This is a genomic window from Streptomyces sp. NPDC088116 (assembly GCF_044741745.1).
Taxonomy (GTDB): domain Bacteria; phylum Actinomycetota; class Actinomycetes; order Streptomycetales; family Streptomycetaceae; genus Streptomyces.
The window spans coordinates 115,344-172,165 of sequence record NZ_JBIUTF010000006.1 but is presented as its reverse complement, the minus strand read 5'-3'; the positions used below and the strand labels follow the sequence as shown (position 1 = coordinate 172,165).

Here is a 56,822-nt window from a genome sequence, read left to right as displayed (position 1 = left end):
GGAGGTTGAACTGGGCGCGCGCCGCCTGGGCGTGGTCGCCGATGCGCTCCAGGGCGCGGCTCAGCTCCCGGAGCCGGTCGGCGTCCGGGCCCGTGTCGTCCAGCATGCGGATGAGCGCGACCCGGGCGTGCTCCGGACGACCCTGCCGGTGGGCCAGTTCGATCCAGGTGAACTCGCTCTCCGCGGTCATATTCCGCCCGCGCCACTCCGCCTCCTCGGCGCGGGCCCACGCCACGGCTCCGGCGCTGTCGGTGACCCGCCCGGCAGTGGCCGACCGCAGCAGCGGAACGTCCCTGTCCTGCCCGTGCGAAGCCACCAGCGCCGCGGCCAGCCGCCGCTCCTCGTACCACTCGGTCCGCGTGGCACTCTCGTGCTCCAGCAGGAAGCGCAGCAGCGGCAGGTCGCCGTCACGGCGGTCGTACCGCGCCGCGCGCAGCACTCCCGCCCGCAGTGTCCGATCCGCGGCCGCCTCCTCCCACGCGCCGTGGTCGCCGGAGCGCATCCGTTCCAGCGCCTCCCGTCCCGGGCCGAGGACGATGTCGCGCAGGGGCGGGCGGAAGGACTCGTCCAGCCGGTACGCGCAAAGTTCGTGGGAGTTGAGCAGGACGTGGTCCGGCTCGGTGCGCCTGGCGGCCGACCGTGACATGGCGAGGAGTTCGACCAGCGGCCGGTCCGGCAGTCCCAGACCGCTGATCAACGCCGCCCGCCGCGCGTCCAGGTCGGGGACGAACTCCTCCCGCGCCTCGTCGTCCGCCGCGCGTATTTCGGCGAGCAGGCCCTCCTCGTCCAGTTCGGCGGAGATGTTCTCGCACCAGCCGGGCAGCCTGATGAGGATTTCGAGAGCCTCGCCGACACTGTCGGCGAGCAATGCCGCGTACCCCTCGGAAGACGCGTGGAGTACGGCGGTTCCCCCGCACAGGAAGTACGTACCGCCGGTGTCGTCGCCGGCGATCGGCTCCAGCGACGCGCCGGACGCCAGATGCACCTCCTCGACGTGGTGCGTACAGTCCACATCGTCGTACGTACGAGTTCCTCGTCACCCGCCTCGACCGCGGCGAGTGTCAGCTCCAGATGCTGCTCCGTGATCAGGCGGCCGAGTCCCCGGCGGTGCCACTGGGGAGCCGTTCCCTCCGGCGCGGTGCCGTCGGCGCCGACCGCCGCCCGTGCCCGCTCCAGCGCCCGCCCGGCTGCCGCGAGGTCGCCCTTGCGGCGCTCCAGGCGGGCGAGGACGTGGGCCTCCGAGGCCCTGTCCCAAGCGGTTTCCTGAAGCGAGAGGAGGTTGAACTGGGCGCGCGCCGCCTGGGCGTGGTCGCCGATGCGCTCCAGGGCGCGGCTCAGCTCCCGGAGCCGGTCGGCGTCCGGGCCCGTGTCGTCCAGCATGCGGATGAGCGCGACCCGGGCGTGCTCCGGACGACCCTGCCGGTGGGCCAGTTCGATCCAGGTGAACTCGCTCTCCGCGGTCATATTCCGCCCGCGCCACTCCGCCTCCTCGGCGCGGGCCCACGCCACGGCTCCGGCGCTGTCGGTGACCCGCCCGGCAGTGGCCGACCGCAGCAGCGGAACGTCCCTGTCCTGCCCGTGCGAAGCCACCAGCGCCGCGGCCAGCCGCCGCTCCTCGTACCACTCGGTCCGCGTGGCACTCTCGTGCTCCAGCAGGAAGCGCAGCAGCGGCAGGTCGCCGTCACGGCGGTCGTACCGCGCCGCGCGCAGCACTCCCGCCCGCAGTGTCCGATCCGCGGCCGCCTCCTCCCACGCGCCGTGGTCGCCGGAGCGCATCCGTTCCAGCGCCTCCCGTCCCGGGCCGAGGACGATGTCGCGCAGGGGCGGGCGGAAGGACTCGTCCAGCCGGTACGCGCAAAGTTCGTGGGAGTTGAGCAGGACGTGGTCCGGCTCGGTGCGCCTGGCGGCCGACCGTGACATGGCGAGGAGTTCGACCAGCGGCCGGTCCGGCAGTCCCAGACCGCTGATCAACGCCGCCCGCCGCGCGTCCAGGTCGGGGACGAACTCCTCCCGCGCCTCGTCGTCCGCCGCGCGTATTTCGGCGAGCAGGCCCTCCTCGTCCAGTTCGGCGGAGATGTTCTCGCACCAGCCGGGCAGCCTGATGAGGATTTCGAGAGCCTCGCCGACACTGTCGGCGAGCAATGCCGCGTACCCCTCGGAAGACGCGTGGAGTACGGCGGTTCCCCCGCACAGGAAGTACGTACCGCCGGTGTCGTCGCCGGCGATCGGCTCCAGCGACGCGCCGGACGCCAGATGCACCTCCTCGACGTGGTGCGTACAGTCCACATCGAACTCGAACGGAAACGCGGCCAGTTCGGCCAGATCGGGGCGGGTGCGCAGGAGTTCCAGAACACGGTCGGTCATGCGACCGAACCCTAACGAGCCTCACGGTCTTGTCCCGCCGAATCTTTGGCCGGGACGTGGGACATCGTTGGCAGGGCGTGCGCCGTGCTGCGCCACGGCCAAGGGCACGGCGACCCGCTCCGCCGGCGCCCGCCTCGGCCTCCAGGACTTCGGCACCGCCTGGCGGACTTCGGCGTCTGGACAGCCTCCTGATCCCCACGCGCCGACCGACGCGGGCACACCCGGAACCGGAGGGCGGTCGCCGAACCCGGCAGCCGCCCTCCGTCGTGGCACGTCCCGCTGGACCTCGTGCGCAGCCATCCCTTCCGCAAGGACCGCTTACAGCCGTCCCGCTTCGACGATCCGTCGCAGGAACCGCTGGGTGCGCTCCTCCCGCGGGCCGCCGAAGACCTCCTCCGGAGTGCCGCGCTCCAGCACCACTCCGGCGTCCAGAAAGCAGACCTGGTCGGCGACTTCACGCGCGAAGGCCATCTCGTGGGTGGCGATGACCATGGTCATGCCCTCGTCCTTCACCTCGCGTACGAGGCCGAGCACCTCGCCCACCAGCTCCGGGTCCAGTGCGGCCGTGATCTCGTCCAGGAGCAGCAGCCGGGGGCGTACCGCCAGCGCCCGTACGATCGCCGCCCGCTGCTGTTGTCCGCCGCTGAGCCGGTCCGGGTACTCGTCGGCCTTCGCCCCGAGCCCGAGCCGATCCAGCAGTTCGCGGGCGCGCTCGTCGGCCTGTGGCCGGGAGAGCCCGTGGACGCGCTGGGGGGCCAGCGTGATGTTCTGCAGAACGGTCAGGTGAGGGAAGAGGTTGTACGCCTGGAACACCACCCCGATCCGGCGGCGCACCGTGTCCGGGTCGGTCCGCGGATCGGTGATCTCCTCGCCCTCGAGCCAGATGGCGCCGTCGTCGATCTCCTCCAGGAGGTTGGCGCAGCGCAACAGGGTCGATTTCCCGGATCCCGATGCGCCGATCAGCGCGGTCACCGTGTGCGGGGCGACCTCCAGGTCCACGTCCCGCAGCACCAGCGAAGTGCCGAACGACTTGCGGACCGCCTCCATCCGCAGCACGGGAGCCTCCGGTGCCGCGGCCGGTGCCACGCTCATACGATTCCTCCCTGTGCCCGCCGCCGGTCCATCCGGGCCGTCACCCAGTCGGTGAGCCGGGTCATCGGGATGGTCAGCGCGACGAAGACCAGACCCGCGACGACGTACGGGGTGTAGTTGAAGTCCTTGCCGGCGATGATCTGCGCCGCGTACACGGCGTCGACGGCACCGGCGATCGACACGAGTCCGGTGTCTTTCTGGAGCGACACCAGGTCGTTGAGGAGCGGTGGCACGACACGGCGGACCGCTTGGGGCAGTACGACGAAGCGCAGTGCCTGGCCGCTGCTGAGTCCCAGGGAGCGGGCCGCCGCCCGCTGCGAGGGGTGTACGGACTCGATGCCCGCCCGGAAGACCTCGGCGACGTATGCCGAGTAGGTCAGTACGAGGGCGCTGCCGCCCAGCAGCACGGGATCGGTGGTCACCCCCTGGAGGCGCAGCGCGGGCACTCCGAACACCACCATCAACAGGCAGATGATGAGGGGGAGTCCGCGGAAGAAGTCCGTGTACGCGGTGGCCAGTGCCCGTACGGGGAAGAACACCGGCCCGCGCAGGGTGCGCGCCACCGCCAGCAGCAGGCCGAGCACCAGCACGGCGGCGCCGCACACCGCCAGCAGCCGCAGATTGAGCCACAGGCCCTCCAGGACCTGCGGGAGCGCCACGCGCGCGTAGTGGGCGCTGAAGAACGTCTCCTTGGTGCGGGCCCAGCCGGGGGAGTTGGTGATCAGGAGGAACAGCACCGCGCCCGTCACGAGGGTACTGGTCGCGGCGATCGCCGTGGCGCGCCGGGTACGGGCACGCCGGTGGCGTTCGCGGGCGATGCGGCGTTCCGAGGGGACGTAGACGTCCTCACCGTCGAGTGTCTTGTGCGGTGTCATTTGAGCACCGGTGCGTCGACGGCCTCGGAGAGCCACTTCTTTTCCAGGGCGGCGAGGGTGCCGTCCTTCCGGAGAGCGTCCACGGCGCCGCTCACACAGGAGGTGAGCTTGCTCTCCCGGTCGAGGACGAGACCGAACTGCTCCGATTTTTCGGATGAGTTCGGGAACTGGCCGACCACCTTCGCCTCGGGCACCTCGGCCCCGGTGATGTAGAAGGCGGTGGGCAGGTCCACGACGATGGCGTCCACCTGACCGCTCTTCAGGGCCAGTTTGGCGAAGTCGTTCTTCTGATAGACGGCGGTCCGCTGTGTGGGCCTGACCAGATCATTGATGAAGTCGAGGCTGGTGGTGCCCACTTGGGCGCCCAGCTTCACGTCCTTGAGGTCGGCCGCGCTCTTCGCCTTCGCGGCCTTCGACGACTTCAGAGCGACGACGGCCTGGCGTACCTCGTAGTAGCCGGAGGAGAAGGCGACGGCCCTTTTGCGCGTCTCACTGATGGAGACCTGGTTGATGTCGAAGTCGAACTTCTTGGCTCCGGGCGCGAACGAGCTGTTGAACGGCACGTTCTGCCAGACCACCGCATCGCGGCCGTAGCCGAGCCGATCTGCCACGGCGTACGCCACCGCCGACTCGAACCCCTTGCCGTTGGACGGCTTGTCGTCGGTGAACCAGGGGGCGTAGGCGGGCTTGTCGGTGCCTACGGTCATCTTCCCCGGTACCTCGGTGGCGAGCCTGCCGGGCGCGCAGGACGCCGTCGCGCCCTTCTCGCCCGGCGCCTTCCCCTCCGGTTGCGGGGAACAGCCCACGAGGGCGGCGCAGAGGGCTACGACGGAGCAAAGAGCGGTGACCAGGGAGCGGTTGACGAGATGCATAGCGGGAGACTTGCAGTGGCCGGGCCCGTCTGTCGAGACGACGTGGCCGTAGTCCGTATGGTGGGAAGGGGTGTTGAGGTGTCCCCTCCGCGTCGTCTCCCTCCTCCGCCCTGCGATCCACGGCACCGGACCCCGCTCCCTGATCCGGCCCGATCCAAACGGAAGACCCGGTCCTAGCGTGTCGGGACGGCGTCGAGCGCGGCGAGCGTCGCGTCGTCGAGCACGATCGTGGCCGCGGCGACGTTCGCTTCGAGGTGCTCCGGGTTCGCGGTGCCGGGGATGAGGAGTACGTTCGGGGCGTGCCGAAGCAGCCAGGCGAGGCCGACCTGTGACGGAGTGCTGCCGAGGGACCGCGCCGCGGATCGGACCGCCGGCTCGTCGGCCACCTGCGGGATGCCGGGGAACGCACCGCCGAGGGGGAAGTACGGGACCCAGCCGATCCCTTCGGCGACGCAGGCCCTGACCATGTCCTCGTCGTCGCGCGTGACGAGACTGTAGGCATTCTGCACACAGACGATGCCCGCCGGGATCGCCCGGCGCAGTCCCTCGAGGGTCACGCTGCTCAGACCGATCGCGCCGATCTTTCCCTCGTCGCGCATCGCGGTCATCACCGCGAGCTGGTCATCGAGGTCGACCACCTGGTCACCCTCGGCCTGGAGACCGGGTCCGGCGTCCATGCGGCGCAGGTTCACGACCGGGACCTGGCCGACACCGAGGCTCCGGAGGTTGTCCTCGACGCTTGCCCGGAGTTCCTCGGGCCGCTGCGCGGGACGAAGCGGGACGGGACCGCCGGGGGCGGGGTCGGCGCCGACTTTGGTGACGACGAGGACGCCGTCCTCGGGGCGCAGCGCCTCGCGGATGAGTCCGTTGGCGAGACCGTCGCCGTAGAACTGGGCGGTGTCGATGTGGTCGATGCCGAGCTCGACCGCGCGGCGCAGCAGCGCGATGGCCGCGCCCCGGTCGCCACGCAGGCGTTCGAGCTGCATCGCCCCGTATCCGATACGGGAAACGGTCCGGCCGGCGAGCACGCCGGAGCCTCCCGGACGCGCTACGCCGGTGGCCGTGACCTCGGGGGAGGGAGTGCTGTCGGGTGCCATGCGAGCCCCGTCCTCGTGCGATGATGAGGGAAACGGAGGTTCCTCCGTTAATTGGACTGTAGCACTACCGGAGGTGCCTCCGTTTTGAGTCCGTCCGAACCGATACCCACCGGTGCTCCAGCCGGTCCGTCCGCCGCCGGCCGTCCGGTGCGCGCCGACGCGCGGCGTAACCGCGACAGGCTCGTCGCTGTCGCCCGAGCCGCTTTCGCGGCTGCCGACGGCACCGTCGCGCTGGAGAGCATCGCCCGCGACGCAGGAGTCGGGATCGGTACGCTCTACCGCCACTTCCCCACCCGCGAGGCACTCGTCGAGGCTGTCTACGCCGCCGAACTCGACGATGTCGCCACGAGTGCCCCCACCCTGCTCGACGAGTTGCCGCCCGAGGCCGCGCTCCGTGCGTGGATGGACCGCTACGCGGCGTTCGTCGCGACGAAGCGCGGAATGATCGACACGCTCCGCACCGGCTGGGCCTCGGGACGCATCGCGACCCCGGCCACGCGGGAGCGCCTCACCGCCGCGATCGGAATGATCCTCGCGCAGGGAGCGCGAACGGGTTCACTCCGTGAGGATGCCGACCCCGAGGACGTCACCACCATGCTCCTCGGAGTGTTCCTCTCCACGGCGGCCGTCGGTACCCCGGAGCGGACCGGCCGACTGCTCGACCTCCTTGTCGACGCGCTGCGTCCGAGGGGCGAAGCGGTGAACCTCCCCGAGACGAAGGGGTGAACCCGCGCGGCCGAAAGGGCTGTTGAGGCCGGTCCGCGCCCAGACTGAGGTGGCCGCCGGCCAAGGGCGGAGGCGGGTTTCGAGGGCCTCCGGCTCAGCCGCCCGTGTGGAAGCCGCCGGTGTGAAGCGGTCGGTGTCCCGATCATCGCGGACGGCGTCGCGACAGTTGCCTCGGCGCTGTCGGGCGTGTCGGGAGAGGGCCGAACCGCGAACGTGCGTGTCAGACGTCTTCGGGCGACTCGGGGCGCAGCAGCGGATGCACGACGCCGGGGAACACCCGGACCCGGATGACCGGCTCCGCCGCCCCGCCCTGGATCACGGTCTCGGCGACGCCCCACGGGCGGCCGGTCAGCTGGACGGTCAGGGTGTACGAGGACGAGCACCCGGTGCATTCGTACCGGTCCGCCCACGTCTCCACGTCCGTGACGCTGCCGGGGTACCGCTTCACATGCCGGTGCCGCGCGTGGCAGTGATCGCACTTCTCGCCGGGTTCGCAGGTCCCGCCGCACGGACAGGGCACGTCGAAGGAGTCCGCCGGGCGCCAGCGCTGGACGAGTACGGCCTCCCGGGTGGCGCCCATGTCCTTCATCGCCTTGAGGTTGCGGGCCGCGACGTTGTACGACTCACCGGTCGCGGCCATCCGGTCCCGGATGACGTCCTTGCGTCCGCGGTTCGTCGTCATGCTGCTCCTCCTGGGGTCACGCAGCCCACCAGGAGGCCCACGGGAATCGGTACACCTTTACGGTACCCGTAGCGGCGGCCCCCTCCTGCCGGAGCGATCGGCCGCGGGGCCGGGAGCTGTGGCCGTACGCTCGGGACGGCCGGAGTCCCCATCCCACCTTTGAGGCCCGGTGGCGCGGTCCTTCCCCGCCGGGCCTCGCCCTCTTGTTCTCTCTTCCTCTACCAGCGCGGGATGGTGGCCCGGTAGGTCGGGTGGATGGTGCGCATGTAGCCGGTGTCGTCCCTGTTGCGCAGACCGCTGGTCAGGTATTGCTCGTGCAGGACCCCCAGCGCGTCGCGGTCGAGCGTGACGCCGAGGCCGGGGCTGGTGGGCACCGCCACCGAGCCGTCCTTGAACGCCAGTACACCGGGCTCGATGATGTCCTCGGTCTTCCACGGCCAGTGGGTGTCACAGGCGTACGTGAGGTTGGGCGTGGCCGCCGCGAGATGGGTCATCGCCGCGAGGCTGATGCCCAGATGCGAGTTCGAGTGCATGGACAGGCCCATGCCGAACGTGTCGCAGATCCCGGACAGGAGTTTGGAGCGACGCAGCCCGCCCCAGTAGTGGTGGTCGGAGAGGATGACCTGCACGGCGTCCACCGCCACCGAGGGATGGAGCTCGTCGAAGGCCACGACGCACATGTTGGTCGCCAGCGGCATCGACACCTCGCGGGCGACGGCGGCCATGCCCTCGATGCCCGGTGTCGGGTCCTCCAGGTACTCCAGCACACCGTCGAGTGCCCGGCCGACCTCGATGGAAGTGGGCACCGTCCAGGCGGCGTTCGGGTCGAGCCGCAGCGGGTGGTCCGGGAACTCGGCGCGCAGCGCCCGTACCGCCTCGACCTCCTCCTCGGGCGGCAGGACCCCGCCCTTGAGCTTGATCGCGGTGAATCCGTACGCGTCGACCATGCGCCGGGCCTGGGCCACCACGCCGTCGGGGTCCAGCGCCGCGCCCCACTCGTCCGGGTCGGAACCGGGGTGGCTCGCCCACTTGTAGAACAGGTAGGCGCTGAAGGGCACCGACGCGCGCACCGCGCCGCCGAGGAGATCGGAGACGGGCCGGCCGCACGCCTGTCCCTGGATGTCGAGCAGCGCGACCTCGAACGGGGAGTGCACCCGGTCGACGGTGCTGCTGGTGGTGACCATCCCGGTCAGACCGGAGCCACCGACGCCGCCGACACGGGCGATGACCTCGCCGACGCGCCGGTGGAGTTCCTCGGTGGCGTAGACGTCGAGTCCGACGATCCGTTCCGCCACGGCCCGGAGCCGTTCCAGATGCCTGGCGTCGGCGTAGGTCTCGCCGAGTCCGGTGAGCCCGCCGTCCGTGCGCACTTCGACGATCGCGCGCAGGGCGTACGGTTCGTGGACGCCGACCGAGTTGAGGAGCGGCGGGTCGCGGAAGGCGACGGGCGTGATGGTGACGGCGGAGATCCGCAGCTGTTCGGCGCTCATGGTCACGCGTTCCTTACGAGTTCGAGTCCTCGCTCCAGGAGCGCGGAGAGTTCGTCGAGGTCTTCCCGCGTGGGGTCGCTCAGCGGTGCGCGGACCGGTCCGACGTCCAGGCCGCGCAGCCGTACACCGGCCTTGACCAGGGAGACCGCGTATCCGGGAACCTTGTCGCGCAGCGCGACCAGCGGATGGAAGAAACCGGCCAGGAGGGCGTCGACGCGCTTCTCGTCGCCCGTGGTCACCGCGCGGTGGAAGGCCAGGGAGATCTCGGGGGCGAAGCAGAAGACGGCGGACGAGTACAGCGGGACACCAATGGCCCGGTAGGCGGGGACGGTCGCCTCCGCGGTGGGGAGTCCGTTGAAGAACTGGAAGGGTTTGGCGCGCTCACGCAGCGATTCGCGGATGGCGACGACGGTGCGCGCCAGGGTTTCGATGTCGCCCACACCGTCCTTGAAGCCGACGACCCGGTCGATCGCGGCGACTTCCACGGCGGCGCGGGGGCTGAACCGGGCATTGGCCCGGTTGTAGACGATGAGGGGCAGCCCGGCGGCCTGAGCGACCTCCCGTACGTACCGCACCAGTCCGTCCTGATCCGCGTTGACCAGGTACGGCGGCAGCAGGAGCAGCCCGTCCGCGCCGTTCTCGCGTGCCGCTCCGGCGAGTTCGATCGCCGTCGGGAGCGGGCCGCCGACGCCCGCGAAGACGGGGACCGCCCCGTCCACCGACTCGACCGCGGTGCGTACGACGTCGGTGTGCTCCCGTGGCGACAGGGCGTGGAACTCTCCGGTACCGCAGGCGGGGAAGACCGCGCCCGCACCGGCGTCCACCCCCGCCCGTACATGCGTGCCGAGGGTTCGCGGATCGAGGGTGCCGTCGGGTGCGAACGGCGTGACCGGAAAGAACAGCACTCCGTCAAGCATAAGACTCCGTTCACGTATGTAACCGTGATCCATGATGATGTAAGCGTCAGTAAATTTAGGACGCACCGCCGGAACCGTCAAGCAATCGGGCCGTCACGTACTGCTCCTGACGTGGCCGATCCCCTCAGTTGGGCGCTCGACGCGGTCCTGGGGGATTCCGCGGGGAAGTCATTGACCCGGTGGACACGCGACCGTAACGTGTCCACACGTGTAACGCCCGTTCACATACATATACATCACTATGCGCCACCCCGATCGGGGTGCGGTGCGATCCCTCGCCCTCGCGAGCGGAGTTCGGCCCGCGCGGTCAACGGTGTGGGCCCCAGGCACATCTGTCATGCCGTCACGGCAATTGAAGTGGGAGACAATGATGGTCCCGCAGCCTTTTGCGAAGAGTCCCGAGAGCGAGCCCGACGCCGAAAGTCGCGCGGTCGGCAAATTCCTGCGCCGCATGCTGCCCATTCTGGTCCTGATGCTCCTGGTCAACCAGATGGACCGCACGAACGTCGGCTTCGTCCAGGACGAGTTGCGGGCCGACGTGGGGGTGAGCGCCACCGCCTACGGCCTCGGCGCCGGCCTGTTCTTCATCGGGTACGCCCTCTTCGAGGTGCCGAGCAACATGCTGATGGAGCGCTTCGGGGCCCGGGTCTGGCTGACCCGCATCATGATCACCTGGGGCCTGGTGATCCTGGCGATGTGCTTCATCCAGAACGTGACGATGTTCTACGTGCTGCGGTTCGTCCTCGGTATCGCGGAGGCGGGCTTCTTCCCCGGCGTGCTCCTGTACTTCACCCAGTGGCTGCCGGACTCCAGCCGCGGCCGGGCCAGCGCGATCTTCCTGGGCGGTTCCGCCACGGCCTACATCGTGACCGGCCCGATCACCGGCGCGCTGCTGGAACTGCACGGTGTGGGCGGATTCGCCGGCTGGCGCTGGATGTTCGCGCTCGAAGGGGCCTTCTCCATCCTGGTCGGGTTCGTCGCCGGATTCTTCCTCGTCTCCCGTATCGGTGACGCCCGCTGGCTCACTCAGGAGGAGAAGGACGCGCTGGGATCCGCGGTCGCGCGCGACCAGGAGTCCCGCAGCCGGGCCCCCAAGGTGTCGCGGTTCCGCCTGCTGCTCCACCCCCAGGTCGCCCTGCTGACCGGGGTCTTCTTCGCCATGGCCCTCACCGGCTACGCGATCACCTTCTGGCTGCCGAGCCTGGTGGCGGAGATCGGCGGGCTCTCGCCCTTCCAGATCGGGCTGCTGTCCGCCATCCCGTGGATCTGCGCGGTGATCGCGATGTACACGATGAGCCACTTCACGGACCGCGCCCCGGACCGCAGGCCGTATCTCGCGGTCTGTCTGATCCTGTCGGCGTCGGGCGCCTTCCTCGCCACCCTGGGCTCCCCCTGGTTCGGTCTGCTCGCCCTCACCCTGGCCGCGATCGGAGGGAAGTGCGCCGCCACCCTGTTCTGGCCGATGGCGCAGGCCGGGCTCGACCTGAAGATCGCCGCGGCCGGGCTGGCGGTGGTCAACTCGCTCGGCAACCTCGGTGGATTCGTCTCTCCCACGCTCTTCGGCTATCTCAAGGACACCACCGGCAGCACCAACGGAGGTCTGTACGCTCTCGCGGCCGCGTCCGTGCTGGCGGTCCTCGGCGTCGCCTTCATCAACCGGCCGGGCAGCCCGGCGGTCCGTACCGGACAACCGGCGGTTCACGGGCCGTTGGCGGCCGACGAGGCGCGGTGAGCGCGCGACGCGGGGGAGCGCCGCACCGGTCCGTGCCCGCCCACGCGTCCGTGCCCGGCCGCTGATCCGCGCCCGTCCTCCGCTCCAGGTGGCGGAAGGCACGGCCCGCAGAGGATCAGGCCCGGTCCCGCCGAGGATCCGCCGGGACCGGGCCTGCCGGGTACCGCCGCCGGTCGGCCGGCGGGGAGTTGTCGTTGGTGGACGCCTCCCTGCGGTCGCGCGACAGTCACGCCCGCCCTCAGCGCGGTGCCTGGAGCAGTGTGGCCAGCAGCCGCCCGAACAATTCGGGTGAGGCGCTCTCCGGGTCGACCAGGTACTCCAGGCCGAATCCGTTGAACAACGCGATGATTCCGGTGGCCAGTTGACCGGCCGGCATCGGCAGCTCGGCCTTCCCGGACTCCTGGTGCTCCTCCAGGAGTCCGACCACCGCGGACCGGATTTCCTGACGGTGCGTCATGAAGTGTTCGCGTACAGCCGGATCGCGAGCGGCGCGCAGCCAGAACTCCATCATCAGCAGATGGAGGTCCGGGCGCTGCCGCAGCGCTTCGGTCATCGACCTGCCGGCCCCCATCGCCCGCTCGCCCTCGCTCGGCGCGGGACGTACCGCATCGCGCAGCTGCCGCAGACGTTCGTCCACCGTCTCCCGGAGCAGAGCCAGGAACAGGTCGTCCTTCCCGGTGAAATTGGAGTAGATCGCACCGCGCGACAAGCCGGCCGCCGCCGCGACCTGTTCGAGGGAACTCTGGGCGAAGCCGTGCCGGCCGAAGGTGTGGACAGCGGCGGTCAGCAGGGCTGCGCGGGTGTCGGCGCGGGGTGCTCGGCGGACTCTGGCGGGTGCCGGCTCGGGCGTTGACATGCGACCTCCTCCAACTGGATACTCAAGTGTATTCAGTACCCAGATGTATCGAGTTTAAGGCTGCATGCGCAGCTGTCCAGGTCACAGAGCCTGTGAACGCTCTCGACCGCTGGTGCCTCGATCGGGGCGGCGCGGGCGGTGTGCTCACCCGAGACAGCGGTCCGCGCCGGATCGAGCGTCGGTGGTCGGCGGCGCGGCCGCAGCTCTCCAGGATGGAGTCCCGCACATATGACGACCCCGCAGACCGCTCTCCGAGAGGCACGAGAAGCCCTGGTGCGCGAGCACTTCGAGTCCGAGAGCACGCAGGAATTCGATGTCACCCTCGCCACCTTCGACCACCCCCGCTACGAGATAATGACCACCGGTCAGGTCTTCGACGGTCCGGCCGAGGTGATGAGTTACTACAACCTGACGCGTGCGGCCTTTCCCGACCAGCGGCACGAAAACGTCCGGTTGCACCACACCGACGACGCCGTCGTCGCCGAGTTCGACCTTCTTGGCACCCACCTCGGTGAGCTCTACGGCAACCCGCCCACCGGGCGCGCTTTCCGCTGCCCTGTCGTCGCGTTCTTCTTCTTCGACGGGGTGGAAGGGCAGCGCATCGTCTGCGAGCGCGTCTACTTCGACAGCGGCACCATCGCCACCCAACTCGGCATCGTCCCCACACTGCCGGCCGCGAAGGCCGACGCCTCCTGACCGCTCAGGCATGGTCGACCGGTGTGCCGCGGGCGCTCATCGAGCCCGCGGCACGCGGAGCGGGACGCTGCGCGTAGCGTGGTGAGGTGTGGCGTCCGCGCGACACGGGCCCGCCCGCACCGGCTCCCGTAGCCATCCCCCCACAACGCCCCTACGCAGCCTCACACGGAGCGGCATGACGATCCATCACCTCGACTGCGCCGGCATGTGCCCGGCCGGCGGCCGCCTGTTGCTCGGCAGCGGGCGGCTGTTCACCGGCCGCTTCGTGAGCCACTGCCTGCTCATCGAGTCGGACGACGGTCTGGTTCTCGTCGACACGGGACTGGGAACGGCCGACGTCGCCGACCCTCGACGGCTGGGCCTCGCCTTCCGCGCCGCCATGCGACCCGAACTCGCCCCGGACCGGACCGCCTTGACGCAGATCCGCGCCCTGGGCCTCGATCCCCGCGATGTGCGTGACATCGTCCTCACCCACCTCGATCTCGACCACGCCGGAGGGCTGGCCGACTTCCCGCACGCACGGGTCCATGTCCTGGCCGACGAACTGCGTGCGGCCGAGGCCCCTCCGACCAGGGGCGAGCGGGTGCGTTACCGACCCGTCCAATGGGCCCACCATCCCCACTGGGTCGAGTACGAGCGCCCCCAGGAGGAGTGGTTCGGCTTTCAAGCCGTCCGGCTCACGATGCCCGCGGCCACCCCCGAGATCCTGCTGCTCCCCATGCCGGGACACACGCGCGGCCACTGCGCGGTGGCTGTGCGGAGCGGCGAAGGCTGGCTCCTGCACTGCGGCGACGCCTTCTTCTCCCCCGCGGACATCCACCCCGGCAGGCCGCCCCGCCCGCCCGCGCTCTCCGTGGTCCAACGCCTGCTCGCCACCGACAACTCCGCACGACGGCACAACAGGCTGCGCCTGCGGGAACTGAACCGCGCCCAACCGGACCTGATCAGGCTTTTCTGTGCCCACGACCCGCACGAGTTTCACCGGCTGGCGCGGACCGGCTAGGTCCTGTCCGGTCGGTCTTGTCGGGTCGGTCCGCGGTGTCAGGCGTTCCGGGCCCGGCGAAGATCGGCCGGACAGGGCCCAAGGGGTCCTTGTGGAATGGGCGGCCGGCTCGCGACGCCTGGCACAAGTCCGGCCAGATCCGCCAGCCGCCGGTAGGAGTCCAGCTGCGCGTCGCGGTCGTACGTACTCGTCGTGACCAGGTACTCGTCGGCCGCGCTGCGTGCGAGCAGTCTCTCCAGTCCGGCCGCCACCTCGTCCTCCGTGCCGTACAGCTGGCCGCGCAGCGCGTCCTCGAACAGTGAGCGCTCCCGGTCGGTCATGCCGGTCGCGAGGACGGTGTCGACGGACGGGAGTGCCGGGAATTCCCCGTGCGTACGGGAGTAGGCCGTGGACCAGGCCTCCGGGAGCAGCAGTCTGTGCGCTTCCGCGGTGGTTCGGGCCACCGCGACCGTACCGGAAAGCACCACATACGGGCGCTCGCCCCAGGCGGACGGCCGGAAGTCCCGCCGGTACTCCTCGATGGCCCGCAGCATGGCGTCCTCGCCCCGTACGGCCGCGATGACCAGCGGCAGCCCGGCCTCGGCGGCGGTCCGCACGCCCTTCCCGGTGGCCAGGACGAACGCGGGCACGCGCAGCCCCTCGGCCGGGCGGGCGTGGACCTGGGGGTGCGCCGTCCGGGGGCCCTGGAAGTAACCGAGCAATTCCGCGAGCCCGCGGGGGAAGTCCTCGGCATCCCGCTTGTCCCGGCCCAGTGCCCGTCGTACGCCGTCGGTGAATCCCACGGAGCGGCCCAGCCCCATGTCGATACGCCCGGGGAAGAGGGACTCCAGTACCCCGAACTGCTCGGCGACGACCAGTGGTTGGTGGTTGGGCAGCATGACACCGCCGGTGCCGACGCGGATCGTGGAGGTCGCGGCGGCGACCGCCGCCGCGAGCACGGTGGGCGCGGAGCCCGCCACCCCCGGCACACCGTGATGCTCGGAGACCCAGAAGCGGTGGTAGCCGAGCTCTTCGATCCGCCGGGCGAAGCCGACGGTGTCACGCAGCGCCTGCGGGCCCGCCTGCCCCTCCCGGATACGGGAGCGGTCCAGTACGGAGAATCTGGTCGTCGTCACGGTACTCACACCTACCGCAACACTCCGGCCGCGCCAGGATTCCCGAACCTCGTGATCACCCTGCGGTGCCCGGGGCAGCGCGCGCCGCGAGACGTGTCAGTGCTTCGCGGCGCGCGCCGATCGGCCTCAGGGGAAGGACACCACCGTGGACGGCACGGTCGTCGTCCCCGACGTCGGCGAGCCGATCGCGTTGATGACGTGGTCGTACTGCCCGTTCCCGCTGAGCGACACCACGAGCAGGCCGTGGAACTTCACACCCGCGACAGCGGGTGCCGCGAAACCGTGTGCCTGCCGGATCGACGGGTCGACGTTGTAGTAGCAGTAGCTGCCCAGACCCCAGCCCTCGTGTGTGCTCACGTGGTCGGCGACCTTGTAGGCGGCGTAGCCCCGGGTACCGCCGTTCTGGATCGCGGCCTGGTTGGGGGCGTCGTACGCCTTCTCGTTCTGGAAGAAGATGGTGCGGCCTCGCTGGCCGTTCCACTGGACGTCGTACTTGTTGAAGTGCTCGACGAACAGACCGGTCGCCAGCACGTCGTCGCCGTTCACGACGATGCCGTAGTCCGCGCGGTTGGTCTCCCAGCCCACGCCTTGTCCATGGTCCGCACGCCAGACCCAGGTGTGGTCGATGATCGTGTGACGGCTGTTGACGACCATGCTGGTGGTGGCCTTGCCGGGGCCCGCGCCGCCGATCCGGATGAAGACGTCCTGGACGGTGGTCGGGTTGGCGGAGTGGTCGGTGGACGTGCCCTGCGGCCCGATCTCCAGCAGGGTGGTGGAGTTGACGGTTCCCGCGTCGATCAGGAAGCCGGCGAGCCGCACCCCGTCGACATCGGCCACCTTCATCGCCGTCGCTCCGTTGTCCGGTACGAGAGTGGCGTAGCCGAGGCCCAGGACCACCGTGTTCGCGCGCTCGACCCGCACGGGCCGGTCGACATGGTAAATGCCGGGCGTGAAGAGCAGGTTGAGGCCCTGGGCGAGGGCCTCGTTGAGGGTGGCCGCGCTCACTCCGGGCTTGGCGACGTAGAACTGGGTGAGCGGGAGTGAGGTCCCCCTCGGCGTGCCGTTTCCCCATGTCGTGCCGCGCGCGTTGGTGCGCAGCTCCGGAAGGAAGACTCTGAAGTTGGCGCCGTCCAGGTAGAGGAACGGCTTCTCGCGCGAGATGGGGGTGTTGTTCAGTGTGGTGTAGGGAGGGTTGGGGAAGCCCTGTCCCGGGGCGCCCTCGACGCCGGAGAAGGTCATGTTCCAGACGGCATTGGTCCAGCCGCCCACGGAGCTGTCGCGGGTGTACCACTGCTGCTGGGAGTACGGTCCGACAGTGCCGTCGATCCTGCTGTCGGCGATGTAGCCGCCGCTGGCCCAGCCGTAACCGGCGGGGGCGAGGTTGAGTCCGCCCTTGATGTGCATGCGACGGAAGGGAGCGGCCTGGGCGACGGCCCACCGGTTGGTGCCGTTGACGGGGCTGAGCGCCAAATTCTCGGCCGAGCGCCAGAAGTTCTGGGTGGCGTTGCCGTTGAACCAGCCGGCGTCCACGGTCACATCACCGTTGAAGGTGGTGTCGTCGGGAGAGAGCCCGAGACCCGAGATCGAGGTGTAGAACCCGATCTGCGCGTTGATGTTGTTGTAGGTGCCGGGCTTGAACAGCAGTTGGTAGCGGCCGTTGCCGAACTGCGCCGACTCCTGTTGCCGGAATATCTGGTCGAGCGTGCCCTGGATATTGGGAGTCGACGGATCGAAGATCAATACGTTCGGGCCGAGATCACCACCGCCGGGCAGAGCGGCGGCGCCGGTCCGCGCGGCTGCGGGCGACGACGCGGAAGCGGGCGAGGACAGGGCGAGCGTGCTCGGCGCGGCGGCTGCCGCTGCCATCACGCCGAGAACCGTACGACGCGTGGGGGGTGTGGGCATGGCGGCTCTCCTTGTTCAGGAAATGAACGATGCGAGTGTGGGGGAGCGCTCTCTCACTCAGGCATGTTCATGGCATGTGAACACCTCGTCAAGAGAAACGACCGGGAGTCAAGGTGAGCGCATCCCCAACTAGCCCTTTTACAAGCTCCTATGGAAATGTTTCGAGCTCGGTGACCGCGCTGTCCGGCACCTTGCTTCGTCTTCACAAAGTGTCGAATTCCCCGAGTGGCCATCGCGCGGCGCGGCCCGATTCCCACGGGCGGGCCCACTTGTGCGACGCTCGTGCCCGCGAGCCTGTCGCTGATCGAAGGACACATGAGAACCGTGAGCAAGGATCTGGACGTCCCCCGGTACCACGACGCCTCCGGAGCCGCCCGTATCGCCGGAAGCCCCTACGGCGCGCCCCTCGTGGAGCGTCTCGCCGAGGCGGTCACCGCGCACCACCCGGAGTACCGGTACGCGACGAACCTGGTCAGCACCGAGGCCGCCGTACCGCTGCTCTGCTTCGGCGGGGCCCTGCTCTCCGTACTGACCAGGCCGTACAACCGCGACGAGCAGGTGCCCTTCAAGAAGATCGTCGGGGTCCCGCCCGCCACGGTCCGGATCGCCCGGATCACTCCTCTCGACATCTACGTCCACGAGAGCAACGACCTGGCCGCCTTGGAGCGGTCCGACACACCGCGCGTGTTCCTCTCCGGCGATCCGGCCGGCGATCTGGACCTCTGGTCCCAGCTGGGAGTCCAGGGCGCCCTCGCGGCTCAGCGCATCGACACCATCGCGTCGGCCGAGCACCGCCACTTCCTGAGCGGTGGTGTCAAGGCACTCGGCTCGGTCGAACAGGTCGTACGGCTGACGACCACCACCGCGACCGACCGGCAGACGCTCGACGCGCTGGCGGCGAACCCGGCCGGTATCGCCGTGGCCCCCGCCGGTCTCGAACGGGAGGGCGTACGCCCCGTGGGCCTCGCGGCGGCCTTCCCACGCCGGCTGCTGCTCGTCCTGCGCCGCCGCCGCGACGGCTTCGTCGAACCGGCCGCCGCGGAGCTGGCCCGTCACGCACTCTCCGAGGCGGGCCAGGCCGTCGCCGACGAACTGGCCCCGCGATTCGCCCGCCTCACCGACGACGACCTCGGCACTGCACGAGCCGAACTGGAAGGGAGGGAGGTCCGATGACGTCCCGGAAACCGCCCGTGTACCAACCCCGTCCGGTCCCGGTGCCGAAGGACCGGCCCTATCTGCTGCCCGACGGTGATGTGCTCTTCGTCGGCAACGACGGAATGGCGGCCCTGCTGGACGAGTTGAACGGTGTGTTCACCAAGGCCCACCCGGACATCCGTTTCCACGGGGTCTTCGAGGGCTCCTCGACCGGATTCCCCGCCCTGATCAGCGGAGCCACTCCGCTGACCGCCCTCTCGCGCGAGGTGTGGCCGGAGGATCTCGCCGCCTTCCGCGCCACCCACGGCTACGAGCCGCGCTCCATCACCTTCGGCTACTCGGGCCACGGCCCCCGGGACAACGGCCGCACCCCTCCGTCGATCTACACGCACAAGGACAATCCGCTGCCCGGCCTCACCCTGGAACAGGCCGTACGGCTCTTCTCCGACGGCCATACTGAGGGATCCCTCGTACGGTGGAGCCAGCTCGGTCTCGAAGGACGCTGGGCGGGGCGCCGAATCCACGCCTACCTTCCGGACGACGGCCTGGGCTTCGTCGGCGGTTTCCAGGCCCGCTTCTTCGACGGCCTGCCGGTCGCCACGCGAGCCGAGAACGTGGGCAGCAGGGAGAACGCGGTACTCGCCGTGGCCGACGACCCGTTCGGGATCTGCGTCGTCGGATGGTGCGCCGCCCGGGAGCTGACGGACCAGGTGCGCGAACTCCCGCTGGCCGCGGCGGACGGGGAGCCGTACCGCACGGCGTCGAAGGAGGACGTGGCCGCCGGGGCCTATCCGCTGTCGTACCCCCTCAATCTCTATCTGTGGGAGGACCCGGACGGCATCGATCCCCTCGCCTACGAGTACTGCCGCCTCGCCCTCTCCCGGCAGGGCCAGGAGGCCGTCGCGCGTCAGACGCCCACGGAGGAAGGGTATGTTCCGCTCTCGGCCGCCGACTTGGCTGTCCAGCGGGCGAAGCTGGAGAGCTGGGCCGGCGAAGTCGCGTGAGATCGGGGCCTGGGCGCCGTAACTCTCCAGAGGTCTGTCCCGATGGCTGAAACGCTCCTGTACGGCCCCGCTGTCCCCCCGGACCATCAGGGGATGGCATGCGAGGCCGGGCAGGGCCGGTGCCGCCGTGAGATCCCCGAGGCATCGGCCCACTGGAGGGCGGACATGGCCACTTCCCGTACGAGCGTGCTTTTACCCACTCCCGCCGCGCGCGGCGACCTGCACATGCCGACCGGTCGGACGCTCATGATCCACCCGCCCTACGTCCACGACAACTACCTCGCCCGGGACGCCCCCTTCGCCCCCGACCGGCTGCCCTTCCTGCCCGTCGCGCCGCTGTACGCCGCCGAGTTGCTGGAACGGCGCGGGATCGCCGACCCCAGCCTGTTCGACTGCCAGCTCGACGACCTGCGTGAGGCACCCGACCTGGAGGAGTACGACTCCTTCGGCATCGCGGTCATGGGCGCCCAGAACATCGCCCCGGCCGCCCACGTCTTTCAGTACCTCACCGCCGACCGCGGGCTTCCGCCCGGCCGCGTGCATATAGGCGGGCAGGGCATAGAACGGCTCTCCCGAGAAGAGTTCGAACGGATCTTTCCCGGCGCGCACAAGAGCGACCGGAACTCACTGGCCGCGTTTCCCGGGGCGATGGACATCGACCTGCGGAGCCAACTGGACAAGATCGGCGAGTCCGCCCTGCGCACCTACCTCGCGCACGAGATGACCCTGCCGTTCAGCCAGGGCTGCATCTTCGGGTGCAGCTTCTGCGGGGCACAGACACGGGCGCGTGAGACGTTCTTCAACGTCCGGGCCCACCTCGACGCCGCCTGCCGCCTCGCGGAACGCTTCGAGGTCCCCTCGCTCAACCTCTACTGCACCTCGCTGGACTTCTTCCAGCAGGCACTGCCGGGCGGCGACCTGGAACTGCTCACCAGACAACTCGAATCCGTCATCGAGACGAAGGAGCAGCATCCGGGCCTGAGCATCGGACTGCACGCCCTCACCCGCGCCGACTCCTACAACGCCGCGATGCGCTCGGACCATGTACGCGACCTGGTACTGCGGGCCGGCTTCAACCGCTTCGGCTTCGGCGCCGACGGCGCTGCCTCCGTGGAGGTGCTGCGCGCGATGCGCAAGCACGCCGACACCCTGCGCTCCGACTTGATCACAGCGTTTCAGCACATGGAGGAGAACGGTCTGGTTCCGGAGATCCTCTATGTGTTCGGCGTCCCCGAGGACACCGCGGAGACACTCGCCGAGACGCGCGCCCTGTGCGGCCTGCTCCTGGAGACGTTCCCGTCCTCGGAATACCGCGGCTTCCCCGCGAAGAACGAGATCCCCGGCAATGCCAACTGGAACCGCGCGGGCTGGAAGGGCTCACCGGCTCACAACCGCCTGCTCGATGAGCCCGACCAGTTCCTCAACCTCGGCTTCGAGACGCTCGCCAACGAAATCTCGCACGAGGACCCGGAGACGCGGCTCCTGGTGAACCACTACGCCGTCGACATGAGCCGGCACGCACACGAACTGGGCCGCGTCCGCAGCTACCTGACGCTCCCCGTCGCCACACCCGGCGCCCGGATCATGGACGAGGCCACGCTGGACGGTTTCCGCGAGATCGCCGCCCACTACGCGCCGGACGTGGCGGAGGGCCTGAACGCCGACAACCTCGCGGAGCGGCGCGCCGCCCTGAACTCGGCGATCCCGAAGGACTACTGAGGGCGGGCGGTGTCACGTCCGTCCCGGACAGGACCTACTTGTTGACCCTGACGACGACGGTGCTGCACACCTTGTCGGCGAAGGTCTGGTTCTTGTCGTCCCACAGCGGCCACAGCCAGCCGAGGTAGCAGGCGAAGCTGTCGAGCATATGGGCGAGCTTGCGGACGAAGGCCATGCCGAAGCCGAGCGTGCGACCGTCCGACTCCCGGTGGAGGCTGATCCCGACGACCTTCTTGCCGATCGTCTGGCCCGTGCTGCCTTCCTTGTAGAGCTGGAAGATGCCCATACCGAAGGCGTACAGCATGCCTACGACGCCGAGAACCCCCGGAGTGGACGGATCGGAACTGGTCGCGAGGTCGACGAAACCCACCGCGTACATGGGACCGGCGATGATCAGCGCGTCGAGGAGGGAAGCGCCCACACGCTGGCCCCAGTGGGCCAGCGGCGGCAGACCGCCACCCGGCATGCCCGGCGGCGGGTACGGGCTGTACGGCTGGGGTTGCTGCGGATAACCGGCCTGCTGCGGGTAACCGGGCTGCTGCGGATAGCCGTACTGCGGAGGCACGCCGGCAGGCGGCTGTTGCGGGTATCCATAACCGGGCTGGTTCTGCGGGGGCCGGCTGTACGGGTTGTTCGGGTCGCCAAAGCTCACGGCGAGTCCCTCCGGTTAATCGTGGTGAGGCGGTCCGAGCGGGGGAGATTCTCCATCTGCCCCGGCGCTACCGCGTTGTGCGAGACACATCGTGGTCGGGGAATCGAATTCTTGTCCAGTCGGTCTCAAAAGGAGTCGGGTGCGGGGACGCGCCGGGGCGCGAGGCCGTCGCCGGGCGCGTGGACGCGCATGCTCAACGCGCTCTCGCGAGTAGGCTGTTCGCCCGCCCGCTCGCCATACGTCAACGGGCGCCTCATCGTTGCTGGTTCATCGTCGCGACCGCCCACACAGGAGCGCCCCATGACCGCGGGTACATCGAAGCCGAAACCTCAGCTGGACACCAGCAAGCCGCATCCGGCACGGGTGTACGACTGGCTCTTGGGCGGCAAGGACAACTACGCGGTCGACCAGGCCGTCGGGCAGGCGATCCCGCCGGAGGCCAAGGGAAACGCCCGGCGGAACCGGGCGTTCATGCGGCGCGCCTCGGCCTGGGTGGCCCGGCAGGGCATCGATCAGTACCTTGACATCGGTACGGGAATCCCGACCGAGCCGAATCTGCATCAGATCGTCCAGGAGATCCTCCCGGAGTCGCGGATCGTCTACACGGACAACGATCCCATCGTCCTGCGCCACGCCGAGGCCCTGCTCATCAGCGCGCCGGAAGGCAGGACCGACTATGTCCAGGCGGATGTCCGCCGGCCACAGGAGATCCTCGACCACGCCCGCGGTTTACTGGACTTCAGCCGTCCCGTCGCGCTGTCCCTCATCGCGTTGATGCACTTCATACCCGACGAGGACGATCCGTACGGCATCACCCGCACACTGGTGGACGCGCTGCCCTCGGGCAGCTATCTGCTCCTCTCGCACACCACCTTCGACGAACACCCGCAGTACGAGGAAAAGGTCATGAAGGCGTACAGGGAGGGCGAGATCCCGCTGCGTATGCGCGACCATGCCGAGGTCGGGCGATTCTTCGACGGCCTCGAACTCACGCCTCCCGGGCTGGTGACGGCCACCCACTGGTACAAGGACGAGCCGGCGCCCGCGGACGAACTGAGCGGCTTCTACGCGGGTGTTGCCCGTATTCCCTAGCCAGGTCCAGGAGCCCGCTGTGGCGCCGCCATGTCACCTACGGGATCATGGGGCGTGTGCGGGACCCCCGGCGAACTCGGTGAGTTCGCTCCTGCCGCGTGCACCGCGGGAGTCGCGGGCGTCGCCGAGGTCACTGGTCCGGGAATTCACGAGCGGTACGGCGGAAAGCGGGAAACACAACAATGAAGGTGATCCTCTTCGGCGCGACCGGGATGGTCGGGCAGGGCGTCCTGCGCGAGTGTCTGCGCGACGGCGCGGTCGAGAGCGTCCTGGTGGTCGGCCGCACCACGGTCGGCGTCGAGCATCCGAAACTGCGCGAGATCCTCCACGCCGATCTGGCGGGCGTGATGGACCGGCCCGGGGCCGAAGCCGAGTTCTCCGGATACGACGCCTGCTTCTTCTGCCTCGGTGTCTCGTCGGCCGGCATGGCAGAAGAGGCGTACCGCCGGGTCACCTACGACCTCACCCTCACCGTGGCCCGTGCCCTGTCCTCCTGGAATAGGGGGCTCACCTTCGTCTACGTGTCCGGGCAGGGGACGGACACGTCCGAGCGGGGGCGGGTGGCCTGGGCCCGGATCAAGGGGAAGACCGAGAACGACCTGCTGGCGCTGGAGATGGACGCGTACATGTTCCGGCCGGGCTTTATCCAGCCGCTGCACGGGATCACGTCGAGGACGAGGCTGTACCGGGTTCTGTACGTGGTGGGCGCGCCGCTCTTCCCCGTACTGAGAAGGCTCGTTCCGGACCAGGTCACCACGACCGAGCGGCTGGGGCGGGCGATGATCGCGGTAGCCGGGGCCCCGGCCGGAGGCGGAGCCGGTGCCGCCTCCCGGGTGCTGGGCACGAAGGAGATCAACAGGGCCGCGGATTAGGGCCTGTCCGGTGGATCTTCGCGGGCCTTGACAGCGTCCTGCCATCAGGACGGTGTCAAGGCCCGCGGCGCCGGCGGAAGAGCCGCGTCAAGGTCTCCGCCCCCGCCGGTCCGGGCGGGGCCCCGGGTACACGATGGTGTCGTGGCCCCACGAAGGGGCCTGCCACCGGGACCGGCCGCCGAGGGCCCGACCGGCGGCCGGCGTACGAGCCGCTGCGAGGTGGACCCATGGGATACCCGCTCCGTGACCGCGTTGCCCTGGGTGCCGCGCTGGCGGCGCCTCTCGTGGTCGCTCTGCTGCTGGTGCCCTTCCGCGCGGGCCTGGCGAGCACGAATCTCGCGCTGATCCTGGTGGTGGTCGTGGTGGCCGTCGCCGCCATCGGGAACCGCGTCGCGGGCGCGCTCGCCGCGCTGTCGTCGGCCGTGTGGTTCGACTTCTTCCTCGCGCGGCCCTTCGAACGGTTCGCCATCACCGACCCGAACGACATCGCGACGGCCGTCCTGCTGCTGGCCGTGGGGCTCGCCGTATCGCAACTGGCCGCCCGTGCAAGGCGGTTGCATGTCGTCACCATGCTCGACGCCGGACTCCTCGCCCGGATCCACGACACGGCCGCACTCGCCCAGTCCGCCGGCTCTCCCGATGCCGTGGTCGACCAGGTCAGCCGTCATCTGGTCGAGATCCTGTGGCTGCGCGGGTGCCGTTTCGAGTACGGGAGTCTGCTCGGGCACCCCGCTCGGCTGGAGCAGGACGGCAGCGTCGTCCTCGACCGGAAGCCCTGGGACCTGGAGGAACTCGGCTGGCCCCACGGCGAGATCGAGCTGCGTGCCGCGCACAACGGCCGTTATGTGGGGCGGTTCATGCTCCGGCCCACTCCTGGGCTCGTTCCGTCCCGGCAGGTGCGGATGGTCGCGGTGACGCTCGCCGACGACGCGGGCGCGGCGCTCGACACCGCTGGACCGGTCCTGGACGGGTGACGGCTCGGCGGGCAGACACCGGGGGGTGCCGGCACCGTTCGACTCCGGCCTTTTCGGGCCGGTTCCCTTCGGAATCCGGAGCCGGGGTGGCCAAGGGGACGGCACTGCTTGGCTCGTACAGGTTCGTCGTCCATACTGCCGGACGTGGAGCAGCGCATAGATCCAAAAATCTGGCCCGAGTACGCCGTGGGGAAAGACCCGGCGTACGTCCCAGGCCTTGTGCCCCCCGTAGGGACAGAGAAGGACGATGTCCCTGAGGAGGCCGAGGACCGTACTGGCGACGCCGTCCCTCAGGATGTTCTCGCGGAGGACGCCCCGGAGGATGAGCCCGCCCCCGAGGAGGAAGGTGCTCTCGGCGCGGAGAAAGTGGAAGCGGCAGAGGTGCCGGAGGAGGGTGGCTCCGTCTTCGAGGCGGCCGACCGCCGCGGCTCGATCAGGGCGGACAGGAAGGGCATCCGATTCCGGCTGGACGACCAGGAGGCCGATTTCTGGTGGGACGAGATCGGTGCGGTCGAGGTGAAGCCCGCGCGATTCGGGCGCCGGCTCACGGTCACGGTGCATGTCTCGACCCGCCGGTGGTTCGACGCTGAGGTCGAGGCGGAGAGCAGGGCGCGTCTGAAGGAATGGACGTCGGAACTCGACGCAGTCCTGGACGTCTATTTCGAGGACGCCTGACCGGTTGTCCGACGGAACGGGGTCTGTCCGTACCGCGTTCGGCCGGTCGCGAGCACAGGGTGGCGCGACCGGCCGAACGTGTAGCACCAGGGCCTGTCGTGTGGATCTTGCCGGAGCCTCGGCCGCCGACGGCGTATCTCAGTCCTCGCCCGCGCTCGCCTCGAGCATCGCCTCACGGGCGACGATCTTCACGCGTTCGCGTTCCTGCGCGGCGCCGAGTGCCTTCTCGGCGGCGTCCAGACGCTGCCAGCCGTTCCACGTCGTGTATGCCACGCCCTTGTCCCGCAGGAACGTGGGTACCGCCTCTTCGCCGGGGACGGTGGGTTCGTGCAGCCGGCCGTTGCTGTGGTCGTCGAGCAGTTTGGCGACCGTCTCGTTGGCGTCGCCCTTGGTGTGCCCGATGAGCCCGACGGGACCCCGCTTGATCCACCCGGTCACATACGTCGACCGGAGGTGTTCGCCACCCTCGATGACCCGGCCGCCGTCGTTCGGCACGGTGCCGGACAGGAAGTCGAAGGGGAGCTTGGGGAGTTCGTCGGACAGGTAGCCGACCGCCCGGTAGACCGACTGGACGTCCCAGACACGGCTCTCGCCCGTACCGACGACGTTGCCCGTGCCGTCCAGCCGCGTCCGTTCGGTGCGCAGCCCCACGACCGCACCGTCCTCGCCGACGATTTCGGTGGGGGACTCGAAGAAGTGCAGGAACAGCTTGTGGGGCCGCTCGCCGACATCGCGGATCGCCCAGTTCTCCAGGGTGGAGGCGACCATGTTGACCTGCTTGTCGGCCCGGCGGGCGGCGATGCTGCCCTCGTCGTAGTCGATGTCCTCGGGGGCGACGACGACCTCGATGGTGGGGGAGTGGTCGAGTTCCCGCAGCTCCATCGGGGTGAACTTGGCCTGCGCGGGTCCGCGCCGCCCGAACACATGGACCTCGAGAGCCTTGTTGGCGGCCAGTCCCTCGTACACGTTCGCCGGGATTTCCGTGGGCAGCAGTTCGTCCGCGGTCTTCGCCAGGATGCGGGCCACGTCCAGGGCCACGTTGCCGACGCCGAGGACGGCCACCTTCTCCGCCTCGAGCGGCCAGGTGCGCGGCACGTCCGGGTGGCCGTCGTACCAGGAGACGAAGTCGGCCGCACCGTAGGACCCGTCGAGGTCCACGCCGGGTATGTCGAGCATCCGGTCGGCGCTCGCGCCGGTGGAGAAGATGACGGCGTCGTAGAACGCGCGCAGGTCGTCGAGGCTGATGTCCGACGGGTAGTCGACATTGCCGAAGAGCCGGATCTGAGGCTTGTCGAGTACCCGGTGGAGGGCGGTGACGATGCCCTTGATGCGGGGATGGTCGGGGGCGACGCCGTAGCGGATCAGCCCGAACGGCGCCGGTGCCCGCTCGAAGAGGTCGATGGAGACGCCGGGCTCGGCGGCTGCCTCGGACTTCAGCAGTGCGTCAGCGGCGTAGATCCCGGCGGGGCCGGCACCGACGATCGCGACCCGCAGGGGGCGAGGCATGACAAGTTCCCTTCGAGCGAGGTTCACCGGCAACCACACCGGTGAGAGCAACGGAAAGCGGCGACGCGCCGTAGTGACGCGTGCTGCGACAGCGTCTCATCCGTCAGCCTGGCAACAACAATCCGGTCCTGGTACCTGCCCTGGATCTATGACCTCATAAGCGCGGCTTATGAGGTGAGGCAGGATCGGCGCCGACGTGGGAGCGGACGCACGGTCGGACGTTCATGGCGTGCTTCGTGGTTGACGTGGACCGAGCGGCGGGTGAGTCGGCGAGTGAGGCCGGCATCGGGCGTCGACCTGGGGTTTCGAGTCCTCCGGCGGGGTGCGGCGGTGGTCGCGCCGGAGCGGGCCCGACGCCCCTCGGGTCGGACGGCGGCAGCCCCTTCATTCGTAAGCATGAAAATTCCGCCGACACGGCATAATTGCCTCTTCTTGACCTGAGAGACTGACCCGGTGCTGATCCGATACCTTCTCTCGCACGCGCTGTCCCTGTTCGGGAACACCGTCGCGGCGATCGCCCTGCCCTGGCTGGTGCTCGTACGCACCGGTGACGCCGCGGCGGCCGGCCTGATCGCGGCTGTGAGCGCGCTCCCCATGCTGGTGGCCGCCGTGGCCGGCGGAATCCTCATCGACCGGGTGGGCCGGCGTCGGCTGTCGGTGGGCGCCGACCTCGCCTCCGCCGCGTCCGTCGCCGCACTGCCGATCGTCGACCGGGCCACCGGGCTCACGATCGCATGGTTCATCGTCCTCGGTGTCGCCGGAGCGCTCTTCGACGTGCCGGGCATGACCGCGAGGGAGGCGCTGGCACCCGACGTCGCGGCCGCTGCCGGGGTCGGAATGGAACGGCTGGCCGGGCTGCGGGAGGGTATCGGCGGCGTAGTGGTGATCGTCGGTCCCGCCGTCGCCGGTGGGCTCCTCGCGGTCATCGACCCCACGACGGTGCTGTGGCTCACGGCAGGGTGCTCGGCCGCCGCCGCGCTCGTCACGGTGACGCTCCCCAAGGGCGTCGGCGGCCAGTCCGCGAGCCCGTCCGAGAAAAGTGGTGTCCGGGGCGATCTCGTACGAGGCCTCGGTGTGCTCCGCGGCGACCGTGTGCTCGGCACGATCACGCTGGTCTCGGCGGGAAGCGTGGCCGTCCTCGCGCCGCTGCAGAATCTTGTCCTGCCGGTCCACCTGGTGGCCAGGAACTCGCCCGGAGGCTTCGGCCTGGTTGTGTCCTTCCTGGCCGTGGGCGGGATCGCGGGGGCCAGTCTGTACGCGGCGGTAGGTGCCCGCTGGTCACGGCGTTCCGTCTTCGTGGCGGCACAGATCACGACCACCCTCGGCATCGTGGGGCTGGCCGTCCTCCCGCCGACCCCGCTGATGCTGGCGGCGGCGGCGCTCGCCGGGTTCGGATCCGGGCCCTTGCCCGCGCTGCTCCTCGTCCTGGTCACGGAACGCATCCCGGACGAGGTCCGGGGCCGGGTGCTGGGGCTCCAGAACGCCGCGACGATGACGGCGATTCCACTGGGGACACTGGGGGCCGGGCTGCTCGTCGAGTCGATCGGGCTCCGGCAGACGGGCATGCTCCTGGCGGTCGTCTGGGGAGTGATGGCGTCGGTGACGCTGCTCCTCCCGGCACTGCGACGGCTCGACAGCGCTCAGAAGGCCGAGACGGCCGACGCCGGTGAGGCCGGTCCCTCGGGGGCCGCGGTGGCCGGAAGGTGACATCGGGCTCTGGTCCCGGCCCGCCGGGACCGGAGCGTCTGGGGGAGAGTCCCGCCCGGCCCGCGACGCCTGCGGTGTGTTCCTACGAGCCGAAGGCGTACCGGGAGATGTGCCCGATCCGGCGCAGCACCGGGAGTCGCGAAAGGAACTCGACCTCGAACCGGAGCCGGAATCGGATGGCGCGCGGCAGGCGTTCCACATCGGCCCGATCGGCCGTGTCGAATGCCCTGGCCGCCTCGATCAGCCGCAGCCCCGGCACGGCACGCTCCAACTCGCGGGGATCGTCGATGCCCCAGTTGAGCCGGGCCCCGGTCTGCCGGAACACCGGCAGAGGCCGTGTCATCCGTACGGCGAACCGTGAGTACGAGTCGAAGACCATCTCGCCCTGCGGGAAGTATCCGACGAGATTCCGCAGCATGCGGGGTCCCTCGTCGGCGGGCAGATACATCGTGAGCCCTTCGGCCACCACCAGGACCGGGAGATCCCGGGGCACTTGGGTCAGCCAGTCGGCGTCGGTGACCGACGCGGCGATCGTACGGTGGCCCGGTCGCGGCGCGTAGAGCCGCGCACGCAGATCGATCACCTCCGGCTGGTCCACGTCGAACCAGTTCACCCCCGGACCGGGGGCGACCCGCTCCACCCGGCTGTCCAGGCCGCACCCCAGGTGCAGCACGGTGGCGTCCGGGTGGGCGGCGAGGAACTCCTGTGTACGGCGGTCGAGGAACCGGGCGCGCAGCGCGACGCCGATCGCGGTGGCCGACCGGATTCCCAGGCGGCTGAAGTCGTAGTCGAGACTGTCCAGCAGCTTGGCCGCGGTCGGATCGGCGAGCAGCGGGTGGGCGGACCGGGCGTCCACGGCGCGCGCGTAGAGAGGCGCGAGCAGCGTCTCCGCCGCTCCTGTCAGTGTGACCTTCATGGCACGTCCCCTCGACTCGAATCCGCGGGTTCGTCGGCGGTGTGTCCCGCGATTATCGCCAGGTAGAGTCGGCCCGCGCTATCGAACGGCGGCGCACATTATCTATTGCGTCAGCACCGGCCGATATTTATCAATTTCCGCCTGCTCGCGGTCGTTGTTTGGCAGGTCGGCGCCTCTTTAAATCATCCGGATAATATGAATATCAACTTTAAATCAACTTTGCGCCACTGTTCCATAAGCTTTACGCCAAGTTGAATGCGGTCTTGACGGCAATGCCGGGTCCGCCTCAGCATGGAGAAGTCCTTGCACTACGTCTCCGGGGGAGATGGTTCCGTGCTCAAGGTTCGAAACGTCTCTCTCGTGTCGATGCCGTGGAACAGTGTAATGCGGCCCTCTATTCAGGTGGGGACTCTGCGTTCTGTCGCCGAGGCCGAAGGCTGGCAGGTCGAATCGCACTACGCCTACCTCGATTTCTACGCCCTTGGGCAACAGATGCTCGGATTCGACCACGCGGACTGGGCGGATGCCTATGAACTGGTTTCCGAGAAGCTGTATCACCTGTCGGTAGGGGATTGGATCTACTCACTCCGGCATGGCGAATCCGGAGAACGCAAGGACTATTTCGATCTGTTGCGTTCCAAGCGTGTGGACGAGGCGACGATTTCGCTGATCGACGCGTTGCGTGAGGTCGCCGACCGGCATGTGGAGGAGACAACGGCGTCCCTGCTCGAAGCCGCGCCGGATGTCGTCGGGTTCACCACGATGTTCAGCCAGAACGGCGCGACGCTCGCGGTGGCCGACCGGCTGCGTGCCGGGGGGTTCAAGGGGGCGATCGTGCTCGGCGGCAGCAACTGCGAAGGGCCGATGGGGCGGGCGCTGTTGGCCAACTTTCCCGCGGTGGACGCCATCGTGGACGGACCGGGGGAGGAGGCGTTCGTCGCGCTGCTGAGGCAGGTGGCCGGGGAGGGGCCGCTGGGATCGGCGGGCCGGCTGATCACGAGGCGGGACAGTGCCCCCGCCCAGCAGGGCGACGGGCTCTCCGCGGATCTGCTGAGTGTTCCGATGCCGAATTACGACGGATTCTTCGAGCAGTTGCGGGCGGCCGGACTACAGAGGCTGGAAGCGGACATCAGCCTGCCGGTCGAGTTCTCCCGAGGCTGCTGGTGGGGCGCGAAGACCCATTGCACCTTCTGTGGTCTGAACGGGGCGACGCTGGGCTACCGCAGCAAGCATCCGGATTCGGTGGCCGGTGAACTCAGCCACCTCATGGACCGTTACGGTGTCCTCGATTTCTTCGCCGTCGACAATATCCTCGACCTCAAGTACCTGGAAACCGCGCTGCCCCAGGTCGAGGAGTTGCGTACGGATCATTCCCTGTTCTTCGAGGTGAAGGCGAACATGGAATGGGCCGACATCAGAGGAATGCGCCGGGCCGGCGTCCGCTCCGTACAGCCGGGCATCGAAAGCCTGAGCACCGAAGGACTGCGCGTACTGAAGAAAGGCGCCACCGCCTACCAGAACGTACGATTCCTGCTCGGCTGCGCCGAGTACGGGGTCCGGGCGGACTGGAACATCCTCACCGGCTATCCGAAGGAGACACCGGAGTCGATTCTCGCGCAGCTCGACCTCGTCGCGTCACTCTCGCACCTCACGCCACCGCACATCACGCTGATCCGGTTCGACCGGTTCAGCCCGTATGTGGAATCACCGGAGTCGTTCGGGCTCGAATTGTCGAGTCCCTTCCCCGGTTACCGGTACGCGTATCCCGATATGCCGGCGGAGGACCTCTGGAACATCGCCTACCATTTCGAGGGCGATTTCACCGATGACAGCCGTAATGCCGAGGTCAGACGGCGTTTGGCGGCCCGGGTGAGGCTATGGCGGACCCACCATGAGGCGGCCGGTTTCACCTATCGGCTGGGTTTCGCCTCTGTGGTCCTCAGCGACCGGCGCCCCGGACTTCCCCGCCAGGAGACCACTTTGCGCGGCGACGAGGCACAGCTGTTCCGGGCGGTCATCGGCGGCACCAGATTCCGCGACCTTCAAGCCCGGGGATGGGACGGGCCGCGATGGGAATCCGCGCTCGGCACCCTGCGGAGCTGGCAGCGCCGCCGATGGGTGTACGTCGAGGGGACGAAAGTCATCGCGCTCGCGGTCCGTCACCAGCCGTCCGCCTACCGTTCCCCGCCCGCCAAGGGCACCCCCAGACGTGCCCGCACCCCCGTGCCACTCACCCTCACCAGCCGCGACTGAAGGAGGTTGCCCGATTCCCGACGAACGCACCACGGCACGACGTTGAAGCACCGCCAACCAGCGAAAGGAAGATCACGATGGGCCCCGTAGTCGTATTCGACTGCATGACAGCGGATTTCCTCAACGACGACCCCAACAACGCCGAGCTGAGCGCACTCGAGTTGACCGAACTCGAGTCGTGGGGCACCTGGTCCGAGGACTCGGACCCGAGCGCCTGACGCCCCACCGCGCGTAGACGCCTGGAGAAGCAGGCGAAGCAGGAGAAGAGAGTCGGCGAGGCGGGCGTACCAGGAAGAAGGGACCATGACCGAGGCATCGGTGGCCAGTTGCGTGCTCCGGGACATCGCCTACCGTTCGTATCCGTCGGATCGAACGGTGACGGTCCGGTGCACGGTGGTGCCCGAATCGGGCACCGCGCCGGCCGATGGTTACGGGACCGCGAGGGCCGAGGCCGTCGCACGGAAGAAGGCGCTGTCCGAGGCCGTCGAACGGCTCGTGGCGTGCACGCCCTTCGCCCTGGTCGCCCGCCCGCCGACGGCACGAACCGGCCGGGGCACGACACCCCATCCGCTGTCGGACGGGGTGCGTACGGTGCCCGACGGCTGCCTCGTGCGCCGTTACCGCTCGCTCGGCGGAGGCTCCCCGGAGCAGGTGCCGATGTTCTGGTCGTCACCCTGGGTGGCCGGCCGGGAGCTGCGGTCGGCGCATCTCTCGGCGCAGGAGGCGCGCCTGTCCAGCACGATCGGGTGGGCCGTCGCGCCGTCTCCCGCCGAGGCCCTGCGCGGAGCCCTCTTCGAGCTGACCGAGCTGCTGAACTACGGCGCCTTTCTCTACCGGTGCCTGACCGGACCCCCGGGGCGCCCGTCCGACGACCGGTCCGGGCGCGGTTCCCGAGACCACGACGACACCGTCGTCCAGACCGTTCCCATCGATTTCGCCGCCCGGACGCCGACCGTCCTCGCCCTGTCGAGACGCGGTGGACGGCTGATGCCCGCCACCGGCGTCGGCTGCGCCTCCACCACGGCCGAGGCGACCGCCCGCGCCATGCTCGAACTCGCCCAGGCCGAAACGCTCTGGCGGTCCAACACGACCGCCGAGACGGCCGAGCGCTTCTTCGTACGCCGCTTCGACCGGTGGCCGTTGCTGCGGCGTTGCGTCACCCTCGACTTCGACCCGATACCCCATGCCGAGCCGCCCGGTGCCATGCCAGGTCCCTCCCCTCTGGAGGAGCTGGCGGCCAGATCCATCGCGACATGGGCCGACGCCGGTGCGATCGACATATCGGGTCCCGGCACCGAAGACACCCGCCTCTATTTCGCCCATGTGGTGTCACATCCGCAGCCGCTCCTGGGCCTTGTCCGCGCAGGCATTCCCGTCTTCGACACGGGGGAAGTGAGGAAGATCCTTGACCGATCACGTCGATCACGACCTTCTGACCGCAGCCCTTCTGAGCGGATCTCTCAAGGAGGACGTCCCGCCGGAACGTGAAACACCCATCGGGACGGCGCTCGCCGCCGTCGGCGACTGGCTGACCGCCGAGCGGCTGACACCCGACATCTGGAAATACGGCCTCGACAACGCGCCGACGTACGAGGTCCAACTGAAGGACGCCGACGGCAACTTGTGCTCGCGCAGCTCCGGCAAGGGCCTGGGGCACCGGAGCATGGCGAGCGCGCTCTTCGAGAGCGCCGAGCACTACCACCTCGACTGGCGCCGCGACCCCGGGGCCGGCGACGCCGTGTTCCTCCCCGGTCGTGAGATCGCCGGCCAGCCGACGGCGCGGCGGTCGGCGCTGTTGCAGCGGCTCGGCGACATCGCCCCGGACGCGCCGATCCTCGCCCGCGCCTACCGTCCCCTCGCCGCGGCCTTCGGCGAGCCCGTGGACGAGGCGGCCTCCCACCACCAGCCCGTCTTCCTCCGCGACGGCGGCTACCGCAACTGGCCGCATCCGGCCGACGACGGATCGTTCAAGACGCTCTGGCACTACACGTCCAGCGCCGGGTACGCGGCGGGGGCCACGCTCTTCGAGGCGCTCGTCCACGCGGTCAACGAGCTGATCGAGCGCGACGCATGGTCGTACCAGCTCGCTCGGTCGTACTTCGGTATGACCGGCGGCGACACCGGCCTGCGCGTCATCGACCAGGACAGTCTCCCCGCCGACCTGAAGGAGCTGGCCGACTGCGTGGAGACGGCGCGCGGAGCGCCGGTCCTCATCGTCTCGATCACCTGTGACACGGGTGTGCCCGCCTACGTGGTGTGCGACGCCGCGAGCCACGAGGACGTCCGGCTGATCGGCAGCGGAGCGTCGCCCGTACAGACCTACGCCCTGCAACGGGCGCTGCTCGAATACCTCCAGGTGCGCACCATGTTCGAGCACGGCCCCGTCGACCAGGACCGGGAGGCCAACCAGATCGTCACGGCGCTCAGCCGCTATCCCCGCCACCTCGCAGCGGCGCGCTTCGATGTCCACCGGCTCTCCCACGAGCGACACCCGTTCCGCGCCGACGAGGGACTACCGGTCACCGCGACGCCCGAGCAGCTCCTGCGACACCTCGTCGAGCAGCTGCGTGGTGTGGGCGTCGACGTCCACTACCGCGTCCTGACCAGGCCGGGCGCCATCACGGTCGTGGACGTGGTCGCCCCCGGGCTGGAGATGCTCGACAAGGCGCGCGCGGGCTACCCGGTGCTGCCCACCGGACGGCTCGGCGCGGTCCTGCGCCGGCAGAGGAGCGGGCAGCCATGAAGCTCGTCCTCGTAGCACCGCCGTGGAACAGCCTGTACCGCCCGTCGATCCAGATCGCCGCACTGGTGGCGTTGGGCACGGAGGAAAGCGGAGACCCGATCACGTCCGAATACGTCTACCTGGACTGGTTCGAGTTCGCCATCGAGTCGTTGGGTTGTGACCCGGCGCAGTTCGTCACCGTGTACGACACCATCGGCGAGGAGCTGTACGGTCTCGGCGTCGGCGACTGGATCTTCGGCGGTGCGCTTCCTCCCGTCGGCGACAGGGACGAGACGTCCACGCGTGACCGGTACGCGGCGTTCCTCCATGAGCGCGGTGTCTCCGCCGACCTGGTGACCTGCGTGCTTTCGCTGCGCGAGGCCGCTCCGCGCTTCACCGCGGCGCTCGCCGACCGTCTCGTCGAGACCGACGCCGACTGCTTCGGGTTCACCACATCGTTCAGCCAGCTGGTGCCAGCTCTGGCCATCGCCCACGCCATCAAGGAGCGGGCACCCGACCGGCTCGTCTTCCTCGGCGGCGCGAATTGCGACCGCCCGATGGGCGAGGCCGTGATGCGCGCCTATCCCTTCGTCGACGGAGTCGTGCAGGGCGAGGGAGAGGGGGCGGTGACCGCGATCAGTGCCGCCAGGAGCGCGGACGAGTTGGTGTCCGCCCCCGGGATCGTCCTGCGGGAACAGGGGACCCTGCGCGTCTCGCTGCCCGTGGTCCAGTCGGTCGAGGCCACACCCGTGCCCCGGTACGACGAGTACTTCCGCCGCCTGCGCCGGCTCCCCTGGAGCGACCTGATCACGCCCCATGTGGCGCTGCCCTTCCAGATGTCCCGGGGATGCTGGTGGGGCGAGAAAATGCAGTGCACCTTCTGCGGTGAGAACGGCAGCGGTATGCCCTACCGGAGCAAGCCGGGACGACAACTCGTACACATGATCAGAGAATTGACGGAAAGTCAGGGAATTCTCGACACCTACGCCGTCGACACGATCCTGGCCAGGAGCGACAACGGCCTGTCCGCGCTGGCCGATGCGGAGGTCGACATCACCACCTTCTTCGAAGTGAAGGCCAACCTGGGACCCAGAGAGCTGGGGGAACTGCGCGCGGCGGGCGTCACCATGGTGCAGCCCGGCATCGAAAGCCTCAGCACCGGCTCGCTGAAGCTGCTGCGCAAAGGCGCGACGGGCTTTCACAATCTGCGCTTCCTCGTCCTCTGCAAGGAGTTGGGCATCGACGCCCAGTGGAATCTGCTGTCCGCGATGCCGGGCGAGTCTCCCGGCATGTTGGAGGAGCAGCTCCGGCTGATCCCCTTCATCTCGCACCTGGCGCCACCGTCGACGGTGAGCAAGGTACGCGTCGACCGTTACAGCCCGTACTTCGAACAGCCCGCTGAATTCGGCATCGAGCTGCGCGGCCCCGAGAAGAAGTACGAGTTCATCCACCCCGGCAGGGACGAGGAGCGGACGGCGCTCGCCTACTCGTTCGAGCACGAGCAGACCGTCCAACAGGCCGACCACGAGACGATGCTGACCCTGCGCCGCCGCCTGGGCGCGCGGGTGGGGCTCTGGAAGAAGCTCCATGAACAGTCCCGATTCTCCTACCGGTTCGGGCCGGGCATCACCGTCGTCCACGACCACCGGCCCCATGTGGGCAGGGGCCGGCATGTATTGCGGGGGTGGGCCGACGAGCTGTTCCGCTCGCTCGTCCACGGCGGACGCGTGGGCCGGGCCATCGGCGTCGTCAGCGAGAAGACCGGCACGCCGGAGGCGGATGTGCGGAGCGGGTTGCGTGAGTGGACGGAGTGCGGCTGGGTCCACGTCGAGGGCATGCGCGCTCTGGTGCTCGCCGTACACGACAGCAGGCGCGACGAGTTGGGCCGCGCGGCCGAGCTGGGAGGCCGCAGTGCGCAGCGGTGACGGCGTCGGCGAACCGGAGCGCTTCGAGGCCGTGTCGAGCGACGGCACGCGTGTCCGCGGTGTCCGCAGACCCGGACCGGGCGAGACTCTCGTCCTCGTGCACGGCGTCGCGATGGACACGCGTATCTGGAGAGAATCGGGGTTCCTCGACGCCCTGCCGGACGTCGATGTCGTCGCACTCGACCTGCGGGGCCGTGGCGAGAGCGAGCACGTCGGCAGCGCCGCACGACACGCGGTGGACCGCTATGTCGAGGACGTCCAGGCGGTCCTCGACCTGTTCCCCCGGCAGCGGTACGGCGTGTTCGGCACCTACTTCGGCGGGCGCGTCGCCCTCCGGGCCGCCGCGGCGGACGCCCGGGTGACCCGGGCGTTCTCGTTCTGCGCGCACGGCGAGGCGGTCGACATCCCGGCCGGGGCCGTCGAGGAAGAGGCCTCGGCCATCGAGGGCCCGGACGGTCACGCCTACCTGCGTGACCACTTCACCGAGGTGGGCGCCCCGCCCTGGATGGTCGAGGCCTGCGACCGGGTCGATCAGGGCGAGCTGGCGGCGGCGACCCGTGGACTGCTGTACGGATCGGGCCGTGGTGTCGAGCGCCGCCACCACGCCCAGGATCTCGTGCTGGTCACCGCGGACGGTGACCCCGGCCTGGCCACGTTCCGTGCCAGCGAGAAGCGGCTCGGCGCACGGCTGTGGCTTGTCGACAGCCGGTCGAGGGTGCGGGCCGCCGCCCGGCTCGCGGAGGTCGGCCGCCGGGTGGCCGACACACTCGACACACCGTTCGACACCTCGCCCGACACGGCCCGCGAGGCCGGAACGGAGGCCGGATGACATCGGCCGAGGACGCCCTCTGGCAGCACCGGACGGGGTTGCTGCCCGCCGGTGTCCCGCTCGTCTCCGCCCTGGAGGAGATGGCGGGGCGCAGCCGTAGCCATGTCTTCCGCGCCATCGGACTGATCGATGTGACGACCGGGGACGTCTCGCCACCGCGCGACCTGGAGGTGGTCGACGGGACGGTCGTCGGCTGGAGCCCGACGCGGCCCGTCGACGGGCGGGCCACGCCGTACGCGTGGTTCGCTGCGCCGGGATTCGTCGACGCCCACGCCCATGTGTCGTCGGTCTCCGACCTGGTCGGCCTCCTCGTGTACGGAGTGACCGCGTACCGCCAGATGTGGGGGGAGCCCGCACACCGTTACACGGCGGGTGTGTACCGGGCCCGGCATGCCGTCGTACCACGGCCGTGGGTCGCGACCGGGGTGGTCGACGGCCCACGCTCCCGGGTGCCGCACGCGGCCACGATCGTGGACGGCACCCGGGCGGTACGGCAGGTGATCGACGAGGCGATCGCGTTCGGGTTCGACGGGATCAAGGTCTATGACGATCTCGAGGAGCCGGTGTTCGCGAACCTGGCCGGTGAGGCGGAACGCGCGGGTCTCCCCGTCGTCGGGCATGTACCGGAGCGGGTTCCGCTCGATCTGGCGCGCCACGGCATGAGGTCGACCGAGCACCTCTACGGCATCGTGCCGAACGTGTTCCGGCTGCCCCCGGCCGAGCGCTGGCGCGCCCTGGCCCGGGAGCTGGGCCGCAACGAAGGCGAGACGTACGCCGTCGCGGCTGACTTCGCCGGTCATTTCGTGTGCCCGACGCTCACCGCCTGGCGGGCACGGACCGGGGAACGCCGCTTCACCAGGCCGTCGGGAGTGACCATCCAGGCGGCGACCCCCAGCCGGCGCGGGGCATGGACCAGCGCCGCTCGGGACGCCCTCAGGACCGACCGCCCCGAGGCGAGGGAGCGCAGCGCACTGGTGGACCGGCTCGGACGTATCGCCCGCGTGCTCGCCGACGAGGGCGCACGGCTGCTCGTCGGCACCGACTGCGGGAACCCGTTCGTCGTGGCCGGGCCCTCGTACCACAAGGAGTTGGCCGAGCTCTCCCGGGCGGGGCTCGGCCTCGGCGCGATCCTGCGGGCGGCCACCGTCGACGCCCACGAGGCCATGGGGTGGGGCGACCCGCCCGGCGACGCGTCCGCCGTGGGCCGGGCGAACCTGGTCTTCTACCGTCGGCCTCCCGTCGAGGGCGTCGGCGCCCTCGCCCGGCCCGACGGCGTGATGGCCGACGGCGTCTTCCTCGACGGGGACGACCTCGACCACCTCTGGGGCCTGCGGCTCGCTGCGGCGGGACTCGACGCCCGCGCATGGCCCCGGGGCGAACTTGATCCGCCGGTCACCGGCGCTCAACGCGAGAAGGAGACTGCTGGTGCAGGCTGACAACTGTCCCGAGGCGACGCGGACGACAGGCGTGACGGGGACGCCCCTGGCACCGGGGCGCGCCGAGGCGGAGGCCGTCGACTTCGAGTTCTTCAACGCGCCCGCGGAGTACCGCCGGGTGGCGGCCGAGCACGCCCGCGACGGCGCGTTCTACAGCGGTCAGGGCGCCGGGTTCTGGGTGCTCACCACCTACGACGCCATCTGCGAGGCTTTCAAGGACGAGGACCAGTTCACCGTCGGGCGTGTCAGCGCCGCCGAGGGCGCCGAGGAGGAGCGCTGGATCCCGCTGACCGTCGAAGGCGGCCCGCACGCGGAGTGGCGCAGGAAGCTGGCCGCGTGGTTCACGCCCGGCCGGGTGCGCGAACTGGAGCCGTTGATCCGCCGGAACGCCCGGAAGCGCATCGAGGGGTTCGTCGAGCGCGGCGAGGTGTCGTTCAACGAGGACTTCGCCCGGCCCTATGTGCTGGAGAACCTGATGACGGCCGTCGGCTGGCCCGTCGAGGACCTCGACCACCTCCTCCGGATCAACCGCGCGATGATCGCGGCACGGTCCGCCCCCGACCCGCGAGAGGCCTCCTACTCCGACCTGGGCCTCCCGGCGCTCGAAAAGTACGTCCGTGAACACGTCGGGCGTCGGCATGCCGAGCCCGCCGACGACCTCACCACCGCGACGTTCACCTGGGAGGTCGATGGCGCCCCCGTCACCGACGAGGACCGGGTCTCGCTGCTGTCCGTGCTCTTCCTCGCCGGGGTCGACTCCACCGTCAACCACATGGCCAACGCCGTACAGCACCTCGCGTGCCACGACGAGGACCGGCAGCGGTACCTCGCCGAGCGGGACGTCCGGCCGGCGGCGGTGGAGGAGTTCCTCCGGGCGTTCTCCTGCATGTACCCCGGGCGGATGGCCGCGCGTGACGGGGCGGGCAGCGTCGCCGACCGGGGGCAGACGGTGCTTCTGCCGCTCGCCCTCGCCAATCACGATCCCGACGTCTTCCCCGAGCCGGGGCGGATCGACTTCGACCGGGAGCGGAACCCGCACATCGCGTTCGGCACCGGACACCACCAGTGCCTGGGCGCCGCCTTCGCGCGGACCCAGATCCTCACGGCCATGGACGAGTGGCACGCGCGCATCCCCCGGTACGGGCTGCCGGAGGCGTCCGAGCGGTCGGCGGCCCGAACCGGAGGGGCCGACCCGTCGGAGCCGCCGTTCCTGCGCAACGCCTACGACCTGAGGCTCGTCTGGTGAGCGCGCCATGAGTGGAGCCGGGCGCATGAGTGGAGCCGGGGGAGTGGGGCAAGCCGGGCGAGTGACGCTCGTGTCCATGCCGTGGAACAACGTGGCACGGCCCTCGATCCAGGTGGGAACCTTGCGTTCCGTCGCCGAGGCCGAGGGCTGGCAGGTCGTCTCGGACTATGCCTACCTCGACTTCTACGCCCTCGCTCAGCGGATGCTCGGCTTCAACCAGGCGGATTGGGCGGACGCCTACGAACTCGTTTCCGAAAAGCTCTATCACCTGTCGGTCGGGGACTGGATCTACTCGCTCCGCCGGGGCGATGTCACGGAACGCGGCGCGTATTTCGATCTGTTGCGCTCCAAGGGCGTGGCCGAGGCGACGATCTCGCTGATCGACGCATTGCGTGAGGTCGCCGACCGGCATGTGGAGGAGACGACGGCGTCCCTGCTCGAAGCCGCGCCGGATGTCATCGGGTTCACCACGACATTCAGCCAGAACGGCCCGACCCTCGCGGTGGCCGACCGGCTGCGCGCGGGGGGGTTCGCGGGGACGGTCGTGCTCGGCGGCAGCAACTGCGAAGGCCCGATGGGACGGGCGCTGTTGGCCAACTTCTCCGCGGTGGACGCCATCGTGGACGGACCGGGGGAGGAGGCGTTCGTCGCGCTGCTGAGGCAGGTGGCCGCGGGCGCGCCCGTCGCATCGGTGGGCCGGCTGATCGCGAGGCGGCACCAAGGCTCCGTACAGCAGGTCGAGGCCCCTGCCGAGGATCTCCTGAGTGTGCCGATGCCCAATTACGACGGATTCTTCGAGCAGTTGCGGGCGGCCGGACTGCACAAGCTGGAAGGGGACATCACGCTGCCGGTCGAGTTCTCCCGAGGCTGCTGGTGGGGTGAGAAAGCCCATTGCACCTTCTGTGGTCTGAACGGGGCGACGCTGGGCTACCGCAGCAAGCATCCGGATTCGGTGGCCGGTGAACTCAGCCACCTCATGGACCGTTACGGTGTCCTCGATTTCTTCGCCGTCGACAATATCCTCGACCTCAAGTACCTGGAAACCGCGCTGCCCCAGGTCGAGGAGTTGCGTACGGATCATTCCCTGTTCTTCGAGGTGAAGGCGAACATGGAATGGGCCGACATCAGAGGAATGCGCCGGGCCGGCGTCCGCTCCGTACAGCCGGGCATCGAAAGCCTGAGCACCGAAGGACTGCGCGTACTGAAGAAAGGCGCCACCGCCTACCAGAACGTACGATTCCTGCTCGGCTGCGCCGAGTTCGGGGTCCGGCCGGTCTGGAACATCCTCACCGGATTCCCGCAGGAGACGCCGGAGTCGATCCTCACGCAAATCGACACCGTCCCCTCCCTCGGTCATCTCGAACCGCCGGACACCGACATCCTGGCCGTACACTTCGACCGGTTCAGTCCCTATGTGGAATCACCCGGGACCTACGGTCTCGAATTGACGCGCCCCTTCCCCGGCTACCGGTTCGTCTACCCCGGCGTATCGGCCGAGGATCTCTGGGACATCGCCTACCACTTCGAGGGTGATTTCACCGAAGACAGCCGCAACGCAGGGCTCAGACGCCGTCTGGCGGCCCAGGTGCGGATCTGGCGGACCCGCCACGCTTCGGCCGCCTTCACCTATCGGCTGGGTTTCGCCTGTGTGGTCCTCAGCGACCGGCGCCCCGGACTTCCGCACCAGGAGACCACTTTGCGCGGCGACGAGGCACAGCTGTTCCGGGCGGTCATCGGCGGCACCAGATTCCGCGACCTTCAAGCCCGGGGATGGGACGGGCCGCGATGGGAATCCGCATGCGAAACCCTGCGGAACTGGCAGCTGCGTCGGTGGGTATTCATCGAGGGAACGAAAGTCATCGCACTCGCGGTCCGTCACCAGCCGTCCGCCTACCGTTCCCCGCCCGCGAAGGGCACCCCGAAACGTGCTCGGACTTCCGTACCCCTCACCCTCGGTGCGCCACCGCTGTCCCGGCGGCGTGGCTGAAAATTGGCCGCTCACCGCGGCGTTCGGTCCGATTCTTCCCGATACCCTACGGGCGACCTGATGACCCCCATGACAATCCCGAAGGTGGACCACGTGGACACGACCAATACCGAGGAGCGTCCGCCCTCCTGTGGCGACCTGGTCGGCACCCTCGCTCAACCGGACCGGCGCTCCGCCTACGCGGCTCTCGTGCTCGGCGCGACTTCTCTGGCGGAGGTCGCCGAACTCGCGAAGCTCCGTCCCCCGGCGGCGGCCGCCGCATTGCAGAAGCTGGTGGACGGCCGAATCGCCGTTCTCGACCGCGCATCGAATACCTATCGGCTGGTGGAGGACGCATTCCAGAAGGCCATCCAGGCGGAAGTGCGGGTGACCGGCCGAAGTGGCGGTGACGGGGCGGGCGCCTACTTCCGCCGTGGCCGGCTGAAGGCCATTCCGGGGGACTCGGCGGTGCGCGCCCGTGTACTGCTCGTCGTGGCGGACTCGTTCCAGCCCGGCGAGGTCTATTCCGAGGCCAAGGTCAACGCGTTGTGCGGCGAGTGGTTCGACGACTGGGTGAGCCTGCGCCGGGCCCTGGTGGATGAGGGGCTGCTCCGCAGGGACCAGACGTGCACGACCTACGAGCGCGTCTGACGGGTGGTCCGCGTCTCGGCCGATGACGTCCGCCGGCCGGCGGACGTCATCGCGCGACCCTGGCACTCCGGCATGCCGACGAGCGCCTTCAGCCGTCGGCGCGGCTTTGTGGCCCGACCCGGCCAGGTCGTCGCCGAGCCCTCTCCCGACGGACACGCGGTCCTGCTCAACGTCGGTCTGGGACAGGCCCGTTCGGCCACGACGGCCACATTCCGCAGGGCAGCGGCCGCCGCCGTCCGCGCGGCGGGCCCCGCGCGTACGCTGCGCCTCGACCTCGCCCTGCTCGACGACAGCGCTGTTCCGGCGGCCGACCGTGCCCGTGCGGTGGCGGAGGGCGCCGCCCTCGCCTCGTACCGCTACGACGCGTACAGGTCGAGCCGGCCCGCCGGGACGCCGACCGAGATCATCGTGGTCACCGCCGAACACGAGGCCGTCGCGGAGGCGTTGGCCGCCTGCGAGGGGACGTGCCTGGCCCGCGATCTCGTCAACTGTCCCGGTGGTGAACTGACACCGCCGGAATTCGCCGACCGTGTGCGGCGCCTTGCCGAACAGCACGGGCTCGACTGCGTGGTCCACGAGGGTTCGCGCCTCGATCGACTGGGCCTCGCCGGGCTCGCCGCCGTGAGCCGGGGATCCCGGCAGCCTGCACGGTTCGTGGAGGTGGAGTATGTGCCTCCGGCCGCGCCGTCGGCCGCGTCCCCGGCCCTCACCGTCGCTCTCGTCGGGAAGGGCATCACGTTCGACTCCGGCGGGCTGTCCCTCAAGCCGTCCGTGGAGATGCGGTCGATGAAGTCCGACATGGGCGGCGCCGCCGCGGTCGTCGGGGCGCTCGTCGCCCTGCCCCGGCTGGGCCTGCCGGTACGCGTCCGTGCCTTTCTGCCGCTGGCCGAGAACATGCCGGACGGCGACGCCCTGCGTATCGGTGATGTCGTACGGCACGTCGACGGTACGACCACCGAGATCGTCAACACCGACAACGAGGGGCGCGTGGTCCTGGCGGACGTCCTCGCCCACGCCTCGCGCCCCGGGCCGCGCGGGGCCGACATCGTGGTCGACGTGGCCACCCTCACCTCGGCCGCCGCCCACGCGCTCGGCACACGGACGGGGGCACTGTTCTCCACCGACGACCGGCTCGCCGACGCGGTGCTGGAGGGCGCGGCCCTGGCGGGCGAGTCGCTCTGCCGCCTGCCCCTGCTCAACGAGGAGCGCAGGCACCTCCGCTCGGCCGTCGCCGACCGCGTGAACTGCTCCAACCGCTACGGCGACACCGTCCAAGCAGCCCTGTTCCTCAGGGACTTCGTCGCAGCGGGGACACCCTGGGCGCACCTGGACATCGCGGCGGCCGCCTTCAACGACGACGGCCCCTACGACGAGGTTCCGCACGGGGGGACGGGATTCGGTGTGCGTACGCTGATCGGGGCGCTGAGGATCCTGTCGGCGGGCGGCACCCTCGCACGGTGACCACCGCTGACCCGACCGGAGGACAGTAAGGCGCGGGCGCGACCCGGAGCGGCCCCGGGGGACCGCCGTACGGTCCAACACGACGCGCGGCCGCCCCGGGGCAGGGCTGCAATGGACGGGTGACCGCGCCTCCGGACGACTGCCTCGCGCGCAATGAGTGGATCTGCGGCGCCTACCTCTCCAGCCGCCGCGCGATCCTCATGGACGCGGTGCTCCAGCACCTCCAGCTGACCTTCGCCGCCGTGCTGCTCGGCCTGGTGATCGCCGTTCCCCTCGCGCTGGCGGCCCGCCACTGGAACTGGGCGTCGGGGCCGGTGCTCGGGTTCACGACCGTCCTCTACACCGTCCCGTCGCTCGCGATGTTCTCCCTTCTGCTGCCGGTGTACGGACTCTCCGCCGGGCTCGTCGTCGCCGGCCTCGTCCTGTACTCGCTGACCCTGCTCGTACGGAACATCCTGGCCGGACTGCGGGCGGTGCCCGAGGAGACCCGGCAGGCCGCACGCGGTATGGGATACGGGCCGGTCCGGCTGCTGCTCGCCGTCGAGATGCCGCTCGCCCTGCCCGCCGCCATGGCGGGCCTGCGCATCGCGACCGTCTCCGCCGTCTCCCTCGTCACCATCGGGGCGATCGTCGGCTACGGCGGCCTCGGCAATCTCATCTACGCCGGGATGAACACCTTCTTCAAGGCGCAGGTGTTCACCGCCTCCGTCCTCTGTGTCCTCATCGCGGTCATCGCCGATCTGCTGCTGCTCGGACTCCAGCGGCTGCTCACACCCTGGACGAGGGAGCGCGGGAAGGGCCGGACGAGGAGCGACACGAGAGACCGGACGCGTGAGGGCGCGAGAGACCGGACGGGCGAGGACGCGAGAGAGAGCACGGGAGAGGACCGCACCGAGGAGCGAGCCGGTGGGCTGACGAGGGAGGCACACGGATGAACACACTCTCCGCCGCCTGGTCCTGGCTCACCGATGCCTCCCACTGGCCGGGGCCCGACGGGATCGGGAACCGGCTCGGACAGCATCTCTTCCTCACCGTCGTGTGCCTCGTCATCAGCTGCGCGATCGCACTGCCCATGGCCCTGGTCCTCGGCCACCTGGGCAAGGGCGGCGCCCTGGCCGTCAATATCTCCAACGTCGGCCGGGCCGTTCCCACCTTCGCCGTCCTCGTCCTGCTGCTCCTCACCCCGCTCGGCTCGTACGGGCAGTGGCCGACGATCGTCGCGCTCGTCCTGTTCGCGATCCCGCCGCTGCTCACCAACGCCTATGTCGGTATGCGGGGCGTGGACAGCGATGTCGTACAGGCCGCCCGGGGAATGGGGATGACGGGCAGTCAGTTGTTGCGGCGGATCGAAGTGCCGCTCGCCCTGCCGCTGATCCTCACCGGCGTACGCATCGCGGCTGTCCAACTCGTCGCGACCGCGACGATCGCCGCGCTGGTCGGCGGAGGCGGCCTCGGCCGGATCATCACCGCCGGATTCAATCTCGCCGACACCGCGCAGGTGGTCGCGGGGGCGGTGCTGGTCGCCGTGTTCGCGCTGCTGGTGGAGGGCGTGTTCGAGGTGGTGCGACGGCTGGCCCCGCGGCGAGGGAGGGGCGGCGCCGGATGAGACGGCTCCCCATCGGCCGCGCCGCCCGTGCGGCCGGGCCTTCCCGTTCCGTCCGCCGTGCCGTGGCTGTCGCCACGAGCATCGCCCTGCTCCTCGTGGCCACCGCCTGTAGCAGCGGGCCGTCCCTGGAGAACCGGGGCGAGGTCACCGCGACACCGGGCGACAGCAGGCATCTGACCATCGGCTCCGCCGGCTTCACCGAGAGCGACCTGCTCGCCCAGATGTACGCCCTCCTGCTGAGCCGGGCCGGGTATCACACCAGGATCCTCGCCGTCACCAACCGGGAGATCTACGAACCGGCCCTGGAGAGCGGTCAGATCGATGTCGTACCCGAATACGCGGCGACCTTCGCGGACTGGCTGAACGCCAAGACCAACGGAGCCGGCGCCAAGCCCGTCGGCTCACCGGATCTGGCCACCACCATGAAGTCGCTGCGCTCCTTGGCGACGGCGCGAGGTCTCACCGTCCTCGATCCGGGCCGGGCGGTCGACCAGAACGCCTTCGCCGTCGCCGCCGGATACGCCCGGAAGCACCACCTCAGAACGCTGAGCGACCTCGGCGGATCCGGGCTGCCGGTGAGGCTCGCGGCGGGCGACGAATGTGTACGGCGCCCCTACTGCGCGCCCGGGTTGAAGAAGACGTACGGCATCGACATCACCGGCGTCGACCCCAAGGGCGTCGGCACCACCCCGGCCAAACAGGCCGTACGGAGAGGACTGGACCAGATGGTGCTGACCACGACGACCGACGCGACACTCGGCCGGTTCGGTCTGGTGCCGCTCGCGGACGACAGACACCTCCAGAACGCGGACTACCTCGTTCCCGTCGTCAACCGCGCACGCGCCGGGAGCAGGGGAGTCACCCGGGCGCTGGACAGACTGAACACCGTGCTGACGACCGAGGACCTGGCCCTGATGAACCAGCGGGTGGACAGCTGGCGCCGACTGCCGGAGGACGTCTCGCGGAGCTACCTGGAGTCGAAGGGGCTGATCCCGTCGTCGGGCTGAGACGCGGGGCTCGGTGTGCCGGACCACGCGGCTACGCGTCCCCCCGCGCCCACGGGTTCCCCGCGCTCACACGTCCGACACCGAGTCGAAGTCGACCTCGTCCCGCCCGATGCCCTGGGCGTCCGCGTCGACCGAGCGGCGCAGCGCCTCGTGGAGTTTCGCCGGGGTCAGGACCCCCAGGAAGCGCGCCCCGTCGAGCACCGCCACCCATCCCGCGTCCTGCTGGAGCATCTCGCTGAACGCCTGCTTCAGCGGTGAGCCGAGCGGTACCCAGGCCTCCATCCGCCGCGCCAGATCGCCCACCGCGTTCCACTCCCCGACGCCCGTCAGCGCGTCGGCGGAGACCCAGCCGTGCAGTTCGCCGTCGCTGTTCAGCACCACGGCCCAGCGGGCTCCCTCGGCGCGCATCCGCGCCGCCGCGTCCCGCGCGGGCTCGTGCGTCCTGGCGACCGGCGGCTCGTCCAGGTCGGCCGGTTCGACGGCGGTGACCGACAGCCGCTTCAACCCCCGGTCCGCACCGACGAATTGGGCCACGTAGTCGGTGGCCGGAGCGCCGAGGACGGCGGCCGGGCTGTCGTACTGCTCGATGCGGCCCTCCCCGTACACCGCGATACGGTCGCCCATCCGTACCGCCTCCTCGATGTCGTGAGTCACCAGCAGCACCGTTTTGCGCACCGTCGCCTGGAGTTCGAGGAACTCGTTCTGCAACCGCTCGCGCACCACCGGGTCCACCGCGCCGAAGGGCTCGTCCATCAGCAGCACCGGCGGATCGGCGGCCAGTGCGCGCGCCACTCCCACCCGCTGCCGCTGCCCGCCCGACAGCTGCGCCGGATAGCGCGGACCGTATGTCGCGGGGTCGAGCCCCACCAGCTCCAGCAGTTCGGCGGCCCGCGCGCGGGCCTTCGCCCGCTTCCAGCCGACCAGCGCGGGCACGGTCGCGGTGTTGTCGAGGACCGTGCGGTGCGGGAAGAGCCCCACCTGCTGGATGACGTAGCCGATACGGCGGCGCAGCGCGACCGGGTCCACGCCGGAGATGTCCCGGCCCTCGACGAAGATACGGCCCGACGTGGGCTCGATCAGCCGGTTCACCATCATCATGGTGGTCGTCTTGCCACAGCCGGAGGGCCCCACGAGCGTCACCAGTTCGCCTTCACCCACCTCGAAGGACAGGTCGTCCACGGCGACCGTACCGTCCGGGTAGACCTTGCTGACCTGCTCGAACCGGATCATGGCCTCACGCTAGGAGGGTGCCGCTCCCGGCGCACACGGGCCGGGACCGTCCGAGTCGTGTACGCGTCGAACGAGCCCGGCGCCTCCGGGACCGCGCCACTCCCCGCTCCGGGCGGTCGGGAGCGGTACGGGCTGAACGCGCCCTGTGCCCGATCCGTATCCCTTCGTGCCGAGCGGGTGGGTTCCGCCGGTCGCGGGCCCGTGTGCTGAACTGTCCCCGCGTCACCGCCCCGAAGGGCACGAAGGAGAACAGGAGCACCCTTGACCAGCTATCGCCAGCCCGGCGTCGTCCTCACCGATCACCGCTTCGAGGTCCCGCTGGACCACGGCGATCCGTCGGGGGAGCGGATCGAGCTGTACGCACGCGAGGCCGTCGCCAGTGGCAAGGCGGACGCGGACCTGCCGTGGCTGGTGTATCTGGAGGGCGGTCCCGGCTTCGGCGCGCGCCGGTTCACCGGCCGGCAGGCCTGGCTGGGCCGGGCGCTCCAGGAATTCCGGGTGCTCTTCCTCGACCAGCGCGGCACCGGACTCTCCACCCCGGCCAACCGGCAGACCCTGCCGCTGCGCGGCGGACCGCGCCAACAGGCCGACTATCTGGCGCACTTCCGCGCCGATTCGATCGTGCGCGACTGCGAGAGCATCCGGCCGCGACTGACCGGCGGCGCCCCCTGGACCGTACTCGGCCAGAGCTTCGGCGGGTTCTGCGCCACCCACTATCTCGCCGCCGCGCCCGAGGGGCTTCAGACCGTACTGATCACCGGCGGTCTGCCCTCCCTGGACGCCACGGCGGACGAGGTCTACCGCGCCGCGTATCCGCGCATCGCACGCAAGGTCGAGGCCCACTACCACCGTTATCCGCAGGACATCGGCCGGGCCCGCCGGATCGCCGGGCATCTGGCCGAGCACCGGCCCGTCCTCCCCTCCGGACACGTCCTCACGCCCGAGGCCTTCCAGTCCCTCGGCATCCTGCTCGGCGGCGGCGACGGCAGCCATCAGCTCCACTACCTGCTGGAGAACGCCTTCGTGTCCACGCCGGACGGACCGACGCTCTCCGACGCGTTCCAGGAGAACGTGGCATCGTCCCTCTCGTACGCCGGGCATCCGTTGTACGCCGTGCTTCACGAGGCGATCTACGCACAGGGCGAGCGCCCCACCGCCTGGGCCGCCGAGCGGGTACGCGGCGAGTTCGCGCGGTTCGACGCGGCCACGACCCTTGCCGGGGAAGGGCCGTTGTACTTCACCGGCGAGAGCATCCACCCCTGGCACTTCGACACCGACCCGGCGCTGCGCCCGCTGCGCGAGACCGCCGAACTGCTCGCCGGCCGCACCGACTGGCCCCCGCTGTACGACACCGCCCGGCTCGCCGCCAACGAGGTGCCGGTCGCCGCCGCCGTGTACCACGACGACATGTATGTCGACACGGAACACTCGCTGCGCACCGCGCGCGCGATCCGCGGGCTGCGCACCTGGGTGACGGACGAGTTCGAGCACGACGGGGTACGGGCGGGCGGGCCGCGCGTCCTGGACCGGCTGCTCGCGCTCGCGCGGGACGAGGACTGACGAGCGTACGGCGGACGAGGACTGACGACCGTACGGCAACCGTCGCGCCGTCCCGCCGCCCCGTCGTAGGCTGCGGACATGACCGAGCAGCTGGAACCGATGCCGTCCGACTGGCAGCGCGCCCTGGCCGTTGTCGCGCATCCCGACGACCTGGAGTACGGCTGCGCCGCCGCCGTCGCGGCCTGGACCGACGAGGGCCGCGAGGTCGGCTATCTCATCGCCACCCGGGGGGAGGCCGGCATCGACACCATCGCCCCGGCCGACTGCGGTCCGGTGCGTGAGCGTGAACAGCGGGCGAGCGCCGCGGTGGTCGGCGTCAGCACGGTCGAGTTCCTCGGTCACCGGGACGGCACGATCGAGTACGGGACCGGGCTGCGCCGGGACATCGCGGCGGCGATCCGCCGCCACCGGCCCGAACTGGTCATCACGCTCAACCACCGTGACACCTGGGGCGGCGTCGCCTGGAACACCCCCGATCACCGGGCCGTGGGGCGGGCCACGCTGGACGCGGCCGGTGACGCGGGAAACCGGTGGATCTTCCCCGAGCTGACCGAGCAGGGCTTCGAACCCTGGGACGACGTCCGCTGGGTGGCCGTCGCGGGATCCGCGCACGCCACGCACGCCGTCGACGCGACGGCCGGCCTGGAGCGCTCCGTACGCTCACTCCTGAAGCACCGCAGCTATATCGAGGCACTGACGGACGAGGATCCGGAGACCTACTGCCGAACGTTCCTCACCGGCACCGCGCAGGCCGAGGCGGAGCGGTTCGGCGGCAGGCCCGCCGTGACCTTCGAACTCTTCGCCCGCTGAACGGTCCCCGCGCGCCGGGCCCCCTCGGCCACCGTGCCTCGCCGAGCGGATGCGGGAGCGCCGGGGGACAATGGACGCCGGGGACCGGTTCCGTGCTGCGCGGGGTGCCGGGGCGCGCCCCGGCACCGACCTCGCGATCCAGGCGTACGGACCCCTGGGTGAGCCGGCGGGACTCCGACGCGGGAGGTGGTGCACATGCTGCTGCCGGACAGACATCTGGTCGCCGACCTGCTCGGCCGCTACCGCGCCTGGGAGCGGCTGGTGCTCGCCGATCCCCTCGACGAGACCACACGCGGACGGTTCGAGGACGTGGCGTACACCCTCTGCGTGCTGATGGGGCGGCGCACCGCGCGTGAGGCGATCTGGCAGGCGGAGGCGTATCTGCGCCGGATCAGGCCCGTTCCGGTCTTCCCGGACGGAGAGAACGCGGTCGGGCCGTCGGACGCGAACACGTCGATCGGGCGGGGAGCCCGCCGGAACTGATCCGTCGGAAGCGACCGGAAGCTATCTGCCGGACCGAGGGCCGTCGGTCCGGCTCTGCCCCCGGGCCGATGCCGTGTCAATCCATCAAGACCGCGTGAGTGGGCTGTTCCCACCCGGGCAAGCGACCGCTTAGTATCCGACGAGCGGTACTGCCCATCGTGTGTGGAGGCCCCGAAATGCAGGCATGGCGAGTGCACCGGAACGGCGAACCGGGCGAGGTGATGCGGCTCGAAGAAGTGGAGCGCCCCGTGCCCGGCGAGGGACAGGTCTCACTCCTGGTCCGCGCCGCGAACATCAACTTCCCGGACGCCCTGCTCTGCCGGGGCCAGTACCAGGTGCGCCCGCCGCTGCCCTTCACCCCGGGCGTGGAGATCTGCGGGGAGACGGCGGACGGGCGCCGGGTCATCGCCACCCCCGCGCTGCCGTACGGCGGCCTCTCCCAGTACGCCGTCGCCGACGAGGCGGCGCTCCTGCCCGCGCCCGAGGCGCTGGACGACGCCGAGGCGGCCGCCCTCCACATCGGGTACCAGACAGGCTGGTTCGGCCTGCACCGGCGGGCGCGCCTGAAGCCGGGAGAGACCCTGTTGGTCCACGCGGCGGCGGGTGGTGTCGGCAGCGCCGCCGTACAGCTCGGCAAGGCGACCGGGGCCACCGTCATCGGTGTCGTCGGAGGTCAGAACAAGGCTCGCGTCGCCCGGGAACTGGGCTGTGACATCGTGATCGACCGGCGTACGGACGACATCGTCGCCGCGGTGAAGGAAGCCACCGGCGGCCGGGGCACGGATGTCGTGTACGACCCGGTGGGCGGCGACGCCTACACGAAGTCGGCGAAGTGCGTGGCCTTCGAGGGCCGCATCGTGATCGTGGGTTTCGCGAGCGGCACGATCCCCAGCCCGGCCCTCAACCACGCGCTGGTGAAGAACTACACGATCATGGGCCTGCACTGGGGTCTCTACAACACCAAGGACCCGGCGGCGGTGCTGCGTTGCCACGAGGAGCTGACCGAACTCGCGGCCCGGGGCGCCGTCAAGCCGCTCATCAGCGAGCGGGTGCCGATGAAGGGCGCCGCGGACGCCGTCCAGCGGGTCGCCGACGGCACCACCACCGGACGGGTCGTCGTCCTCCCGCAGGGGGACGCCGGATGACCGACGCCGCCGAACTCCGCTCGCTGACCAGGAAGTTGCTGGCCGGCCACCCGCCGGCCGAGACCGACCGCACCGCATTCCTCCAGGCCCGCTTCGACGCCGGACTCGCCTGGGTGCACTACCCGTCGGGGCTCGGCGGACTCGACGCGCCGCGCTCGCTCCAGGCCGTCGTGGACGCCGAACTGTCCGCAGCGGGCGCGCCCGACAACGACCCCCGCCGGATCGGCATCGGCCTCGGCATGGCCGCGCCGACCATCCTGCGCTACGGAACCCAGGAACAGAAAGAGCGCTTCCTGCGCCCCCTGTGGGTCGGCGAGGAGGTGTGGTGCCAGCTGTTCAGCGAGCCCGGCGCGGGCTCGGACCTCGCCGCGCTCGCCACCCGCGCGGTGCGCGAGGACGGTTCCGGCGACTGGATCGTCAACGGGCAGAAGGTGTGGACATCCAGCGCCCACCTCGCGCGCTGGGCCATCCTCATCGCCCGCACCGACCCGGACCTGCCCAAACACGAGGGCATCAGCTACTTCCTGTGCGATATGACCGCTCCGGGTGTCGAGGTACGGCCGCTGCGCCAGATCACCGGTGAGGCCGAGTTCAACGAGGTCTTCCTCACGGACGTACGCATCCCCGACGCGCACCGCCTCGGCGAGGTCGGCGAGGGCTGGAAGGTCGCCCGGACCACCCTGATGAACGAGCGGGTGTCCATCGGCGGCGCCCGGATCCCGCGCGAAGGCGGCATGATCGGCCCGATCGCCCGCACCTGGCGTGAACGGCCCGAGCTGCGCACCCACGATCTGCACCAACGGCTCGTCACGCTCTGGGTGGAGGCCGAGGTCGCCCGGCTGACCGGGGAGCGGCTGCGCCAGCAGCTCGTCGCCGGACAGCCGGGCCCGGAGGGCAGCGGGATGAAGCTCGCCTTCGCCCGCCTCAACCAGGAGATCAGCGGCCTGGAGGTCGAACTCCTCGGTGAGGAAGGCCTGTTGTACTCCGACTGGACCATGCGCCGGCCCGAGCTGGTCGACTTCACCGGGCGGGACGCCGGTTACCGCTATCTGCGGTCGAAGGGCAACTCCATCGAGGGCGGTACGAGCGAGGTACTGCTGAACATCGTCGCCGAACGCGTCCTCGGTCTGCCGTCCGAGCCGCGCAACGACAAGGACGTCGCCTGGAAGGACCTGTCCCGATGACCACGCAGCCCGACGCCTCACCCGATCTGCTCTATTCGGAGGCGGAGACCGAACTGTGGGCAGCCGTACGGTCGTTGCTCACCGACCGGAGTGATGTGCCGGCGGCGCTCCGGCGCGCCGAGTCCGGCGATCCGTACGACCCCGGACTGTGGACCTCGCTCGCCGCCGGGATCGGCGCGGCGGGGCTGCTCGTCCCGGAGAAGCTCGGCGGCCAGGGCGCGGGCCCGCGCGAGGCCGCTGTCGTACTGGAGGAACTGGGCCGCGGCGTCACCGCGGCCCCCTACCTCACCAGTTCCGTGACGGCCACCGCGACGCTCCTCGCCTGCGACGGCGAGAGCACGGAGAACACGGATGTCGCGGGGCTGCTGACCGCGCTGGCAGGCGGCCACCGGGTCGCGGTGCTCGCGCTGCCGTTCTCCACCGCCCCGGACGCGCCGCTGCCCACCGGGCCGGGCGACGGCGGTGCGGTCACGATCACCGGCGTCGCCGACGCCGTACGCGCCGATGTCCTGCTCGTCCTGAAGGAGGACGGGCTGTACGCGGTCGAGACGGCGTCGCCCGGCGTCACCGTCGAACCGCTGACCCCGCTCGACCTGACCCGCCCCCTCGCCACGGTCACCGTCGACGACGAGGCCGGGCTCCGGATCGCCGGGGCGCCCGCGGCGGAGGCGGCCGTACGCCGGGGGCTGCTGACCGGGGCCGGACTGCTCGCCTCCGAACAGCTCGGCATCGCCGAGTGGTGCCTGGAGGAGACCGTCCGGCACATCCGCGACCGGCATCAGTTCAACCGGCCCATCGGTTCGTTTCAGGCGCTCAAACACCGGATGGCGCAGCTGTGGCTGGAGGTTGTCTCGGCCCGCGCCGCCGCCCGCAACGCGGCCGACGCGCTGGCCGGCGGCAGCCCCGACGCCCCGCTCGCGGTGGCCCTCGCCCAGGCCTTCTGCGGGCGGGTCGCCGTCCACGCGGCCGAGGAGTGCGTCCAGCTGCACGGCGGGATCGGGATGACCTGGGAGCACCCCGCGCATCTCTACCTCAAGCGAGCCAAGTCCGATGAGATCGCGCTGGGTTCGACGGGCCGGCACAAGGAGGCGGTGGCGGCGCTGGCCGGTCTGCCGGGACCCCGGTAACGGGCCCGACGGTCACGCGGCGGGCGGGCCGGTCGTCACGGGCGGCCGGGGCTCCCGTGAACACGGCTTGAGTGCCGGTGCCGGGACTGTCTGAATCGCGGATGGCGCGTCGGCGAACTCTGTGCGGGACAGTCCCGGTTGTACCGGTACACGGCGGATACTCACGTGGACCGCGCCCCACCGCGCCCCACTCTGTCCCCCGGAGGCATCATGGCCCTCACCACCCGCCGCCGAGCCGTCAGCACACTCGCCGCCGCGCTCGCCGGAGCCGTCGCGGCGCCCGCGTACGCCCAGGCCGTGTCGCGGACGCCGCACAGCCGCGGCGCCCGCCCGCTGCGCCAGGCCCACGCCCACAACGACTACCTGCACCCCCGCCCCCTCCTCGACGCCCTGTCCCACGGATTCACCAGCGTGGAGGCCGATGTCTTCCTGGTGGACGGCGACTTGCTGGTCGCGCACGAGGCCGCCGACCTCGACCCGGCCCGCACGCTCCGCGGCCTCTACCTCGACCCGCTGCGCTCCCTCGTACGGGCCAACCACGGCTTCGTACACCCCGGTTACCGCCGGCCCGTACAGCTGCTCATCGACATCAAGACGGACGGCGCCGCCGCCTACGCCGAACTCCACCGCCAACTGGCCGTCCACCGCTCGATGCTGAGCAGCTGCGTGGACGGCTCCGTACGTCTCGGCGCCGTCACCCCTGTCATCTCCGGAGACCGCGCGGCCCGGGTCCCGATGGAGGCGCAGCGGCTGCGGTACGCCTTCTACGACGGGCGGCTCGACGACCTGGGGACCACGGCCCCGGCGTCCTTCGTCCCGCTCATCAGCGCCAACTGGACGGAGGCCTTCGGCTGGCTGGGCGTGGGCGAGTTCCCGGCCGACGAACGTGCCGAGTTGCGCCGCATCACCGACACCGCGCACGGACGCGGGCAGCGCGTGCGTTTCTGGGGAACCCCCGATCTGGCGGGCCCCGCGCGGGAGGCGGTCTGGGCAGAACTGCTCGACGCCGGTGTCGACCACGTCAACACGGACGACCTCGCGGGCCTCGAACAGTTCCTGCGCGAGCGGCACGCCTGAAGCGTCGTCCGACGACAACCACCCGTACGGCGGACGTGCCAGTCAGCCGTACGGGCCTCCTCCTCCGCCACACTGGCGGCCGAATGCCGCGATTCCGGTGCGGCGGCGGAGGAGGTTGGCCATGGCCATTTCGATCTCAGTGGTGCTGCTTCTCGTGGTCCTCGCAGTGATCTTTCTGCGCACGGGCGGACTGAAGTTCTCGCACGCGGCGGTCTGCGTACTGCTCGGCTTCCTTCTCGCGAGCACGAGCATGGCCCCGACCATCGCGAACGGCATCTCCACCACGGCCGGGGTGGTCAGCAGCCTGAACCCATGAGCCGGGTCGGTGCCCTGCCACGCTACGTCCCGACCAGCCGTGAACGGATCAGGAAGCGCACCCCTTCGGGGGCCTCCAGCGAGAAGCCGCTGCCGCGCCCCGCCACCACATCGACGATGAGCCGGGTGTGGCTCCACACCTCGTACTGGCTCACCGACATCCAGAACGGCACCGCCTCGGCGACCCCCTCGACCCCCAGGGACTCCAGCAGCACGTCGGAGTCGCCCGTACGGAACTCGCCGTGCGGATAACACATGGGAGCGCTGCCGTCGCAGCATCCGCCCGACTGGTGGAACATCAACGGCCCGTGGTCCGCCCGCAGCCGCCGGATCAGATCGGCGGCCGCGGGGGTCAACTCCACACGTGGGGCCTGCTCGTTCATGGTCTGTCCGCCGTCCTCGGTCTGGAAGAAGCCGGGATTCTCGGGCGAGTGGCCGACCCAGGTGGCCAACAGGCCCTCGTCGCACGTCGGTACACCTGCTACCCCTCCCTTCGCCGGCCGAAACGGCCGGACCGACCCGGGCGATTGACGGGGACATGCCGCATACCTACGGTGTGCTCGAAGTGACGAACCATGGCCGGGATTTCGAACGGGAGTTGTCGGTGACGGGACGCGCCGACGCACCGGTGCGCGTCACGGCCATGCGAGCCGAGAGGACATCCCCATGTCGCATCCCCGCCGCAGACAGATCCTCACCGCAGCCGGTGGCGCCGTGCTCGGCGCCGCCCTGCCCTCCGCCTCCGGCGCCGCCGCGGCCGCGTCGTCCAGGGCCGCCGCCGCGTATGGCGGATACGCCATGGCGTACTTCGCCGAGTCCCCTCAGGGCCTGGGCAACAGCTACGCCCTGCATCTGGCCGTGAGCACGGACGGCCTCCAGTGGAGCGCGCTGAACCAGAACGCTCCCGTCGCCACACCCACCGCCGGCACCAAGGGCCTTCGCGACCCGTTCATCCAGCGCAAGCAGGACGGGACCTTCGTCATCCTCGCCACCGACCTCAACGGCCAGAACTGGGGCGAGACCAACCAGTACATCCACCTGTGGAACTCCACCGACCTGCGATCCTTCACCAACTACCGGCGGATCAAGCTGCAC

At 70.1% G+C, this 56,822-nt stretch carries 50 protein-coding genes and 1 pseudogene (1 of these 51 only partly in view); 35 read left to right on the top strand and 16 right to left on the bottom strand.

Translation table 11 applies throughout. The features are described 5' to 3' along the window. Nucleotides 1–693: 693 nt before the first annotated feature. From ACIOJD_RS24320 to ACIOJD_RS24300, 5 genes are all read right to left on the bottom strand, one after another. A complete protein-coding gene (locus ACIOJD_RS24320) occupies nt 694–2,364 on the bottom strand; it encodes a hypothetical protein (RefSeq protein ID WP_401917370.1) in 1,671 nt (556 codons plus the stop codon). Nucleotides 2,365–2,682: 318 nt separating this feature from the next. Then, nucleotides 2,683–3,456: an amino acid ABC transporter ATP-binding protein gene (locus ACIOJD_RS24315; RefSeq protein WP_401917368.1), complete on the bottom strand. Its 774-nt coding sequence runs from the start codon at nt 3,454–3,456 to the stop codon at nt 2,683–2,685. After that, on the bottom strand, nt 3,453–4,331 hold the full coding sequence (locus ACIOJD_RS24310; protein ID WP_401917367.1) for an amino acid ABC transporter permease: 879 nt from the start codon (nt 4,329–4,331) through the stop codon (nt 3,453–3,455). Before ACIOJD_RS24310 ends, ACIOJD_RS24315 begins: the two co-directional genes overlap by 4 nt. After that, nucleotides 4,328–5,203, bottom strand: coding sequence for an ABC transporter substrate-binding protein (locus ACIOJD_RS24305; protein ID WP_401917365.1), 876 nt, complete (start codon nt 5,201–5,203; stop codon nt 4,328–4,330). The genes ACIOJD_RS24310 and ACIOJD_RS24305 overlap by 4 nt, the downstream gene beginning before the upstream one ends. Nucleotides 5,204–5,376: 173 nt before the next feature. Continuing rightward, nucleotides 5,377–6,300 carry an aldo/keto reductase gene (locus ACIOJD_RS24300; RefSeq protein ID WP_401917363.1) on the bottom strand — a complete coding sequence of 308 codons (924 nt, stop codon included), beginning with the start codon at nt 6,298–6,300 and terminating at the stop codon, nt 5,377–5,379. Nucleotides 6,301–6,384: 84 nt separating this feature from the next. Here ACIOJD_RS24300 and ACIOJD_RS24295 point away from each other — a divergent pair, with 84 nt between their 5' ends. After that, nucleotides 6,385–7,026, top strand: coding sequence for a TetR/AcrR family transcriptional regulator (locus tag ACIOJD_RS24295; RefSeq protein ID WP_401917360.1), 642 nt, complete (start codon nt 6,385–6,387; stop codon nt 7,024–7,026). A gap of 220 nt (nt 7,027–7,246) precedes the next feature. Here the strand turns inward: ACIOJD_RS24295 and ACIOJD_RS24290 are convergent, their stop codons facing one another. The 3 genes from ACIOJD_RS24290 to ACIOJD_RS24280 form a co-directional block, all read right to left on the bottom strand. After that, nucleotides 7,247–7,708: a hypothetical protein gene (locus tag ACIOJD_RS24290; RefSeq protein WP_401917357.1), complete on the bottom strand. Its 462-nt coding sequence runs from the start codon at nt 7,706–7,708 to the stop codon at nt 7,247–7,249. 218 nt (nt 7,709–7,926) lie between these two features. Next, nucleotides 7,927–9,198, bottom strand: coding sequence for a glucarate dehydratase family protein (locus ACIOJD_RS24285; RefSeq protein WP_401917355.1), 1,272 nt, complete (start codon nt 9,196–9,198; stop codon nt 7,927–7,929). Between the two features lie 2 nt (nt 9,199–9,200). Beyond that, nucleotides 9,201–10,115, bottom strand: a complete 915-nt coding sequence (locus ACIOJD_RS24280; protein WP_401917353.1) for a 5-dehydro-4-deoxyglucarate dehydratase — start codon at nt 10,113–10,115, stop codon at nt 9,201–9,203. Nucleotides 10,116–10,566: 451 nt separating this feature from the next. Here ACIOJD_RS24280 and ACIOJD_RS24275 point away from each other — a divergent pair, with 451 nt between their 5' ends. Continuing rightward, nucleotides 10,567–11,847 carry an MFS transporter gene (locus ACIOJD_RS24275; protein ID WP_401917350.1) on the top strand — a complete coding sequence of 427 codons (1,281 nt, stop codon included), beginning with the start codon at nt 10,567–10,569 and terminating at the stop codon, nt 11,845–11,847. A gap of 238 nt (nt 11,848–12,085) precedes the next feature. Here the strand turns inward: ACIOJD_RS24275 and ACIOJD_RS24270 are convergent, their stop codons facing one another. Then, nucleotides 12,086–12,703 carry a TetR/AcrR family transcriptional regulator gene (locus ACIOJD_RS24270; protein ID WP_401917348.1) on the bottom strand — a complete coding sequence of 206 codons (618 nt, stop codon included), beginning with the start codon at nt 12,701–12,703 and terminating at the stop codon, nt 12,086–12,088. Nucleotides 12,704–12,931: 228 nt separating this feature from the next. Between ACIOJD_RS24270 and ACIOJD_RS24265 the strand changes: the two genes are divergently transcribed. Together ACIOJD_RS24265 and ACIOJD_RS24260 are read left to right on the top strand one after the other, a co-directional pair. Continuing rightward, a complete protein-coding gene (locus ACIOJD_RS24265) occupies nt 12,932–13,399 on the top strand; it encodes an ester cyclase (RefSeq protein ID WP_401917345.1) in 468 nt (155 codons plus the stop codon). A 175-nt stretch (nt 13,400–13,574) separates the two neighbouring features. Next, the gene (locus tag ACIOJD_RS24260) at nt 13,575–14,402 is read left to right on the top strand and encodes an MBL fold metallo-hydrolase (RefSeq protein WP_401917342.1); all 828 of its coding nucleotides are present in this window, start codon (nt 13,575–13,577) and stop codon (nt 14,400–14,402) included. Nucleotides 14,403–14,440: 38 nt separating this feature from the next. Here the strand turns inward: ACIOJD_RS24260 and ACIOJD_RS24255 are convergent, their stop codons facing one another. Together ACIOJD_RS24255 and ACIOJD_RS24250 are read right to left on the bottom strand one after the other, a co-directional pair. Then, nucleotides 14,441–15,526, bottom strand: a complete 1,086-nt coding sequence (locus ACIOJD_RS24255) for an LLM class flavin-dependent oxidoreductase (protein ID WP_401917339.1) — start codon at nt 15,524–15,526, stop codon at nt 14,441–14,443. A 117-nt stretch (nt 15,527–15,643) separates the two neighbouring features. Further along, on the bottom strand, nt 15,644–17,422 hold the full coding sequence (locus tag ACIOJD_RS24250; protein WP_401917336.1) for a coagulation factor 5/8 type domain-containing protein: 1,779 nt from the start codon (nt 17,420–17,422) through the stop codon (nt 15,644–15,646). A gap of 324 nt (nt 17,423–17,746) precedes the next feature. Here ACIOJD_RS24250 and ACIOJD_RS24245 point away from each other — a divergent pair, with 324 nt between their 5' ends. The 3 genes from ACIOJD_RS24245 (at nt 17,747) to ACIOJD_RS24235 (ending at nt 21,300) form a co-directional block, all read left to right on the top strand. Further along, nucleotides 17,747–18,595, top strand: coding sequence for a hypothetical protein (locus tag ACIOJD_RS24245; protein WP_401917333.1), 849 nt, complete (start codon nt 17,747–17,749; stop codon nt 18,593–18,595). Between the two features lie 17 nt (nt 18,596–18,612). Next, nucleotides 18,613–19,581 carry a PstS family phosphate ABC transporter substrate-binding protein gene (locus ACIOJD_RS24240; RefSeq protein WP_401917331.1) on the top strand — a complete coding sequence of 323 codons (969 nt, stop codon included), beginning with the start codon at nt 18,613–18,615 and terminating at the stop codon, nt 19,579–19,581. Between the two features lie 165 nt (nt 19,582–19,746). Next, entirely contained in the window at nt 19,747–21,300 is a 1,554-nt protein-coding gene (locus ACIOJD_RS24235) for a hypothetical protein (protein ID WP_401917330.1), read from the top strand. Nucleotides 21,301–21,334: 34 nt separating this feature from the next. On the opposite strand, the gene ACIOJD_RS24230 is transcribed toward ACIOJD_RS24235, so the two are convergent. Continuing rightward, nucleotides 21,335–21,952, bottom strand: a complete 618-nt coding sequence (locus tag ACIOJD_RS24230; RefSeq protein ID WP_401917327.1) for an RDD family protein — start codon at nt 21,950–21,952, stop codon at nt 21,335–21,337. Nucleotides 21,953–22,252: 300 nt separating this feature from the next. Here ACIOJD_RS24230 and ACIOJD_RS24225 point away from each other — a divergent pair, with 300 nt between their 5' ends. The 4 genes from ACIOJD_RS24225 (at nt 22,253) to ACIOJD_RS24210 (ending at nt 25,565) form a co-directional block, all read left to right on the top strand. Beyond that, entirely contained in the window at nt 22,253–23,044 is a 792-nt protein-coding gene (locus ACIOJD_RS24225) for an SAM-dependent methyltransferase (RefSeq protein ID WP_401917324.1), read from the top strand. 182 nt (nt 23,045–23,226) lie between these two features. After that, nucleotides 23,227–23,916, top strand: coding sequence for an epimerase (locus tag ACIOJD_RS24220; RefSeq protein ID WP_401917323.1), 690 nt, complete (start codon nt 23,227–23,229; stop codon nt 23,914–23,916). 227 nt (nt 23,917–24,143) lie between these two features. Continuing rightward, nucleotides 24,144–24,890, top strand: a complete 747-nt coding sequence (locus tag ACIOJD_RS24215) for a DUF4118 domain-containing protein (RefSeq protein ID WP_401917320.1) — start codon at nt 24,144–24,146, stop codon at nt 24,888–24,890. Between the two features lie 144 nt (nt 24,891–25,034). Further along, nucleotides 25,035–25,565: a hypothetical protein gene (locus ACIOJD_RS24210; protein ID WP_401917317.1), complete on the top strand. Its 531-nt coding sequence runs from the start codon at nt 25,035–25,037 to the stop codon at nt 25,563–25,565. Nucleotides 25,566–25,703: 138 nt separating this feature from the next. Here ACIOJD_RS24210 and ACIOJD_RS24205 read toward each other — a convergent pair whose 3' ends face one another. Continuing rightward, complete coding sequence (locus tag ACIOJD_RS24205) at nt 25,704–27,071, bottom strand: FAD-dependent oxidoreductase (protein ID WP_401917314.1); 1,368 nt, start codon at nt 27,069–27,071, stop codon at nt 25,704–25,706. 453 nt (nt 27,072–27,524) lie between these two features. On the opposite strand from ACIOJD_RS24205, the gene ACIOJD_RS24200 reads away from it, so the two are divergent. Next, nucleotides 27,525–28,778, top strand: a complete 1,254-nt coding sequence (locus ACIOJD_RS24200; protein WP_401917312.1) for an MFS transporter — start codon at nt 27,525–27,527, stop codon at nt 28,776–28,778. An 82-nt stretch (nt 28,779–28,860) separates the two neighbouring features. On the opposite strand, the gene ACIOJD_RS24195 is transcribed toward ACIOJD_RS24200, so the two are convergent. After that, entirely contained in the window at nt 28,861–29,694 is an 834-nt protein-coding gene (locus ACIOJD_RS24195; protein WP_401917309.1) for a class I SAM-dependent methyltransferase, read from the bottom strand. Between the two features lie 303 nt (nt 29,695–29,997). Between ACIOJD_RS24195 and ACIOJD_RS24190 the strand changes: the two genes are divergently transcribed. The 14 genes and pseudogenes from ACIOJD_RS24190 (at nt 29,998) to ACIOJD_RS24125 (ending at nt 46,796) form a co-directional block, all read left to right on the top strand. Continuing rightward, entirely contained in the window at nt 29,998–31,947 is a 1,950-nt protein-coding gene (locus ACIOJD_RS24190) for a RiPP maturation radical SAM C-methyltransferase (protein ID WP_401917306.1), read from the top strand. 77 nt (nt 31,948–32,024) lie between these two features. Next, nucleotides 32,025–32,165, top strand: a complete 141-nt coding sequence (gene botA, locus ACIOJD_RS24185; RefSeq protein ID WP_401880328.1) for a bottromycin family RiPP peptide — start codon at nt 32,025–32,027, stop codon at nt 32,163–32,165. Nucleotides 32,166–32,250: 85 nt separating this feature from the next. After that, nucleotides 32,251–33,435, top strand: coding sequence for a YcaO-like family protein (locus ACIOJD_RS24180; protein WP_401917303.1), 1,185 nt, complete (start codon nt 32,251–32,253; stop codon nt 33,433–33,435). After that, a complete protein-coding gene (locus tag ACIOJD_RS24175; RefSeq protein ID WP_401917300.1) occupies nt 33,353–34,690 on the top strand; it encodes a YcaO-like family protein in 1,338 nt (445 codons plus the stop codon). Before ACIOJD_RS24180 ends, ACIOJD_RS24175 begins: the two co-directional genes overlap by 83 nt. Continuing rightward, a complete protein-coding gene (locus ACIOJD_RS24170; RefSeq protein ID WP_401917297.1) occupies nt 34,687–36,594 on the top strand; it encodes a RiPP maturation radical SAM C-methyltransferase in 1,908 nt (635 codons plus the stop codon). The genes ACIOJD_RS24175 and ACIOJD_RS24170 overlap by 4 nt, the downstream gene beginning before the upstream one ends. Continuing rightward, on the top strand, nt 36,581–37,423 hold the full coding sequence (locus ACIOJD_RS24165) for an alpha/beta fold hydrolase (RefSeq protein ID WP_401917294.1): 843 nt from the start codon (nt 36,581–36,583) through the stop codon (nt 37,421–37,423). The genes ACIOJD_RS24170 and ACIOJD_RS24165 overlap by 14 nt, the downstream gene beginning before the upstream one ends. Then, on the top strand, nt 37,420–38,859 hold the full coding sequence (locus ACIOJD_RS24160; RefSeq protein ID WP_401917291.1) for an amidohydrolase: 1,440 nt from the start codon (nt 37,420–37,422) through the stop codon (nt 38,857–38,859). The genes ACIOJD_RS24165 and ACIOJD_RS24160 overlap by 4 nt, the downstream gene beginning before the upstream one ends. Further along, nucleotides 38,849–40,105: a cytochrome P450 gene (locus ACIOJD_RS24155; RefSeq protein WP_401917288.1), complete on the top strand. Its 1,257-nt coding sequence runs from the start codon at nt 38,849–38,851 to the stop codon at nt 40,103–40,105. The genes ACIOJD_RS24160 and ACIOJD_RS24155 overlap by 11 nt, the downstream gene beginning before the upstream one ends. 25 nt (nt 40,106–40,130) lie before the next feature. Continuing rightward, a complete protein-coding gene (locus tag ACIOJD_RS24150) occupies nt 40,131–42,092 on the top strand; it encodes a RiPP maturation radical SAM C-methyltransferase (protein WP_401917286.1) in 1,962 nt (653 codons plus the stop codon). A gap of 93 nt (nt 42,093–42,185) precedes the next feature. Further along, nucleotides 42,186–42,722: a DUF2087 domain-containing protein gene (locus ACIOJD_RS24145; RefSeq protein ID WP_401917283.1), complete on the top strand. Its 537-nt coding sequence runs from the start codon at nt 42,186–42,188 to the stop codon at nt 42,720–42,722. Nucleotides 42,723–42,794: 72 nt separating this feature from the next. Beyond that, the gene (locus ACIOJD_RS24140; RefSeq protein WP_401917280.1) at nt 42,795–44,183 is read left to right on the top strand and encodes a leucyl aminopeptidase family protein; all 1,389 of its coding nucleotides are present in this window, start codon (nt 42,795–42,797) and stop codon (nt 44,181–44,183) included. A gap of 119 nt (nt 44,184–44,302) precedes the next feature. Continuing rightward, a pseudogene (locus ACIOJD_RS24135) lies at nt 44,303–44,974 on the top strand (ABC transporter permease); the annotation flags it as partial. Nucleotides 44,975–45,114: 140 nt separating this feature from the next. Then, nucleotides 45,115–45,789, top strand: coding sequence for an ABC transporter permease (locus ACIOJD_RS24130; protein ID WP_401917277.1), 675 nt, complete (start codon nt 45,115–45,117; stop codon nt 45,787–45,789). After that, on the top strand, nt 45,786–46,796 hold the full coding sequence (locus ACIOJD_RS24125) for an ABC transporter substrate-binding protein (protein ID WP_401917275.1): 1,011 nt from the start codon (nt 45,786–45,788) through the stop codon (nt 46,794–46,796). The genes ACIOJD_RS24130 and ACIOJD_RS24125 overlap by 4 nt, the downstream gene beginning before the upstream one ends. Nucleotides 46,797–46,862: 66 nt before the next feature. On the opposite strand, the gene ACIOJD_RS24120 is transcribed toward ACIOJD_RS24125, so the two are convergent. Then, nucleotides 46,863–48,026 carry an ABC transporter ATP-binding protein gene (locus ACIOJD_RS24120; protein ID WP_401917274.1) on the bottom strand — a complete coding sequence of 388 codons (1,164 nt, stop codon included), beginning with the start codon at nt 48,024–48,026 and terminating at the stop codon, nt 46,863–46,865. Between the two features lie 261 nt (nt 48,027–48,287). Between ACIOJD_RS24120 and ACIOJD_RS24115 the strand changes: the two genes are divergently transcribed. From ACIOJD_RS24115 to ACIOJD_RS24080, 8 genes are all read left to right on the top strand, one after another. Next, nucleotides 48,288–49,586, top strand: a complete 1,299-nt coding sequence (locus ACIOJD_RS24115; RefSeq protein ID WP_401917271.1) for an alpha/beta fold hydrolase — start codon at nt 48,288–48,290, stop codon at nt 49,584–49,586. A 78-nt stretch (nt 49,587–49,664) separates the two neighbouring features. Then, on the top strand, nt 49,665–50,396 hold the full coding sequence (locus ACIOJD_RS24110) for a PIG-L deacetylase family protein (RefSeq protein ID WP_401917268.1): 732 nt from the start codon (nt 49,665–49,667) through the stop codon (nt 50,394–50,396). A 195-nt stretch (nt 50,397–50,591) separates the two neighbouring features. Further along, nucleotides 50,592–50,879, top strand: a complete 288-nt coding sequence (locus ACIOJD_RS24105) for a DUF5133 domain-containing protein (protein WP_401917265.1) — start codon at nt 50,592–50,594, stop codon at nt 50,877–50,879. A 176-nt stretch (nt 50,880–51,055) separates the two neighbouring features. Continuing rightward, complete coding sequence (locus ACIOJD_RS24100) at nt 51,056–52,024, top strand: NADPH:quinone oxidoreductase family protein (RefSeq protein ID WP_401917262.1); 969 nt, start codon at nt 51,056–51,058, stop codon at nt 52,022–52,024. Next, nucleotides 52,021–53,208, top strand: coding sequence for an acyl-CoA dehydrogenase family protein (locus tag ACIOJD_RS24095; RefSeq protein WP_401917259.1), 1,188 nt, complete (start codon nt 52,021–52,023; stop codon nt 53,206–53,208). Before ACIOJD_RS24100 ends, ACIOJD_RS24095 begins: the two co-directional genes overlap by 4 nt. Then, nucleotides 53,205–54,335: an acyl-CoA dehydrogenase family protein gene (locus ACIOJD_RS24090; protein WP_401917257.1), complete on the top strand. Its 1,131-nt coding sequence runs from the start codon at nt 53,205–53,207 to the stop codon at nt 54,333–54,335. Before ACIOJD_RS24095 ends, ACIOJD_RS24090 begins: the two co-directional genes overlap by 4 nt. A 210-nt stretch (nt 54,336–54,545) precedes the next feature. Further along, complete coding sequence (locus tag ACIOJD_RS24085; protein WP_401917254.1) at nt 54,546–55,412, top strand: phosphatidylinositol-specific phospholipase C/glycerophosphodiester phosphodiesterase family protein; 867 nt, start codon at nt 54,546–54,548, stop codon at nt 55,410–55,412. Nucleotides 55,413–55,533: 121 nt separating this feature from the next. Next, the gene (locus ACIOJD_RS24080; protein WP_401880296.1) at nt 55,534–55,728 is read left to right on the top strand and encodes a hypothetical protein; all 195 of its coding nucleotides are present in this window, start codon (nt 55,534–55,536) and stop codon (nt 55,726–55,728) included. Between the two features lie 22 nt (nt 55,729–55,750). Here the strand turns inward: ACIOJD_RS24080 and ACIOJD_RS24075 are convergent, their stop codons facing one another. Beyond that, complete coding sequence (locus ACIOJD_RS24075; protein ID WP_401918029.1) at nt 55,751–56,110, bottom strand: DUF779 domain-containing protein; 360 nt, start codon at nt 56,108–56,110, stop codon at nt 55,751–55,753. A gap of 283 nt (nt 56,111–56,393) precedes the next feature. Here ACIOJD_RS24075 and ACIOJD_RS24070 point away from each other — a divergent pair, with 283 nt between their 5' ends. Further along, on the top strand, nt 56,394–56,822 hold the start of the coding sequence (locus tag ACIOJD_RS24070; RefSeq protein WP_401917251.1) for an AbfB domain-containing protein. It continues 975 nt past the right edge of the window; only the first 429 of its 1,404 coding nucleotides appear in the window; the start codon lies at nt 56,394–56,396; the stop codon falls past the right edge of the window.

What these genes read in the sequence shown, in the direction of transcription:
- ACIOJD_RS24320 (WP_401917370.1), bottom strand. Translation starts at nt 2,364, where the DNA reads ATGACCGACCGTGTTCTGGAACTCCTGCGCACCCGCCCCGATCTGGCC.
- ACIOJD_RS24315 (WP_401917368.1), bottom strand. Translation starts at nt 3,456, where the DNA reads ATGAGCGTGGCACCGGCCGCGGCACCGGAGGCTCCCGTGCTGCGGATG.
- ACIOJD_RS24310 (WP_401917367.1), bottom strand. Translation starts at nt 4,331, where the DNA reads ATGACACCGCACAAGACACTCGACGGTGAGGACGTCTACGTCCCCTCG.
- ACIOJD_RS24305 (WP_401917365.1), bottom strand. Translation starts at nt 5,203, where the DNA reads ATGCATCTCGTCAACCGCTCCCTGGTCACCGCTCTTTGCTCCGTCGTA.
- ACIOJD_RS24300 (WP_401917363.1), bottom strand. Translation starts at nt 6,300, where the DNA reads ATGGCACCCGACAGCACTCCCTCCCCCGAGGTCACGGCCACCGGCGTA.
- ACIOJD_RS24290 (WP_401917357.1), bottom strand. Translation starts at nt 7,708, where the DNA reads ATGACGACGAACCGCGGACGCAAGGACGTCATCCGGGACCGGATGGCC.
- ACIOJD_RS24285 (WP_401917355.1), bottom strand. Translation starts at nt 9,198, where the DNA reads ATGAGCGCCGAACAGCTGCGGATCTCCGCCGTCACCATCACGCCCGTC.
- ACIOJD_RS24280 (WP_401917353.1), bottom strand. Translation starts at nt 10,115, where the DNA reads ATGCTTGACGGAGTGCTGTTCTTTCCGGTCACGCCGTTCGCACCCGAC.
- ACIOJD_RS24275 (WP_401917350.1), top strand. Translation starts at nt 10,567, where the DNA reads ATGCTGCCCATTCTGGTCCTGATGCTCCTGGTCAACCAGATGGACCGC.
- ACIOJD_RS24270 (WP_401917348.1), bottom strand. Translation starts at nt 12,703, where the DNA reads ATGTCAACGCCCGAGCCGGCACCCGCCAGAGTCCGCCGAGCACCCCGC.
- ACIOJD_RS24265 (WP_401917345.1), top strand. Translation starts at nt 12,932, where the DNA reads ATGACGACCCCGCAGACCGCTCTCCGAGAGGCACGAGAAGCCCTGGTG.
- ACIOJD_RS24260 (WP_401917342.1), top strand. Translation starts at nt 13,575, where the DNA reads ATGACGATCCATCACCTCGACTGCGCCGGCATGTGCCCGGCCGGCGGC.
- ACIOJD_RS24250 (WP_401917336.1), bottom strand. Translation starts at nt 17,422, where the DNA reads ATGCCCACACCCCCCACGCGTCGTACGGTTCTCGGCGTGATGGCAGCG.
- ACIOJD_RS24235 (WP_401917330.1), top strand. Translation starts at nt 19,747, where the DNA reads ATGGCCACTTCCCGTACGAGCGTGCTTTTACCCACTCCCGCCGCGCGC.
- ACIOJD_RS24225 (WP_401917324.1), top strand. Translation starts at nt 22,253, where the DNA reads ATGACCGCGGGTACATCGAAGCCGAAACCTCAGCTGGACACCAGCAAG.
- ACIOJD_RS24220 (WP_401917323.1), top strand. Translation starts at nt 23,227, where the DNA reads ATGAAGGTGATCCTCTTCGGCGCGACCGGGATGGTCGGGCAGGGCGTC.
- ACIOJD_RS24215 (WP_401917320.1), top strand. Translation starts at nt 24,144, where the DNA reads ATGGGATACCCGCTCCGTGACCGCGTTGCCCTGGGTGCCGCGCTGGCG.
- ACIOJD_RS24205 (WP_401917314.1), bottom strand. Translation starts at nt 27,071, where the DNA reads ATGCCTCGCCCCCTGCGGGTCGCGATCGTCGGTGCCGGCCCCGCCGGG.
- ACIOJD_RS24195 (WP_401917309.1), bottom strand. Translation starts at nt 29,694, where the DNA reads ATGAAGGTCACACTGACAGGAGCGGCGGAGACGCTGCTCGCGCCTCTC.
- botA (WP_401880328.1), top strand. Translation starts at nt 32,025, where the DNA reads ATGGGCCCCGTAGTCGTATTCGACTGCATGACAGCGGATTTCCTCAAC.
- ACIOJD_RS24180 (WP_401917303.1), top strand. Translation starts at nt 32,251, where the DNA reads ATGACCGAGGCATCGGTGGCCAGTTGCGTGCTCCGGGACATCGCCTAC.
- ACIOJD_RS24170 (WP_401917297.1), top strand. Translation starts at nt 34,687, where the DNA reads ATGAAGCTCGTCCTCGTAGCACCGCCGTGGAACAGCCTGTACCGCCCG.
- ACIOJD_RS24160 (WP_401917291.1), top strand. Translation starts at nt 37,420, where the DNA reads ATGACATCGGCCGAGGACGCCCTCTGGCAGCACCGGACGGGGTTGCTG.
- ACIOJD_RS24150 (WP_401917286.1), top strand. Translation starts at nt 40,131, where the DNA reads ATGAGTGGAGCCGGGGGAGTGGGGCAAGCCGGGCGAGTGACGCTCGTG.
- ACIOJD_RS24140 (WP_401917280.1), top strand. Translation starts at nt 42,795, where the DNA reads ATGCCGACGAGCGCCTTCAGCCGTCGGCGCGGCTTTGTGGCCCGACCC.
- ACIOJD_RS24130 (WP_401917277.1), top strand. Translation starts at nt 45,115, where the DNA reads ATGAACACACTCTCCGCCGCCTGGTCCTGGCTCACCGATGCCTCCCAC.
- ACIOJD_RS24125 (WP_401917275.1), top strand. Translation starts at nt 45,786, where the DNA reads ATGAGACGGCTCCCCATCGGCCGCGCCGCCCGTGCGGCCGGGCCTTCC.
- ACIOJD_RS24120 (WP_401917274.1), bottom strand. Translation starts at nt 48,026, where the DNA reads ATGATCCGGTTCGAGCAGGTCAGCAAGGTCTACCCGGACGGTACGGTC.
- ACIOJD_RS24110 (WP_401917268.1), top strand. Translation starts at nt 49,665, where the DNA reads ATGACCGAGCAGCTGGAACCGATGCCGTCCGACTGGCAGCGCGCCCTG.
- ACIOJD_RS24105 (WP_401917265.1), top strand. Translation starts at nt 50,592, where the DNA reads ATGCTGCTGCCGGACAGACATCTGGTCGCCGACCTGCTCGGCCGCTAC.
- ACIOJD_RS24100 (WP_401917262.1), top strand. Translation starts at nt 51,056, where the DNA reads ATGCAGGCATGGCGAGTGCACCGGAACGGCGAACCGGGCGAGGTGATG.
- ACIOJD_RS24095 (WP_401917259.1), top strand. Translation starts at nt 52,021, where the DNA reads ATGACCGACGCCGCCGAACTCCGCTCGCTGACCAGGAAGTTGCTGGCC.
- ACIOJD_RS24090 (WP_401917257.1), top strand. Translation starts at nt 53,205, where the DNA reads ATGACCACGCAGCCCGACGCCTCACCCGATCTGCTCTATTCGGAGGCG.
- ACIOJD_RS24085 (WP_401917254.1), top strand. Translation starts at nt 54,546, where the DNA reads ATGGCCCTCACCACCCGCCGCCGAGCCGTCAGCACACTCGCCGCCGCG.
- ACIOJD_RS24080 (WP_401880296.1), top strand. Translation starts at nt 55,534, where the DNA reads ATGGCCATTTCGATCTCAGTGGTGCTGCTTCTCGTGGTCCTCGCAGTG.
- ACIOJD_RS24075 (WP_401918029.1), bottom strand. Translation starts at nt 56,110, where the DNA reads ATGAACGAGCAGGCCCCACGTGTGGAGTTGACCCCCGCGGCCGCCGAT.